Annotated in this window: 59 protein-coding genes and 3 tRNA genes (1 of these 62 running past the window's edge); 8 read left to right on the forward strand and 54 right to left on the reverse strand. The window is 29.4% G+C overall.

What is annotated here, in order from left to right; translation table 11 throughout:
• The 5 genes from ACI389_RS06965 to ACI389_RS06985 all read right to left on the reverse strand — a co-directional run.
• Nucleotides 1-4,920 (reverse strand): DUF4011 domain-containing protein (locus tag ACI389_RS06965; RefSeq protein ID WP_439780816.1); only part of this gene is annotated, 4,920 nt, incomplete at its 3' end.
• A 170-nt stretch (nucleotides 4,921-5,090) separates the two neighbouring features.
• On the reverse strand, nucleotides 5,091-5,675 hold the full coding sequence (gene pdxT, locus ACI389_RS06970) for a pyridoxal 5'-phosphate synthase glutaminase subunit PdxT (protein ID WP_439780817.1): 585 nt from the start codon (nucleotides 5,673-5,675) through the stop codon (nucleotides 5,091-5,093).
• Nucleotides 5,676-5,689: 14 nt separating this feature from the next.
• On the reverse strand, nucleotides 5,690-6,502 hold the full coding sequence (locus tag ACI389_RS06975) for a PfkB family carbohydrate kinase (RefSeq protein WP_439780818.1): 813 nt from the start codon (nucleotides 6,500-6,502) through the stop codon (nucleotides 5,690-5,692).
• A 20-nt stretch (nucleotides 6,503-6,522) separates the two neighbouring features.
• Complete coding sequence (pdxS, locus tag ACI389_RS06980; RefSeq protein ID WP_439780819.1) at nucleotides 6,523-7,407, reverse strand: pyridoxal 5'-phosphate synthase lyase subunit PdxS; 885 nt, start codon at nucleotides 7,405-7,407, stop codon at nucleotides 6,523-6,525.
• Nucleotides 7,408-7,590: 183 nt separating this feature from the next.
• Nucleotides 7,591-8,439 (reverse strand): cation diffusion facilitator family transporter, encoded by an 849-nt coding sequence (locus ACI389_RS06985; protein WP_439780820.1) that lies wholly within the window; start codon nucleotides 8,437-8,439, stop codon nucleotides 7,591-7,593.
• A gap of 108 nt (nucleotides 8,440-8,547) precedes the next feature.
• Between ACI389_RS06985 and ACI389_RS06990 the strand changes: the two genes are divergently transcribed.
• Nucleotides 8,548-8,727, forward strand: coding sequence for a hypothetical protein (locus tag ACI389_RS06990; RefSeq protein WP_439780821.1), 180 nt, complete (start codon nucleotides 8,548-8,550; stop codon nucleotides 8,725-8,727).
• On the opposite strand, the gene ACI389_RS06995 is transcribed toward ACI389_RS06990, so the two are convergent.
• From ACI389_RS06995 to ACI389_RS07080, 18 genes are all read right to left on the reverse strand, one after another.
• Nucleotides 8,719-9,408, reverse strand: a complete 690-nt coding sequence (locus ACI389_RS06995) for a HisA/HisF family protein (protein ID WP_439780822.1) — start codon at nucleotides 9,406-9,408, stop codon at nucleotides 8,719-8,721. The genes ACI389_RS06990 and ACI389_RS06995 overlap by 9 nt on opposite strands.
• Before the next feature lie 555 nt (nucleotides 9,409-9,963).
• On the reverse strand, nucleotides 9,964-10,257 hold the full coding sequence (locus ACI389_RS07000) for a DUF3194 domain-containing protein (protein WP_439780823.1): 294 nt from the start codon (nucleotides 10,255-10,257) through the stop codon (nucleotides 9,964-9,966).
• A 22-nt stretch (nucleotides 10,258-10,279) separates the two neighbouring features.
• On the reverse strand, nucleotides 10,280-10,627 hold the full coding sequence (locus ACI389_RS07005; protein WP_439780824.1) for a prefoldin subunit beta: 348 nt from the start codon (nucleotides 10,625-10,627) through the stop codon (nucleotides 10,280-10,282).
• Between the two features lie 27 nt (nucleotides 10,628-10,654).
• Nucleotides 10,655-10,921 carry a KEOPS complex subunit Pcc1 gene (locus tag ACI389_RS07010; protein WP_439780825.1) on the reverse strand — a complete coding sequence of 89 codons (267 nt, stop codon included), beginning with the start codon at nucleotides 10,919-10,921 and terminating at the stop codon, nucleotides 10,655-10,657.
• Nucleotides 10,914-11,399 carry a ribonucleotide-diphosphate reductase subunit beta gene (locus tag ACI389_RS07015; protein WP_439780826.1) on the reverse strand — a complete coding sequence of 162 codons (486 nt, stop codon included), beginning with the start codon at nucleotides 11,397-11,399 and terminating at the stop codon, nucleotides 10,914-10,916. Before ACI389_RS07015 ends, ACI389_RS07010 begins: the two co-directional genes overlap by 8 nt.
• Nucleotides 11,400-11,441: 42 nt before the next feature.
• Nucleotides 11,442-11,573: a DNA-directed RNA polymerase subunit P gene (locus ACI389_RS07020; protein WP_069575157.1), complete on the reverse strand. Its 132-nt coding sequence runs from the start codon at nucleotides 11,571-11,573 to the stop codon at nucleotides 11,442-11,444.
• Nucleotides 11,574-11,576: 3 nt separating this feature from the next.
• On the reverse strand, nucleotides 11,577-11,846 hold the full coding sequence (gene rpl37A, locus ACI389_RS07025; RefSeq protein ID WP_067041681.1) for a 50S ribosomal protein L37Ae: 270 nt from the start codon (nucleotides 11,844-11,846) through the stop codon (nucleotides 11,577-11,579).
• A 261-nt stretch (nucleotides 11,847-12,107) separates the two neighbouring features.
• Nucleotides 12,108-13,592, reverse strand: a complete 1,485-nt coding sequence (gene guaB, locus ACI389_RS07030; RefSeq protein WP_439780827.1) for an IMP dehydrogenase — start codon at nucleotides 13,590-13,592, stop codon at nucleotides 12,108-12,110.
• Between the two features lie 13 nt (nucleotides 13,593-13,605).
• Nucleotides 13,606-14,319, reverse strand: a complete 714-nt coding sequence (locus ACI389_RS07035; protein ID WP_439780828.1) for a (5-formylfuran-3-yl)methyl phosphate synthase — start codon at nucleotides 14,317-14,319, stop codon at nucleotides 13,606-13,608.
• A gap of 104 nt (nucleotides 14,320-14,423) precedes the next feature.
• Nucleotides 14,424-15,626, reverse strand: a complete 1,203-nt coding sequence (locus tag ACI389_RS07040) for an LUD domain-containing protein (RefSeq protein ID WP_439780829.1) — start codon at nucleotides 15,624-15,626, stop codon at nucleotides 14,424-14,426.
• On the reverse strand, nucleotides 15,616-16,284 hold the full coding sequence (locus ACI389_RS07045; RefSeq protein WP_439780830.1) for a (Fe-S)-binding protein: 669 nt from the start codon (nucleotides 16,282-16,284) through the stop codon (nucleotides 15,616-15,618). The genes ACI389_RS07040 and ACI389_RS07045 overlap by 11 nt, the downstream gene beginning before the upstream one ends.
• 3 nt (nucleotides 16,285-16,287) lie before the next feature.
• Nucleotides 16,288-16,635: a DUF2304 domain-containing protein gene (locus ACI389_RS07050; RefSeq protein ID WP_439780831.1), complete on the reverse strand. Its 348-nt coding sequence runs from the start codon at nucleotides 16,633-16,635 to the stop codon at nucleotides 16,288-16,290.
• A gap of 4 nt (nucleotides 16,636-16,639) precedes the next feature.
• Nucleotides 16,640-17,362 carry a glycosyltransferase family 2 protein gene (locus ACI389_RS07055; RefSeq protein ID WP_439780832.1) on the reverse strand — a complete coding sequence of 241 codons (723 nt, stop codon included), beginning with the start codon at nucleotides 17,360-17,362 and terminating at the stop codon, nucleotides 16,640-16,642.
• Nucleotides 17,359-17,817, reverse strand: a complete 459-nt coding sequence (gene ribC / locus ACI389_RS07060) for a riboflavin synthase (RefSeq protein WP_439780833.1) — start codon at nucleotides 17,815-17,817, stop codon at nucleotides 17,359-17,361. Before ribC ends, ACI389_RS07055 begins: the two co-directional genes overlap by 4 nt.
• Nucleotides 17,818-17,913: 96 nt before the next feature.
• Nucleotides 17,914-18,747, reverse strand: a complete 834-nt coding sequence (locus ACI389_RS07065) for an ATP-binding cassette domain-containing protein (RefSeq protein WP_439780834.1) — start codon at nucleotides 18,745-18,747, stop codon at nucleotides 17,914-17,916.
• Nucleotides 18,748-19,443, reverse strand: coding sequence for a cobalt ECF transporter T component CbiQ (gene cbiQ / locus ACI389_RS07070; protein ID WP_439780835.1), 696 nt, complete (start codon nucleotides 19,441-19,443; stop codon nucleotides 18,748-18,750).
• A 44-nt stretch (nucleotides 19,444-19,487) separates the two neighbouring features.
• Nucleotides 19,488-19,775: an energy-coupling factor ABC transporter substrate-binding protein gene (locus tag ACI389_RS07075; protein WP_439780836.1), complete on the reverse strand. Its 288-nt coding sequence runs from the start codon at nucleotides 19,773-19,775 to the stop codon at nucleotides 19,488-19,490.
• Between the two features lie 10 nt (nucleotides 19,776-19,785).
• Entirely contained in the window at nucleotides 19,786-20,451 is a 666-nt protein-coding gene (locus tag ACI389_RS07080; protein WP_439780837.1) for an energy-coupling factor ABC transporter permease, read from the reverse strand.
• 173 nt (nucleotides 20,452-20,624) lie between these two features.
• On the opposite strand from ACI389_RS07080, the gene pyrF reads away from it, so the two are divergent.
• The gene (gene pyrF, locus ACI389_RS07085) at nucleotides 20,625-21,272 is read left to right on the forward strand and encodes an orotidine-5'-phosphate decarboxylase (protein ID WP_439780838.1); all 648 of its coding nucleotides are present in this window, start codon (nucleotides 20,625-20,627) and stop codon (nucleotides 21,270-21,272) included.
• Nucleotides 21,273-21,305: 33 nt separating this feature from the next.
• Here the strand turns inward: pyrF and ACI389_RS07090 are convergent, their stop codons facing one another.
• From ACI389_RS07090 to ACI389_RS07130, 9 genes are all read right to left on the reverse strand, one after another.
• A complete protein-coding gene (locus ACI389_RS07090) occupies nucleotides 21,306-21,833 on the reverse strand; it encodes a hypothetical protein (protein WP_439780839.1) in 528 nt (175 codons plus the stop codon).
• Nucleotides 21,834-22,757: a deoxyhypusine synthase gene (locus tag ACI389_RS07095; RefSeq protein ID WP_439780840.1), complete on the reverse strand. Its 924-nt coding sequence runs from the start codon at nucleotides 22,755-22,757 to the stop codon at nucleotides 21,834-21,836.
• 17 nt (nucleotides 22,758-22,774) lie between these two features.
• Nucleotides 22,775-23,677 (reverse strand): CBS domain-containing protein, encoded by a 903-nt coding sequence (locus ACI389_RS07100; protein WP_439780841.1) that lies wholly within the window; start codon nucleotides 23,675-23,677, stop codon nucleotides 22,775-22,777.
• 213 nt (nucleotides 23,678-23,890) lie between these two features.
• Complete coding sequence (locus tag ACI389_RS07105; protein ID WP_439780842.1) at nucleotides 23,891-25,018, reverse strand: TIGR04083 family peptide-modifying radical SAM enzyme; 1,128 nt, start codon at nucleotides 25,016-25,018, stop codon at nucleotides 23,891-23,893.
• Between the two features lies 1 nt (nucleotide 25,019).
• The gene (locus tag ACI389_RS07110; RefSeq protein ID WP_439780843.1) at nucleotides 25,020-25,229 is read right to left on the reverse strand and encodes a TIGR04165 family Cys-rich peptide; all 210 of its coding nucleotides are present in this window, start codon (nucleotides 25,227-25,229) and stop codon (nucleotides 25,020-25,022) included.
• Nucleotides 25,230-25,273: 44 nt separating this feature from the next.
• Nucleotides 25,274-26,497 carry an aldo/keto reductase gene (locus ACI389_RS07115; RefSeq protein WP_439780844.1) on the reverse strand — a complete coding sequence of 408 codons (1,224 nt, stop codon included), beginning with the start codon at nucleotides 26,495-26,497 and terminating at the stop codon, nucleotides 25,274-25,276.
• Nucleotides 26,498-26,527: 30 nt separating this feature from the next.
• Nucleotides 26,528-27,379 (reverse strand): UTP--glucose-1-phosphate uridylyltransferase GalU, encoded by an 852-nt coding sequence (gene galU, locus ACI389_RS07120; protein WP_439780845.1) that lies wholly within the window; start codon nucleotides 27,377-27,379, stop codon nucleotides 26,528-26,530.
• A gap of 116 nt (nucleotides 27,380-27,495) precedes the next feature.
• A tRNA-Leu gene (locus tag ACI389_RS07125) sits at nucleotides 27,496-27,579 on the reverse strand.
• A 59-nt stretch (nucleotides 27,580-27,638) separates the two neighbouring features.
• Nucleotides 27,639-28,052 carry a DUF371 domain-containing protein gene (locus ACI389_RS07130; protein ID WP_439780846.1) on the reverse strand — a complete coding sequence of 138 codons (414 nt, stop codon included), beginning with the start codon at nucleotides 28,050-28,052 and terminating at the stop codon, nucleotides 27,639-27,641.
• A 175-nt stretch (nucleotides 28,053-28,227) separates the two neighbouring features.
• Between ACI389_RS07130 and ACI389_RS07135 the strand changes: the two genes are divergently transcribed.
• Entirely contained in the window at nucleotides 28,228-28,650 is a 423-nt protein-coding gene (locus tag ACI389_RS07135) for a GIY-YIG nuclease family protein (protein ID WP_439780847.1), read from the forward strand.
• Nucleotides 28,651-28,687: 37 nt separating this feature from the next.
• On the opposite strand, the gene ACI389_RS07140 is transcribed toward ACI389_RS07135, so the two are convergent.
• The 8 genes from ACI389_RS07140 to ACI389_RS07175 form a co-directional block, all read right to left on the reverse strand.
• Nucleotides 28,688-31,279, reverse strand: coding sequence for a DUF5814 domain-containing protein (locus ACI389_RS07140; RefSeq protein ID WP_439780848.1), 2,592 nt, complete (start codon nucleotides 31,277-31,279; stop codon nucleotides 28,688-28,690).
• Between the two features lie 57 nt (nucleotides 31,280-31,336).
• Complete coding sequence (locus tag ACI389_RS07145) at nucleotides 31,337-32,155, reverse strand: DUF368 domain-containing protein (protein WP_439780920.1); 819 nt, start codon at nucleotides 32,153-32,155, stop codon at nucleotides 31,337-31,339.
• A gap of 163 nt (nucleotides 32,156-32,318) precedes the next feature.
• Nucleotides 32,319-32,657 carry a P-II family nitrogen regulator gene (locus ACI389_RS07150; RefSeq protein WP_439780849.1) on the reverse strand — a complete coding sequence of 113 codons (339 nt, stop codon included), beginning with the start codon at nucleotides 32,655-32,657 and terminating at the stop codon, nucleotides 32,319-32,321.
• A 12-nt stretch (nucleotides 32,658-32,669) separates the two neighbouring features.
• Nucleotides 32,670-33,878 carry an ammonium transporter gene (locus tag ACI389_RS07155; protein WP_439780850.1) on the reverse strand — a complete coding sequence of 403 codons (1,209 nt, stop codon included), beginning with the start codon at nucleotides 33,876-33,878 and terminating at the stop codon, nucleotides 32,670-32,672.
• A 133-nt stretch (nucleotides 33,879-34,011) separates the two neighbouring features.
• Nucleotides 34,012-36,900 (reverse strand): excinuclease ABC subunit UvrA, encoded by a 2,889-nt coding sequence (uvrA, locus tag ACI389_RS07160; protein WP_439780851.1) that lies wholly within the window; start codon nucleotides 36,898-36,900, stop codon nucleotides 34,012-34,014.
• A gap of 197 nt (nucleotides 36,901-37,097) precedes the next feature.
• Nucleotides 37,098-39,059, reverse strand: coding sequence for an excinuclease ABC subunit UvrB (gene uvrB / locus ACI389_RS07165; RefSeq protein WP_439780852.1), 1,962 nt, complete (start codon nucleotides 39,057-39,059; stop codon nucleotides 37,098-37,100).
• A gap of 5 nt (nucleotides 39,060-39,064) precedes the next feature.
• Entirely contained in the window at nucleotides 39,065-39,355 is a 291-nt protein-coding gene (locus ACI389_RS07170) for a hypothetical protein (RefSeq protein ID WP_439780853.1), read from the reverse strand.
• A 4-nt stretch (nucleotides 39,356-39,359) separates the two neighbouring features.
• The gene (locus tag ACI389_RS07175) at nucleotides 39,360-40,277 is read right to left on the reverse strand and encodes a ribose-phosphate diphosphokinase (RefSeq protein ID WP_439780854.1); all 918 of its coding nucleotides are present in this window, start codon (nucleotides 40,275-40,277) and stop codon (nucleotides 39,360-39,362) included.
• A 92-nt stretch (nucleotides 40,278-40,369) separates the two neighbouring features.
• Here ACI389_RS07175 and ACI389_RS07180 point away from each other — a divergent pair, with 92 nt between their 5' ends.
• On the forward strand, nucleotides 40,370-40,882 hold the full coding sequence (locus tag ACI389_RS07180) for a hypothetical protein (protein ID WP_439780855.1): 513 nt from the start codon (nucleotides 40,370-40,372) through the stop codon (nucleotides 40,880-40,882).
• Between the two features lie 19 nt (nucleotides 40,883-40,901).
• On the opposite strand, the gene ACI389_RS07185 is transcribed toward ACI389_RS07180, so the two are convergent.
• Nucleotides 40,902-41,270 (reverse strand): zinc ribbon domain-containing protein, encoded by a 369-nt coding sequence (locus ACI389_RS07185; RefSeq protein WP_439780856.1) that lies wholly within the window; start codon nucleotides 41,268-41,270, stop codon nucleotides 40,902-40,904.
• A gap of 30 nt (nucleotides 41,271-41,300) precedes the next feature.
• Nucleotides 41,301-41,810 (reverse strand): GNAT family N-acetyltransferase, encoded by a 510-nt coding sequence (locus ACI389_RS07190; RefSeq protein WP_439780857.1) that lies wholly within the window; start codon nucleotides 41,808-41,810, stop codon nucleotides 41,301-41,303.
• Between the two features lie 63 nt (nucleotides 41,811-41,873).
• Here ACI389_RS07190 and ACI389_RS07195 point away from each other — a divergent pair, with 63 nt between their 5' ends.
• Nucleotides 41,874-42,779 (forward strand): ADP-ribosylglycohydrolase family protein, encoded by a 906-nt coding sequence (locus ACI389_RS07195; RefSeq protein WP_439780858.1) that lies wholly within the window; start codon nucleotides 41,874-41,876, stop codon nucleotides 42,777-42,779.
• Nucleotides 42,766-43,248, forward strand: coding sequence for a hypothetical protein (locus tag ACI389_RS07200; protein ID WP_439780859.1), 483 nt, complete (start codon nucleotides 42,766-42,768; stop codon nucleotides 43,246-43,248). Before ACI389_RS07195 ends, ACI389_RS07200 begins: the two co-directional genes overlap by 14 nt.
• On the opposite strand, the gene ACI389_RS07205 is transcribed toward ACI389_RS07200, so the two are convergent.
• From ACI389_RS07205 to ACI389_RS07225, 5 genes are all read right to left on the reverse strand, one after another.
• Nucleotides 43,238-44,665 carry a Mur ligase family protein gene (locus ACI389_RS07205; RefSeq protein ID WP_439780860.1) on the reverse strand — a complete coding sequence of 476 codons (1,428 nt, stop codon included), beginning with the start codon at nucleotides 44,663-44,665 and terminating at the stop codon, nucleotides 43,238-43,240. The two genes, ACI389_RS07200 and ACI389_RS07205, sit on opposite strands and share 11 nt — an antisense overlap.
• Before the next feature lie 100 nt (nucleotides 44,666-44,765).
• Nucleotides 44,766-46,706 (reverse strand): ATP-dependent protease LonB, encoded by a 1,941-nt coding sequence (gene lonB / locus ACI389_RS07210; protein WP_439780921.1) that lies wholly within the window; start codon nucleotides 46,704-46,706, stop codon nucleotides 44,766-44,768.
• Nucleotides 46,707-47,131: 425 nt separating this feature from the next.
• Nucleotides 47,132-47,266, reverse strand: a complete 135-nt coding sequence (locus tag ACI389_RS07215; protein ID WP_439780861.1) for a hypothetical protein — start codon at nucleotides 47,264-47,266, stop codon at nucleotides 47,132-47,134.
• A complete protein-coding gene (locus tag ACI389_RS07220) occupies nucleotides 47,229-47,621 on the reverse strand; it encodes a hypothetical protein (protein WP_439780862.1) in 393 nt (130 codons plus the stop codon). The genes ACI389_RS07215 and ACI389_RS07220 overlap by 38 nt, the downstream gene beginning before the upstream one ends.
• Complete coding sequence (locus tag ACI389_RS07225) at nucleotides 47,561-47,782, reverse strand: hypothetical protein (RefSeq protein ID WP_439780863.1); 222 nt, start codon at nucleotides 47,780-47,782, stop codon at nucleotides 47,561-47,563. Before ACI389_RS07225 ends, ACI389_RS07220 begins: the two co-directional genes overlap by 61 nt.
• A 426-nt stretch (nucleotides 47,783-48,208) precedes the next feature.
• On the opposite strand from ACI389_RS07225, the gene cobQ reads away from it, so the two are divergent.
• Both cobQ and ACI389_RS07235 read left to right on the forward strand, forming a co-directional pair.
• The gene (cobQ, locus tag ACI389_RS07230; protein WP_439780864.1) at nucleotides 48,209-49,738 is read left to right on the forward strand and encodes a cobyric acid synthase CobQ; all 1,530 of its coding nucleotides are present in this window, start codon (nucleotides 48,209-48,211) and stop codon (nucleotides 49,736-49,738) included.
• Between the two features lie 288 nt (nucleotides 49,739-50,026).
• Nucleotides 50,027-50,872 (forward strand): linear amide C-N hydrolase, encoded by an 846-nt coding sequence (locus tag ACI389_RS07235; protein ID WP_439780865.1) that lies wholly within the window; start codon nucleotides 50,027-50,029, stop codon nucleotides 50,870-50,872.
• A gap of 551 nt (nucleotides 50,873-51,423) precedes the next feature.
• Here the strand turns inward: ACI389_RS07235 and ACI389_RS07240 are convergent.
• The 7 genes from ACI389_RS07240 to tgtA form a co-directional block, all read right to left on the reverse strand.
• Entirely contained in the window at nucleotides 51,424-52,581 is a 1,158-nt protein-coding gene (locus ACI389_RS07240) for a thiolase domain-containing protein (RefSeq protein WP_439780866.1), read from the reverse strand.
• A gap of 12 nt (nucleotides 52,582-52,593) precedes the next feature.
• Nucleotides 52,594-53,631, reverse strand: coding sequence for a hydroxymethylglutaryl-CoA synthase (locus ACI389_RS07245; RefSeq protein ID WP_439780867.1), 1,038 nt, complete (start codon nucleotides 53,629-53,631; stop codon nucleotides 52,594-52,596).
• Nucleotides 53,632-53,767: 136 nt separating this feature from the next.
• Nucleotides 53,768-53,841, reverse strand: a tRNA-Gly gene (locus ACI389_RS07250).
• A gap of 9 nt (nucleotides 53,842-53,850) precedes the next feature.
• A tRNA-Gly gene (locus ACI389_RS07255) sits at nucleotides 53,851-53,924 on the reverse strand.
• Between the two features lie 52 nt (nucleotides 53,925-53,976).
• Nucleotides 53,977-55,404, reverse strand: a complete 1,428-nt coding sequence (locus tag ACI389_RS07260; protein WP_439780868.1) for a flippase — start codon at nucleotides 55,402-55,404, stop codon at nucleotides 53,977-53,979.
• Between the two features lie 9 nt (nucleotides 55,405-55,413).
• Entirely contained in the window at nucleotides 55,414-56,082 is a 669-nt protein-coding gene (locus ACI389_RS07265; RefSeq protein ID WP_439780869.1) for a class I SAM-dependent methyltransferase, read from the reverse strand.
• A gap of 4 nt (nucleotides 56,083-56,086) precedes the next feature.
• On the reverse strand, nucleotides 56,087-57,671 hold the 3' portion of the coding sequence (gene tgtA / locus ACI389_RS07270) for a tRNA guanosine(15) transglycosylase TgtA (RefSeq protein ID WP_439780870.1). It continues 392 nt past the right edge of the window; 1,585 of the gene's 1,977 nt are visible here — the last part of the coding sequence; the start codon falls outside the window, past its right edge; it ends in the stop codon at nucleotides 56,087-56,089.

Below are 57,671 nucleotides of genomic sequence, written 5' to 3' on the forward strand. Positions count from 1 at the left end.
ATCAGATACTTCTTTAGACTCCTTATCATTACTATGATCAACAACAATAAAATCAACAGATTCTAAATCAACTTTATTGCTAAATTTTGGTTTTTTAAAATTTGAAGCAGGACTTTTTTTTGAATTTAAATCCTTAGAATGTTTTTCAACAATTTCATCATCAGTAGTTTCATTAACTTTTGAATCAAAATTATCATTTATTTCAGAAGATGTTTCATCTGAATTTTTACTCAACTCTTTTTTAGATTTAAAAGCTGAGACGGAAGAATGACTATTTTCTCCAGATTTTTCATCAAAATTTAAAAATGATTTGAATTTATCAGAAAGTTTTTTAGAAATATTATTTGATTCATCAGAATATTCATAGTCTTCTTCAATTTCAACATTGTTTTCTTGAGAAATTTCATCATCATTATTATCCAGTTCATTGATATTTAATCCAACTTTAGAATCTCCTTTGACTTCATCACCAAATTCATTTGATTCATATTGTGTTTCAAAATCAATACCCTGAGAATCTTCATCATAAAATTTAACATTAACAAATTCAGAAGTAGTTTCATTTATTGTATTATTCTCGTTTAAGGTATTTTGTAATGATTCATCTTCAAAGAACTCAGAAGGATCAATTGAACCTACATCAATTGGTTTTTCCAATACATCCCCATCATCAACTTTTTCGACTTCAACAAAATCTACTGGACCAATATCTTCAATATTTATTTCATTATTGTTTTCTTGTTCTTCTTTAGCCTTCCTCTCAGCTTCTTCTTTTTCACGTGCGATACGTAACCCTTCAGCTTTCTTTTCTGCTTCCAATCTTCTTTTTTCAGCTAATTTTTTTTCCTCTTCAGATTTACGTTTTTCTTCTTCGCGAGTTTGACTAATTGATTTTTGAACAAAATCCAATAGTTTTTTACGTCCTAAATCTCTATTCCTATACCAATCAGTTGACCATAAATGATAAAGTTTCCATCCAAGACCATTTAATACTTGTTCACGTAATCTATCCCTATCACGTGCTACTTTACTTGATGAATACATTTTACCATCAGTTGTAATTCCTAGTATATATTTTCCAGGATTCTCATCATCAACAATAGCAAGATCTACTCTAAATCCTGCACAGCCAATTTGCCTATCAACTGAATAACCATTTTCTTCTAAAAAACTAGCTATTGCATCTTCAAATGGTTCTTTTAAGTAAGAATCTTGATTAACAGTTCCCAATGTCAAGTTTTCAGCATATTCCAAAAATTCTTTAAGAGATTTCACACCATATGGTGGATTTGCTGTTAAATTCATATCATAAGCTTTAAAGTTTGAGAAAACAACACATTTTTCTCTTGCCCTTGTAATTAAAACATTAAGTCTTCTTTCACCACCATTTTGATTTAAAGGACCGAAGTTAAGAGACATTTTTCTATCTTGATCATACCCATAACCTACACTGATTAATATGACATCCCTTTCATCACCTTGTATTGTCTCAAGGTTTTTAACAAAAAATCTTTCATCTTTATTGTCTGAGAATAACGGTTCAAATTCAGGTCTTTCTTTACGTTTTACTTCCAAAGCCTCTAAAATTGCATTTTTTTGAGCAACAGAAAATGTTCCAACACCTAAACTTTTTGTATCACCATATTTTTCAAAATGATTAAATATCTCTTCCACAACATCTTGAGCTTCCAAAGGATTAGCAGAGGATGAACCCCTATGATATACAGTATTTGGATTATAGTGAAACTTCAAACCAAGTTCTGGATCATTATGTGAAGGTGAAGGGTAAACTAATAAATCATTGTCATAAAACTCACTATTTGAAACTGTAATTAATGATTCATGGCGACTACGATAATGCCATTTAAGCATTTTAACCGGGAATGATAATTTACATAGATGTAAAATACTTTCCATATCTAATGAAGTTGCCTCTTCTTCATCACTTTCTGTATCAGACATTTGGTCAAAAAAGGAAGTTGGAGGTAATTGTTGAGTATCTCCCATAACAACAGCGGTTTTTCCTCTCATAAATGCACCTAATGCATCTTCAGGTTTTACTTGACTTGCTTCATCAAAAATAACAACATCAAACTGTAGTTCTTCATTTGTTGGGTCTAAATATTGTGCAATTGATAAAGGAGACATCATAAAACAAGGTTTAATCTGTTTTATCATTCCACCAGTTTTTTCTAAGAGTTTTCTAACTGGCATATGCCCACTTTTTCTTGTAAATTCACCAGCTAATATTTTAGCTTGAGGATTCTCAGTTCCACCAAAGATTTTTGGAATATTGCTGTTTAATTTTTGATAAATCCTTTTACGATTCAATACTAAAATTTGCTTATCTAAATCTTTAAATTCACGAATCCTATTTTCATGAAGTTCCCCAACAAATGTTGCAAGTTCCTGATTTTCAACAAATAATATATTTAAAAGTGAATCTGCAAAATTTCCATCAACTAATGCTCCAACATCTTCCTTTTTAATGTTTCTTTTCTCAATTGAATCTACAAACATTTTAGCATTGGATGATTTAAGTGAGTTTTTAGTATTTAAATATTGAGACCATAAATGAAGACTAGATAACTGCCCTCTCCAATTATATAATTGCTCTTTCCATGCTTCAAATGGAACATCACCTGTTTCTCTTTTAAAGATTAATTTGCTTCTTGGATTTAATTTATCTTTAAGCTTTGACAATACACGAACAAATTCTTCACCAGCATCAATATAATCTGCAAGATCTCGTTCAGGTTTAATATCAAATAAATCTTTACTCATTAGTTCAATAGTGTTATCAGAAAATGTTCCTTCATGTACAAGTGCGGTAAATTCATGCATCCATTTTGCAATAGCTTTTAAATCCTTGATGTTTGCATTTAAATGCCAATATCCACCAAAGTATTTTTGACCTAATGTATTATTAGATTCAAGAACTTTCCTCATATTAATTATCGCTTTTACTTCTTGTAACTCTCTTATAATATCATCAGCACTTCCAGAAACAGGTACTGAATAAAATCTTTCAACAAGCTCAATATGCTGCTTATTATTAAAAAATCTGAATTTTTTATTAGAAATGTTTCTTAACTCATAGATTAATCTATCAATATCTGCTTGGAAAATACTTTGATTAAATTTATTTAAAGCCCCAGCATATTTTTGATATCTTTCTAGCTCTTGAATTAATTTAAATGCATCATCATTATTATTATCCCATACACCTGACTTCAATATACTTCCATCTATCAATTCTGCATTTTGAGATTTAATCATTTCAAAAGCTGAAAGAGAATTCTGGAATTCATTTAAGGTATCTGGCTTTTTAATTCCATAAATATCATAAACTCTTCCACGTTCAACTAAGAAATTATCAAGAGAAAACAATGAATCCCCAATTAACATTTCAATTTCTCTTAAATCTGCAGGAAGCAAGCTTTTAGGAGAACATTTACTCCAAGGATTTTCCTTAGAAATTGTTTGATATAACTCAGCTAAATTTTCCAAAGCTATTTTCATATCATCCAAATCTTTTAAAGTAATAGATTCTGGATTATCAAACCTAACTAAAGGCATTAACATATTTTTAGTCGCAAAATGATCATCTGCAGATTCTTTCATACCATATAACTGAAATGCAGATAAATTAACATCAAATACAGGCTTGTGAATAATTTGAGAATAATCATCAAGCTGTCTGCGTAAATTTTCCAATTTACGAGTAGTTTGATCAATGTTCAATGGTTCTTGAGACCTTACATTAGTAGCTTTTTGTAAATCTTTAAGAAATTTTTTTCTTCTTGTTTTATGTGAATGCAATTCAAGGACAAATTTACCAAGACCAACTGCAGTTAATCTATCTTTTACAACATCAAGTGCAGCCATTTTTTCTGATACAAATAAAACTGATTTACCTTCAGCAAGCAATTCAGCAATTAGATTTACAATAGTTTGTGACTTACCAGTTCCTGGAGGTCCTTCCACAACAAGGTTACGTCCAGCTTTAACATCTTGAATAGCTGCAATTTGAGATGAATCAGCATCTAAAACCTGATACATATTTTGATATTCTAACCTTGAATCAATCTCTTCTTCCCTAAAAGCATCATGATCATTTTTAGCAGGATTAAAAATAGATTGAATTAATTCATTTTTAGTTAAATCTACATTATCCTCCCAAGCTTCTGGATTTAAATCATTATACATTACAAATTTTGTAAAACTAAAAAAACCTAAAGCTACATTATCATTAACTATCCATCCATCCATTCCACTAATAGAACGACGAACACTAGCGATATAATGATCAATTACTTCACCATATCTTTTAAATTCAAAATCAGGAAAATCAATACCTGCTTCTAATAATTTAGCTTTAAGTGAAATATTAGTTTGAATATCTTCTCCAGTCCATTCAAGATTAAATGATTCACCAACTTTTTTCCTTTCCATTGCAACTGGAATTAACACTAAAGGAGCACTATTTCTTTGTTTTGGTTTTGACTTATCCACCCATTCAAGAAAACCAATAGCTAAATACAAGATATTATAACCTTGTTCTTGAAGCATTGTTTTTGCTTGATTATTTATATAATATAATCTTTTTTGAAGTTCTTTTGGAGTTAAATCAGTAGCTAATTTCTTATCTCCTTCTGAAAACTTTGAAAAATCAAATGGAATATGATCCCATACAGATGACTTCTCCTCCTTTTTATCCTTTTTATTAGCTACAAAATACATTTTATTATCTTGAAGAACTAATGTTTGAAAAAGATTTGAAGGAGTCTGATTTACTATAGTAATGGTTTTTGCCCTTGATTTAAAGTTAAGAAGAGGATTTCTTAAAGTTAAATCTAATAATTCCTTACGTAAGTTTTTAAATTCCTTTTCGATTATATTAGATGATTTGTTTAACATAATGACCCTGGGTAGTGTTTAAAAAATTGAAAAATACATTATATAAATATAATAATATTAATTAATAAAAGTTTCTAAACAATGATTTTTAAGAAAAAAAATAAATTTAATTAATGAATTTTTGACTAGAATAAAATAATAATTTAAAAAAAATAAAAAATATAAACTATTCAAACTCTTCTCATTACTTCACCAATAAAATATTCATGAATTAGAGTGTCACCAGTAAGTTCTGGGTGAAATGAAATAGCTATATGTGGTCCTTGTTGAATAGCTATAATTTCATTATCTAAAACAGATAAAACTTTAATATCTTCTTTTGAATGATTATAACTATCAAGTGCCGGAGCTCTAATGAATACTCCTAAATATTCTTTACCAAAAATAGATATTGGACTTTCAAAAGAATCTTTTTGTCTACCATATATATTTCTTTTAACTGTAATATCCATTAATCCTATTAATGGTTGATCAAAATCTGTTTTTTTACTAAGCAACACCATCCCAGCACAAGTTCCGAAAACTGCAATATTATTATCTTTAATAACTTTGTCAATTCCTCTTTGTTTTATTAATTTACCAATAACAGTGCTTTCTCCTCCAGAAATAATCAAACCATCACATGTTTCAACATCCTCTGCATAGCGTACAGATTCAACTTCAACATCAACTCCCATGTTCTCTACTGCACTACGTGTCATATTATAATGGTCACTTACAGCACCTTGTAAATTCAATATTCCTATTTTTACCATGATAACACCTAAAATTAATAATGCCCAAATCTAGTTAATTTTTCACTAGCAATTTGAGAGGCAAATTCACCAGAACGTTTGATAGAATAATCATTTAATCTCCTAGAAATATATGCTGCCATATAAGTATCTCCACAGCCTGTTGCATCTGTAATGTTTTCACATTTGACTGCATTAATTTTAGTTTCATGATTATTCGAAATTATTCTAGATCCCCTACTTCCATCAGTTATAATAATCTCATCTACATCAAAGTCAATTCCAATTATGCTTGCTTCGTATTCATCTAAAAATATTGAAGAAACCCCCTCTAAAATAGTACTCAAATTATCAAAAGTATCTAATTTGATAGCGTAATTTTCATTTACTTCAACATCACGAATTCGTAAAAATCCCTGAACTGATAAGAAAATAGGAACATTAAAACTTTTTAAATAATCAATTGTTTCAGTTGGAAAATCATACCTGTTAAGAGGATTGATAACAAATCCATCAATATTTTCAGGTAAAATTTCCTCTAAATCACTTTTAAGTATGGGTATTTGAGCAAAATTACTTAATTGATCCCTACAATCCATATTATATGCATTTGAATAGTTATTTATGAAAAAATGAGTATCATCTTTTAAAATTACCTTAACTTTATCTTTTGAAGGAAACTCTTCAATTATACTTTCATCAGAACAGTTTACAATAGTTAGATAATCATTATAAAATTTTTCAAAAACAAAAGATTGAAAATAAGTAGCTCCACCAACTTTATATTTTCTTTTATCACCTATAACAACCAAATCATGTGTTACCGGACCAATAATAATTAAAGTCATGTTAAAAAAATAGAAGGAATTTAAATTCCCCTATCCTGCATTCTGTCAGATTCATTTAAAGTTGACATTTCAATACCTTTCATAGCTTGGCCTAATCCTTTGGATACTTCAGCCAATACTTCAGGATTATCATAGTTTGCAGTTGCTTCTACAATAGCCTTTGCAAACGCTTCTGGATTATTTGATTTGAATATTCCAGAACCAACAAAAATACCATCTGAACCTAATTGCATCATTAAGGATGCGTCTGCAGGAGTTGCAATACCACCAGCTGCAAAGTTTACAACAGGTAATTTTCCAAGCTCTGCTGTTTTTTTAACAAGTTCAATTGGTGCTTCAATTTTTCTTGCATACTTCCAGATTTCTTCCTCTTCCATTCCTTGAACAGTTCTAATTTCACCCATAACCATTCTCATGTGACGTACAGCTTCCACAATATTTCCAGTACCTGGTTCACCTTTAGTACGAATCATAGCTGCACCTTCATCAATTCTTCTTAATGCTTCACCTAAGTTACGTGCACCACATACAAAAGGAATGGTAAATTCTTTTTTGTTAATATGATATTCTTCATCAGCAGGAGTGAGTACTTCACTTTCATCAATCATATCCACACCAAGAGTCTCTAAAATTTGTGCTTCTGCAATGTGACCAATTCTAGCTTTTGCCATGACAGGAATAGATACTGCATCAACAACCTCTTCTACAATTGTTGGATCTGCCATTCTAGCTACTCCTCCAGCAGCACGAATATCTGCAGGTACTTTTTCAAGAGCCATTACTGCTACAGCACCTGCATCTTCTGCAATTGCTGCTTGTTCAGCATTTACTACATCCATAATAACTCCACCTTTTGTCATTTTAGCAAAACCTTCTTTCAATACATCAGTTCCTTTTTCTACCATGTAATTTTCTCCATTATCTAATATTATAACAAGTATTAATATAAAATTCCTACATTAATAAATTTTACTCCTAAACCACCTATAAAATAAATAATTCCATTAAAACTATATAATATTATCCTAATATAGATTTAAACATAGTACAAAAGTGTACTATGAGATTAATGAATAAATATTAAGCAATTAATCAAATTCAATAGTAATATCCACAATATGATATTCAGATGCAATACTGTAAATATCCTCTTTAATTTTTTCTTGGTTGTTCCAATCATCGATAGAAACTTTTAATGTCAACACTGAATCAATTCCATCAAGTGACCAAACATGAAAATCATCGAATGATTTGATACCTTTGATACTTAGAACATTTTCCTTAAATTCTTTAACATCAAAATGATTCGGAGTCTTTTGAAGCAATACTTCAAAAGATTTATATAAATTCCTTCCAAGATTAAATAATAACCATAAAGCAATACCAATTGATATAAAAGGATCTAAATAAGAAGCACCATTCCAAAACATTAAAATCAAACTTAATATTAAAACAGCAACCCACTCAAATACATCACCTAATTGATGCAATAAAATTGCTTTTTCATTGAATGTCTCACCATCATGCAAACGATAAACTGAAATTGATTTAAATACCAATCCAACAATAGCTATTAAAAGCATTCCACCAGCATCAACAATTTCTGGAACAAATAATCTAGGAATAGCTTCTTTAAGAATCAATAATGCCATAAAAATAACAAAAACAGATATTATCACTGCACCAAGAATTGAAAATCTTTGGTAACCATAAGAATATTTATCGCTTGAGTCTTTTTGAGCAACATGCTCTAAAAACCATGCAAAAGCAATAGAAATCGTATCTGACATATCATGAATACAATCAGCAAGAATCGCCATACTATTTGTTGCAAGGCCTCCTACAATAACAATTATATTAAAAGTTAAATTCATAAAAAAAACAAATGCTAAATTTTCACCTGCTTTCTTGTGGTGATGATGCGTATCAATTCTCATAAATATATTATATAAAATTACAATAATAAAAAACTTATTAAAAAACGCACTATTAATTAAGTTATATTTATATAATTTGAAAAATGTAAATTATAATAGTGATTTAAAATGGCGATGATTGGAACAACAATATTTTCTCATATTCTTCCAGTAATCTGTGGATTTTTTGGAATAGTAATGATTATTTCTGGATCTTTAGAAAACAGCAATAGTAAATTAGCTTTAGGTATTATTTTATTTATTATAGCTTGTGTTTTCCCTTATGTAGTTTTAAGTGTACTAATCTAAAAGTTTAACCTCACCAGAGTGTAAACTAGTTCCTATTAACACTTTTTTTATACCTAATGACTCTAATTCAACCAAAGAGTCTTTATTTAACCCACCAGCAATAATCAATTTTTCTTTTAAATCCCCAAATTCTTCAAGTAATTTTTCATTATATCCCTTTTCAGTGCCAACACCAGATATATCTAAAAGAATAATTTCATTAGGATCAAGTTCTTTTAAAATTTCTTTAAATTCAGACAAGTTTAAATCCAAATGTTTTGCAAACAATTCATCATTTTTAACATCAACACTAATTACAATCCTTTCTTTAGGATACTTATCAAAGATTTTTCTCATCTCATCAATGCTTTCAATTGTTTCAGTTGGAATAATAATTTTGTAGGCATAATCAAGGAAAAATTCAAAACTTTCACAATTTTTAACTCCCCCATCAAATATTACTGGTAAAATTGTATTAATCATTTTAATATCATTAATATTATGGCCTAATGACTCAATTAAATCCAAATCAGCAATATACATTTCATCTGCACCATTTAACTTTAATCCTTGGGCAATTTCAACTGGATTAGCTGAATTTGCAAAAATTGTTCTTAATGGTTGGTAAGTATCTCTATTTCCAGACTTACCACTTACTGCTTGATGCTGTTTTAAATCTATAACTGGAATTTTTTTAATCATGATAATAATTATATAAAACTAGTATTAAAATATGGGGGAGGATGAGTAAAACATTTTTTAACCTCATCCAAAGTACTAAAAATAATGACCAATTAGAGATAATTTTAATATAAATCTCTATTAATAGATTAATTCACATACTATATAAATATTACTATAATTTAGAAAAATTAAAGTAGACTTGAATAAATAATTTTTAATAAAAAAAGAAAAAATTAACTACACATCTATAAAACTTAGAATAAAATTAACAATAATCAATAAAAATATGAAACAAATAAAACAACAAATTTTAGATATCTAAAAACAATAAAAAAATTTTAAAATAAAGTTGACAAATCCCATTTAAAAAAAAAAACAAAGTTTGAAGCATTAAGAGGGAAATAGAAAGATAGAAATTATATTTATTTATTCAATTTATATGACAATAAAACTTACTCCAAACTCTACATAATAGTTGACCTTAATCATATAAATACTTTTTTATAAATAAGTATTACTTATTATAATAAAAAATACAGTAAAAGTAATACATAAAAATTTAAAAAAAAATAATTATACTCTAAAATTATCATCAATATATGAATCAAACTTTAAATAAGCCTCATCAATAGCTTGCATGACTTGATCTTGAGTGATTTCAGAAAGCTCATCAAATAAAACCCCAACATCAACATTAACATCTAATTGCTCATTTTCATAGTTGAGAATAATATCTAAATCTAAATCTTCCAATTCTTTCATGGAAATTGATTTTGAAATTTCCTTTTCAAGGATTTCTCCAAAGTTATCAGAAATAGTGGATAAATCATCCTGTGATAATATTTTTAATTTTGACATAAAAATCATAAAAAAAGAAAAAGTATTAAGCCTATTGGCTCATACCTTGCATAACTGATTGAATAGAAGTTTGCATTTCTTCAAGTTTTTTCATAACTCTTTCTTCTTGACGGGACATGGTTTGTTTTCTTAAACCTAAAGTTTCTAATTTATCTTCCATGTCAGCTAATGCATCTGCATATTCAACTTTAATGAGTAAAGTACCAGCTTGTTTGAATACTTCAGCAGATTCATCAGTTTTTTTGAGTTCTTCTAAAGCTTTTTCAGTTTCTTGAATTTGAATTTCAACATTTTGAACTTGCATGCTTATAGCTTGAGCTTGTTGTTGTAATTGTTGAAATTGATTTAATTGTTCTTGAATGTTTTCAGGAATCTCCATATTATCACCTTAATTATTGAATAAGAATTAACTTGTTAAATTATTTATTTCTAAAGCTAATTTAATCCACTTGATAGCTGAATTAATAGAAGCTCTAAACGATGTGGAATCTTCAGCATCTATGTTAATTATAATATTAGACCCATCTAAATCAATAGTCATAGATGATCTAAAATCAGGAGCTGTACTAAATTCTAAAATAATAGAATCATAAATAATTTTAGCTTGAGTATTATCTTCAAGTTCAATAACTATATTACTTCTAACCCTCTCAAGAGGACTTTCATCAATCATTTGAAACCTCTAAAATCTTTTTAACAATAATTTTAAAGTTATTCATATCACCAAATTTATTGACGAAGTTAATATTAGCTAATGAATTCTCACTTTCAGAAATTAGCACATAATTACTTTCAGCATTATCTACTAACTCCATATCTAAGATTTCACTTAAAATATTCAGTTCTTTTACTTTAGAAACTATTTTCAATTGAGAAGGAGCAATATTCATTTTTTCATTTTCTTCAGATGCCCCAATAATTAGTGTTAATAATAACTCACCTTTATTAGAGTAAAATGAAATTCTACTTGGATTTCCTTTAATTTCATTTACAATGGCTAAATTATATTCTTCAACTTCTAATGCCTTAATTAATAACTCACGCATATTCATTTTACCTCTGTTAACAGAAGTTGAACCAGTAGCATGAGCTAAGTTCTTACAAAACTTTCTAGTTTTTTGAGAAGGTTTTCTAGAAGTTGAAATTAACATTTTAAATCAAAAATAGTAAGAAATTTAGTGAAAGCAGATGAATTATCTTGCTTTAATTATTCTAGTAGTCTCAGGCACATTTTTAAATAAAATCCTATATCTACATTTAGGACATTTATTTTCCATGTAACTTTTATGATCTACTTCTGCTCCACAACTTGGACACCTATACAAGGCCTATTCCTCCACTTTAATATCCCTAATACTACGTGCTGCAGATTTTGCCATAGGAGTCTGTGGAATGTAAGCTCCTCCAGTGAATACTGCACCACATTTTCTGCATTTCCAAATTCCAGCAGCTTGTCTTTTAACATAAGGTCTAGCACATTTAGGGCAAACATGATCTTTTTTCATGTTTTCTTCAATAATCTTTACAGATCTTTTAGCTTTTCTTCCGTATCTTGCACCGAACCTTCCTGTAATACCAACTTTTTTAGTTCTTGCCATTTATATTCTCTCCGTTAATAATAAAATTTAATAAAATATGTAAATTTATTTAATTTACACTAATTATGTCAAATAAACATAAAATTATCTAATATGGTAATATTATACTTACTAATATTTAAAGGTTTTCTTAAAAGAGGTGATTTTAAGAAAAAAACACGTTTTCACATGAAAAATATGAAAATTCTGATGAGAAAAAACTATTTCCTATAAATCTTTTATATTATATGCTTGTCTCATCAAAAAATAAATAATATCAAACTAGTCAAGAGTTGGATAATTAGGACTCTCATTAGTAATTAACAAATCATGAGGGTGAGATTCTTTAATACCACTACTAGTAATTCTAACAAAGTTAGCTTTTTCTTGCATAGCTGCAATATCCTTAGCACCACAGTACCCCATGGATGATTTTAATCCACCAATTAATTGGAATAAAATTTCTGCAACAGTTCCTTTGTAAGGTACAGCACCTTCAATCCCCTCAGGAACATATTTAGTATGGTTCATTTTACTTTTTTGACCTTGGAAGTATCTATCTGCTCCACCATCAAATTCACTAGTCATTGCACCCATTGATCCCATACCACGGTATTTTTTATATTGTTTTCCATTCATAACAACAATCTCACCTGGAGCTTCAAGAGAAGCTGCAAGTAAATTACCGAGCATTACTGCATCTGCACCAGCACCAATAGCCTTAGCAACATCACCAGAATATCTAATACCACCATCTGCAATAACAGGAACACCACTACCTTCTGCTGCATCAGCAACATCAGAAATAGCAGTTAATTGAGGTACACCAACACCAGCTACAATACGAGTAGTACACATTGAACCAGGACCAATACCAACTTTAAGTGCATCTACACCCATAGATATTAAGTCTTCTGCTGCTTCAGCAGTTGCAATATTACCAACACATAATTCTGCATCAATATTATCTTTAATAGTTTCAGTGAATTTAACAACATTCATATTATGAGCATGAGCACAATCAATAGAAATAATATCAGCACCTGCTTGGTCAAGTGCCATTGCCCTATCTAAATCAAATGGTCCACAAGCTGCAGCAACTAAAAAGTTACCCTCCTTATCACGAGCAGCATTTGGATATTGTGCTTGATTTAAAATATCTTTAATAGTAAGAATTCCAACTAATTTATCATCACGAACAACAGGGAGTCTTTCTATTTTATTTTCATAAGCAACATTTAATGCTTCCTCAGCTGTAACTCCTTCTTCAACAGTTACAACATCAGAAGTCATAATATCTTTTACAGTTTTATTAGGATCTGATTTTAAAACTGGTCTAATATCTCTTTTAGAGATAATGCCAATAATTTTATCACCATCAACAACTGGAAGACCACTGATTAATTCATCTTGCATTTTAGCTTGAACATTTGCAATAGTGGAATTAGGATTTATGGTAATAACATCACGAATTGTTAAATCTTCAGCGTTTTTAACTTTTTTAACTTCTTCAATCTGTCTTTCTTGTGTGATATTCCTATGAATCACACCTACTCCACCTTCTTGTGCCATAGCAATTGCAAGATCTGCTTCAGTTACAGTATCCATAGCTGCACTTAAAACTGGAATATTTAATTTAATTCCTTTTCCTAATGTAATTCTAGTATCAATGTCTTTTGGTTCAACATAACTTGCATTAGGAGTTAAAAGAAAATCATCAAAAGTATAAGACATTCTTGCTTCTTGAACTTTTTTAGAAAATGACATTAATAACACCTACTTAAAATGAGTCACATAATTTTTTAAGCTCAGCAACCGCAATATGATGTATTTTACCAGTGTTTCTATCACCACCCACACAAGCAGCTCCCCTAATACCAACAACATCACAACCAATGTCGTTTAATTGTTTTAATTGATCTTTTTTAACAGAACCTGCAAGTGCAGTTAATAAACCATACCCATGAGCTTCATCAACAAATTCTTTTAATTGATCTAAATCTAAATAATCAAATAAAGTATGACCATCTTTAACAGCAGTATCTAACATTGCAAGGTCACAACCAGCATCTTTTGCGACTTTTGGAATTTCCATAGGACCAACTGCACCCACACGGTGAGCATCTGCATATCCTGCTGCTACAATAATAGTTTCTTCACTTATTTCTTTTACAGTTTTAACAACATTTTCCATGACTTCAACAGCTTCATCATGATTTTTTGTTCCATATAATCCTACTTTAATATAATCTGCTCCAGAAACATGAGCACCCATTGCTGCAAGAGAAACTGTACCTGGTTTATAAGGTACATCACCCAAAGTAGCACTTACAAGCTTATCTTCAGGAGTTAATTCTCTAATTTCCTTAATTACCCAAGGAAAATTAGCACCTAAAGAACCTTCTTTAGGATTTTTTACATCAACAATATCTGCTCCACCTTTAATAGATTCAAGAGCTTCTTCACGATTTATAGGACTTATTAATAGAAGCATAAATACCCTCCAATATTATATTATAATATATTAATATTACTATTTTATTACATATAATATTATTGTTTTTTAAAAAAATATAATAAAAAAAGATGTTTTAAAAATTAGTATGGAGAGTCTTTATGAGAAACATTATATTTAATAGTTCCATGGGCTTTTGGATAAAAACCAACATCAGTTGATAATTTTCTCATATTTTCAATGATTTCATTAGTTGGAATGCTAACTGGACAGTTTAAAGTACATAATCCGCATAATGTGCACATATATAATCCTGAATCATAACATGTCTCATCATCTTCAATGAATTTTGACATTGCAACACCACGACCACCTAAATAATTATTAAATCCAAATTCATTTCCAACTGCATTATATACTGGACAATGAACAACACAATTTCCACATCCAATACAATAAAGACATTCAGGTACTGCATCACTTCTTCCATTATCAAGTAAGATGACAACGACTTTTTCAGCACCATACATTTTTTTTAAGAGTTTTTTCTCAATGTCAGCTGTTTTTGATGGTCCAGAAATTACATTCATATATGAAGTTACATAATTTCCAGTAGCGAAGATTGTTTCAAGTTTTACAATTGAAATTGCATCTTCTAATGTAGGTACAATTTTATCAATTCCAGCTACAATTATATGCAAATCTTTTAGGGAAACTATTGAAATATTACCCTCATTATGCACCATTACAAGTGAACCCTCTTCTGATGCTATTGCATTAGCTCCACTTATACCTACATTTGCATTTTCTAAACGTTTTAGAACATCATGTCTTACAGTTTCCATAATTTCTTTTGGAACAGGATTAAGACTAACATTTAAAGACTCATTTACAATTTCAGTAATATTATTCACATTTAAATGTGAAGCAGGACCTGTTGGATGAACAGGTTTATTATCAGTTTTTTTAAGTTGTAAAATTCTATCTCCAAGATCTGTTTCAACAACATCAATATTTTTATTAGACAAATGGTCTTTAAGATTAATTTCACCTAATGTATTAGATTTACTTTTTGCAATTGTATTACACTCATATTCCACAAGCAAATCATCAATTATTTTTAAAGCATCATCTGCAGTTTCAACAATCTTAAAATCAATACCATTACGTTTAAATGATTCGAAAACCTGATTAAGTAATTCTTCATTATTTTCAATTGAATATTTTTTGATTTCATAAACTCTTGATATTAATCTTTTGGTAGATGGTGAATCCTTAAGAGTGTTTGATCTATTTTTAACAGTGTTAAATGATTTTCTCATTGTTTCAAGTTCACTATTCTTCATTTAAACCACCATATGATACTAAAAACTCAGTTAAATCCAATACTTCTATATCATCATTTTTTAAATTAAGTTTACAAAAAGGACATGAAGTAACTAATGTTTTACAACCAGTTTCCACTGCTTGTGCAATTCTTAATTTTGAAATTTGGTTTGCAATTTCTGGATAAGCTGATTTTACACCACCACCAGCACCACAACACAAACTATTTTCACGAATATTTTTCATCTCAACAAGATTAGCAACAGATTTAATCACACTTCTAGGCTCATCAAAAACATCACAGTGACGTCCTAAATGACAAGGATCATGATAAGTAACATCAAATTCTATTTTTGATAAATCTAATTTACCTTCTTTAATTAGTTTATCCAGTAATTGAGAAATATGAATTACATTTAAACCATCATAATCCTCTGTTAATGTTTTATAACACCCTGCACATGAAGTAATGATAGTTTCTCCTTTAAGAATTTCAGTGTTCTTTTTAATTTGTTCTTTAGCCTCTTTTAGAAAACCTGTTCTAATTAATACTGACCCACAACACTTTTCATCATCTAAAATATGGTAATCAACACCTGCTAATCTTAATAATTTTTCAGTTGCAGATTGAATATTTGTTAATTTCTCTCTTGCAGTACATCCTCTAAAATATAGCATGTTTCATTCCTCTTCATCTATAAGAGATATTTCATTGTTTAAAGCTACTTCTTTAACTATTTTATTCATGTTATCTTCTAATTTATCGATTTTAGAATATAATTTAAAAATTGTGTATACTAAAACTGCAAATACGATTATAATTATAAAATCTAATCCACGAGTTATACCGAACAATTTAGCAAATGTCGTACTAGCATTAGGGAAAACTGAAAATATACTAACAATAATTAGAAATACAGACCATAAAATAACTGAGATTAAAGAATCATTTCCTTTTAAATACCTAAGTAAAAGCCAAATAATAACAATTAAAGATATTATTGGAAATACAATTGAATAAAATAACATTTAATCACCTAAACTGATGTTTAATCATTTGAAATAAAATTTTAAGTGCAGCACTGGTATTAGTTCCTTTAGCTTGAGTTTCAGGAGTATATATTGTTTTTATCTCAACTTCCTCAAATGGAATTTTATTATCATTAACTTCACGTATGAATTCAGAAGAGATAAGATATCCTCTAGAATTAATTTCTATTTTCCTTAAAGCATCAATTGTTATAGCTCTAAATCCAGTTTGAGAATCACTTACATTAACTCTATAAAATATTCTTGTAAGAAGATTCATTATTGCATTAGCTATATTTCTAGTCAAAGGCATATCTTTTAAAGGTCTAACTCCTATTACTGCTTGAGCCCTACCCTCTATTAATGGTTCCAACACATTTTCCAAATCATCAACATCATGTTGACCATCAGAATCCATATTAACAATATATTTTGGATTGTATTTTAAAACAGCCTCGAAACCTGTTTGCATAGCTACTCCAACACCACGATTAATCATATGAGAATAAATAAAAATCTGGTTAGGATATTTTCTTTGAGAGTCTTTGATGACCTTTAGAGTATTATCTGAAGAACCATCATTAACAATGACCATATTATATCCTTTTTCTGCAATCTTTTCAATTACAGGTTGGATTCTTGTAGATTCATTATATGCTGGAAGAATAACATAAGTATTTTTCTTATCTTCTTCACTAACTCCAAATCCCATTTTACACCATCTCATAATGGTCCAGCATCTTCTTTTCCTTCACGCATTCCCATTCCAGCTTCTTTTCTCATTGCTTTTCTATGATACATCATTTTAATTAAATTTTGCGCATGTTCACGTGCTCTATTCTCTGCAAGTTTAGCTAGTTCAACAGAATCTTCCTCTTCATCTTCATGTACAAATACCTCTAAAATATGTTTATTTGTCATGAGTTGTGCATTAATAAGACCAGTTGATGCTTCATGAGCACACATTTTATCTTTTTGCATTGGACCCGGCATACCAAGTGCCATTACAATATCACAGTTTTCTTCCTCAATGAGAATTTTAGCAGTAACTGGTAAGTCTTTTACCCCAGGAACTGTTTGACGAATTATTTTTAAATCATAAGCATTCTTTTTAAGCTCATCAATAGCTGCTCCAGCCATATCAAAACGAGCAAAAGTTGTATCACAAATTCCAATTCTCATGTAAATTCACCTTAAAAAAAATTATGTTTTTATTAATATAAATGTTTTAAGTAATTTTAAATATTAAAATTATAAAAAATTAGAATTCAAAAAAAATTAGTTTTTAGATAATAATTCCAAAAACTTATCCTTAGCTTCATCAACTGTTAGTGGATAATCCCCTTCCATGTCAAAACCTTCATTTTCAAGTTTTTGGAATATTTCAGTAACAATTGGAACCTTTAAATTTGCCTGTTCTAAAATTCCTGGCTTTGCAAAAATCTCTTTAGGAGTACCTTCAGCAATCAATAAACCATCAACTAAAACAAACAATCGTTGAGCATAATTTGGAACTAAATCAACATCATGTGTGGAAATTATGATTGTAATTCCTTCATCATTGAGTTCTTTTAATAATTTAGATAAACTAACAACTCCTTGAGGATCAAGACCTGCGGTAGGCTCATCTAAAACCATTATTTCAGGTTTCATTGCAAGAATACCTGCAATAGCTACTCTTTTCTTTTGTCCACCACTTAAATGATGAGGAGCAGTTTTTTCATATCCTGACATTCCAACACGAACTAATGCCTCTTCGACTCTATCTTGAACCTCCTCCATAGGCAATCCTAGATTAAGAGGTCCAAATGCAACATCTTCCTCAACTGTCGGAGCAAATATTTGGTCATCAGGATTTTGAAATACAATACCAACTTTCTGTCTAACTTTAAGTAAAGATTTCTTATCATATTTTAATTCTTCACCATCAATCATAACTTGTCCTTCATCTGGTTTGTAGATTCCATTTAAATGAAGAAATAAAGTAGATTTACCTGCACCATTTTTACCTAAAAGAGCTACAATTTCTCCTTTTTTAATTTTTAAACTTACTCCTTTAAGTGCTTGGTAATTTGTATTATAAGAATATTTAATATTTTTTATTTCTAACATTTAATCATCTCTTTTTCTTGGTTTGTAAACTGGAAGTTCACCATAATAACCCCTTGAATCTAAAGAATGTTGTAGAGTTTCACTTTTATCAAGAGATCTTAAAAATATTGTACTTACAAGGGCACCTAAAGACTTAATTGAAGAAAAATAAGAATGATATCCAAGTCTAGTCTCTTGTGCTTTTTGCATTGTATCAATTTCATTTAAAAATATGAAAATTGTATTATACATTAAAAGTGCTATTTCTATTAAAATTTTAGGAACTTTCAAAGTCCTTAAACAATTTAGAATATTTGCAATTGGTGTTGTGAGAGCTAAAAATCCTAAACAAGGAAGGCATCCTAATACCCTCATAAAGGTATAAACACCATAATGTAAAGAATCAGTAGTAACTACAATACCAAATACACCTGTTTCATATATAACATCTCCTTTTCCAAAGAAGAATATTAAAAATATACAAGTTATAATAAGAAAAGCCATTGGAATTGATAAAAATTTCAAATAAGATTTATAATCAATTTTAGCAATGGTTAATATGACAATAGATAATATAATAAAAATTATTACATCAAAATATAAATTATCCAATGCTAATGTAGTAATTAAAAGTATTATTGTTAAAAATAACTTAAAATAAGGATTTACTTCTGTTAAAGCATTATTATGTGCAATATAATCCATGTCAAATTTCATAAAATCACTAAATATTTAAAAAAAAGAAAAATAATAAAGAAGAGTTATTCTTCTTTACCTTTTCCTCTCCAATAACCAAATGCATATCCAATAATAATTGCACCTATAGCTGCTTGAAGAGCAAATAATAAACTTTCTATTTCACCACTAGGTGGTTCCCAAATTGATGAAAACCAAGGTTCAAAACCAGATTCTTCAATAGTTTCACCTGCAGCATCATCAGCACCGCCGAAATATCCTTCATTTTCACCAAGACCACTATACATTACTAATGGTGCTATAAATAATACAATACAAATTACTCCTAAAATAATTAATGTAGATGTTTTCATAATTAATCACCTATGCCTCATTAGGGTTTAAAGCACCAAGTTTAGTTAATAATTTTGGTTTGTAAGCTTTTAATCTATCCCAAATAATTACAGTCAATATAGCTTCACCAATAGCTAATGGTATTTGAGTTACTGCGAAAATAACTAAAAATTTTCCTAATGCTGCACTAAAAGTAGGTGCTGGGAAAGCAATTGCTAATTGGAATGAAGTAGCTACATAAGTTAATAAATCTCCTAAAAATGCTGCAAAGAAAATTGCAATAGTTGAAGATACATTAGCTTTAGTTAAACCTTTATATGCAATCCATGCAACGAATGGTCCAAAAATACCCATTGAAAATATATTTGCTCCTAAAGTAGTTAAACCACCATGAGCAAGTAAAATTGCTTGGAATAAAAGAACGATTGTTGCTAATACTGCAGTTACTGCAGGACCAAATACTACTGCACCAAATCCATTACCACAAGGGTGAGAACAACTTCCAGTAACAGAAGGTAATTTCAATGATGATAAAATAAACATAAATGCACCACTTACAGCAAGTAATGCCTTAGATTCAGGGTTTTCATCAACAATTTTTTTAATTTGATAAATACCAAACGCAACGACGATGAATGATATGACAAACCATACAATACACCAGTTCAACGGTAAATATCCTTCCATAATATGCATAAATTTTCCTCCATAATATACATCAATATAAATTGATAAAATAATCAATAAAAACTTAATTATAATTAAAATAAACTAAAGTATTATTGACAATATAATATATGAATTACTATTATATAAATATTATTAAAAAGATTTATTCTAATTAAACAACAAAAAAGGAAACTGATAATATGAATATTAAAAATAACTTAATTCTAGCACTTGATGTAATGAATGAAAGCGAAGCTATTGAAATTTGTGATTCAATTAAAGAATATATTGATACCATAAAAATTGGTTATCCATTAGCATTAGCTGAAGGCCTTGAAATCATCAATAAATTAAAAAATAGATTCCAATTCAAAGTAATCTGCGATTTTAAAGTAGCAGATATCGATGCAACAAACTCCAAAATATGTGATGAAACTTTCAAAGCAGGTGCAGATGCAATAATCTGCCATGGATTTGTCGGAAAAGATAGTGTTCAAGCATGCCTCGATATGGCAAATAAACATGAAAAAGAGTTATTTTTACTTACTGAAATGTCTCATCCTGGTGCTAAAATGTTTTTACAAAAAAATGCTGATGCAATAGCTCAAATGGGAGTAGATATGGGAATTAAGAACTATGTTGCACCAGCAACAAGACTAAATCGTTTATCCGATATTAGAAATATTGTTGGGAATGACTCATACATTATTTCACCAGGTGTTGGAAAACAAGGTGGAGATGGTAAAAAAACACTTGAATATTCTGATGCAATTATTGTCGGAAGAAGTATTTATGAAGCAGAAAATCCAAAAAATGCTTGCAAAAATTTAATTGAATCTTTAAAATAATATTAAACTATTTTAAAGAATCAGTATTCTTTTTTAATTTAATTTTTCAAAAATGATTCCTGCAATTTCATAAGCTATTTCAAAGGATAAAAAGCATAAGAATATCCAAATACTAAATACACCACAAATAGCTAAAAGTAAAATTACAACTTTCATTAAAAACCTATATTCAAAAAATAGATTTAAAAACTTGTTATCTGTAACTTTTAAGATTAATTCATGCCCAACTTCATCTTCAAAGGCTGCTAAGATACAGATTAATAAGATAACATAACTTAATTCAGGAATTCCACCTATCAAACATATTAAAACAAATAATACTAATGTTATAATATGATGGATTCCATCTACTTTTAGTGCTATTAAATTACCTAACAAAATAGCAATGAAAATATAAGCTGCTTCAGTACTATAAATTGTAGCACAAGCTGATACAATAGCACATAAAACACCAAAAATACCTGCAAATTTTAAATCATGTTTACTATCAAATAAATCATCTGAATATTTCATGAAAAATCCAGATAATAAAAATAAAATTGCTAAAACAATGTATTCCATCTAATCACTATTGATTTTGTCTAATGCTGACGCATAAATTAAAGGAAGAATAACTGTAACATCCCCAACTACACTAGCTAAATTAGATCCACATTTTGCTTTTGCCCATGATTTTGCTTCTTCTAATGGAGCACCACCTAAACTACCTGCTTCAGGTCTATCCATTGTAATTTGAATAGCTGAATCTAATCCACCCGTAATTACATTAGATGCTAATGTATAATGTTTAGTAAGACCTCCTCCTAAAAGAATTGCACCAACTTTTTTTGAATTAAATACAATATCAGATAAATAAGGCATATCTCCTGCAGCACTAATTGTAAAGTCGTGATCTTGAGAAAAAATCCAAAGTTGCAGTCCAATCATTGAATCAATTAATCCAGGCGCAAATATTGGGACATTATTTTTTGCAGCGCTTGAAATAAAGGAATCTTCATCTTCAACTAAAAGACCAATTTCATATAATAACTCTTGAATTGAAATAACATTCTTTTTAGAAGCTATTTTTTCAAATATTTTTGTTATTTCAGTTTCAAAAATAGTGAAATCATCTGAACCAACATTAATATCAGCAATACGCCCTATTCCTTCTTCATTTAACTCTTCATCATCTTTTCCTTCGTGACGATAATGAGAACCACCAAAAGCCTCTACAAGATCATGTGTTAAATTAGCACCACTTGAAACTATTAAATTAACATGTCCTTCATTAATCATTTTAGATACAACTTTCCTCATACCCCCAGGTATTAAAGGACCTCCAAGGCTCATGAATACATTCATGTCTTCATCTTGTATCATATCCACTAAAATATTACGTGCACGAGCTACTCTACCAGCACCTAAAACTCCAGATTCATCAAAAGCATCTATCAAATCAGATACTGCCATATTACTTTCTACATTAATTTGGTTAACTTTCATTAAAAATCACTTAAAAATTAATTTGTAATTATTGGAAATTGTTCTAAATTTGCAATTATGTTTATTATATCTGTTCTTGTAACTATACCGAGTAAATCCTGATTATTATCTGCAACAATTAACCTAGAAATTGATCTTTTAATCATTACTTCAATCGCATTAGCTATTTTTAAATCTTCATTAACTATAACAAGACTTGATGACATTAATTCACCAACAGTACAATCATCCTTATCATTAGCAATTGCATTAACAATATCTGAAACAGTAAATACGCCAACTACTTTTCCATCTTTCATTACAGGAGCACCATCAATTCCATTTTTAGCTAGTTTTTTAGCAGCTTCTTTTATAGTACAATCCACTTTGAAAGATATTACATCACGACTTGCAATTTCACCAACAGTCTGCTTAGGAATACTTCTAATACTATTTGTACCAAGTAAAAGAATATTATCCATATCATCACGACCAACAATTGTTCCAATAATTCCTAAATTATTTACTGGAGTTGGCCCTATACTCACCATATCCCCTAGATTCAAATCTTTAATACTTCCCAAAACTTTAATGGCTGCTTCACATTCACTAGGTTGTGGAACACTAGTAAATTCTATTTTTGCAACAGAAATATCCTCAAGTCTAGTACCATTCTTAAAAATAGGTACTTTAAAATCTTTATCTGAAACAGTAATATTTAAAGAGTGGTAAGCTTCAATAGTAGGTTTATATCCTCCCCTAGGACCAGGTACACCTTTAACTAAACCTAAACTTCTTAATGATTGCATTTGATTACGAATTGTTCCTGGATTCCTTCCCATAACCTCAGCAATATCTTCCCCTTTAATAGATTTACCATTAGATGACTGGTATAAATTTATTAAAGTTTGTAAAATTCCTTTTTGAACAGATGTTAACATGTTAATCCTCATCAAAATATTATTAATATTTTAATTTATGTTACTATACTTTATAAATATTAATGATTTATCATGATGATTAAATAAATCCATGATGATAAATTTCACAAACTCTTAACAAATGCATATTGTGAGTATGCATATGTTAATTTTATTAAGTATATTAAACCTTCTCAGAAAATATGTACTCATATAAAAAAAAATAAAAAAAGATTAGCGTTTCATAGCTAAATCAATTATACTAAATGATTCACCTTCCGCTCTAACTGTAGAACCACCTAAACCAAAAGCAGAACGAGCGAATTCTTTGTTCATTCTTTTTGAAACTTCATCAAATATCATTTTATATGCTGTACACTGCGGATCAACTGCTTTAGGTGTTTGATATGCAACAATAGCATTATAAGGACATCCTCCTTCACAATATTTAACATGTTTGCACTTTTTACAGTTTTCATCAACATACTCTCTGAATTCTTGAAGTTTTACCCATGCATTAGATGCTTTTAAATCATCAAAACTTGGATTATCTTTAACATTACCTAAAACATAATCTGACATTCCAACAAATCTATAACATGGATAAATTGAACCATCAAAACCCACAGCAAGTGTAGTTCCAATACAATCCGCAAAAGTACATAGAGTCCCTCTTCTTCTAAATGAACTTCTACAAATATGATCCAAGTCCATAATAGAAAATTTATCTAAATCATAAAGATATTTATCTAACCATTCAACTAAAAGTTTTCCATGCTCTTCTTGTTCAAGTGCCCATGGATCTGCATTATCTCCACGCAATGATGGAAGAGCTGCATGAATTTTGAGATTCATTTTTTCATTTTTAAAGAAATCATATAATTCATCTGAAAAATTCTTTGAATAATCTGTTACAGTTAAAACAAAGTTAATTAACAATCCTTTACTCTTAGCTACTTCATATTTACTCATTGTTTTATCAAAATAGCCTTCTCCTCTTTGATAATCATTAATTTCTTTTGGTCCATCAATACTTGTACTTACAACAACATTATACTTGATAAATAAGTCTATAAGCTCATCAGTTAATAGCCAGATATTACTTTGGAGTGAAAATCCCTCTAAATTAGGTAATGCAGATAATTTTTCTAAAGCTTCCTTATAAAAATCATATCCTGCAAGAAGCGGTTCACCACCATGGAAAGTAAAATGAACTTTATCATCCCTAAAATCACTTAGCCAAGCTATAATCTGGTCAATAATTTCAATATCCATCATTTCTTTTTTATTTTCAGAACCCCAACAATATTTGCAGTTAGATGGACAATTCAAAGTAGGGATAATCATAATATGAAATGTCATTTTAACCATATATTTTGTTTAACTCATTTAATAATTGTTTTTTCTCATCTTCTTCCATATTTTCATTTACGAAGAAAATATAACCACATTCCTCACATTTTACTGTTTCCATTTCTGCGTGAGCTCTATGATTATCTAACATTTTTCTATGAGCTATTTTATCTTTTGAACCACATTTTGGACATGGTGCTAATAATTCTTCAAGTTTCATTTTTTCACCTTATAGTTAATTTATTTTAGAAATATATAATAATATTAGTTTAATAGTTTAATTATAAATTTATAAAGTGGGAATCCTATATGCCTAATAAATGACAATATATACTTGACACATGGAAATTCAAATTCTCTTTTAACTTTATCTAATTCTGCAATAATATCTAACTTTTGTGGACATTTTCTTAAACATTTACCACAACCATTGCATTTACCTGCATTACCAGAATTTCCCATAACTCCCCCTACATATTGATAGTAATCAATAAAAGACTGATTAATAATTCCTTTATGATTAAATAAATATTTTTCATTATAAATTTTCATACATTCAGGAATATTCACTCCTTGAGGACAAGGCATACAATAACCACAAGTAGAGCAATTAATCTTTAAGGAATTTCTCATTACTCTTTTAACAAGTTCAACTGTTTCTAAGTCCTCAAAAGACATTGACATTGGAGTAATCTTATCTGCAACAGCTATGTTTTCATTAAGTTGATCAAAACTATTCATCCCAGATAATACACAAGTAACATTTCGATTATTTAAAACCCATTCAAGAGCCCATTCTGCATTAGTTTTATTGGAATTAGCTTTTCTAAAAACTTCTTCTGCTTCTTTTGGCATATTACCCGCAAGAATTCCACCTTTTAATGGTTCCATAACAAGAATGCCCATGCCTTTTGAAGCCACATATTCAATTCCTTCCACACTAGCTTGAACATTTTCATCAAAGTAATTAAACTGAACCATTACAACATCCCAATCACAACAATCCACTACCTCTTGAAATTCTTCTTTAGGACCATGATATGAAAATCCAATATGTCTTATTTTACCATCAGATTTTGCTTTTTCAATGAATTTAATTAAATCACGTTTTAATAAACGATTCATATTTTTTAAATCCACTGCATGGATTAGATAATAATCAATGCAATCAATATTAAGTCTTTTTAATTGCTCATCTAAAAGAGGTTCCATATCCTCATACTTTCTAACATTTATCGAAGGTAATTTAGTACATATCTTAACTTTAGATCGTATCATATCATCAGTTAAAATCTCACCTATAAATGTTTCACTATCACCATATAAATAAGCAGTATCAATAAAATTAATCCCATTATCTATTGCATGGAAAATAAGTTTACTGGCTTTGATTCTATCAATTTTACCATTTTTAACTGGTAAACGCATAGCTCCAAGACCAATCGAAGAAATCATATCTCCTGTTTTTTTAATTAACCTATACTGCATAAAAATCTTTAAAAATAATAATTGAAGTAATCATACTCCATTAATCATTTCTTTCATATAATCAATTAAAATATCTTTTGATTCCGGGTCATCTAAAGCAAATTCAATTGATGTCTTTAACCATTCTAAACGATTACCAATATCATAAGTTTTTCCTTCAAAAAGAACACCATAAATAGAATCTAACTTTTGAAGTGCATCTGTTAACTGGATTTCACCACCAACACCAGGTTCAGTTTCATCGATTTTATCAAAAATATCTGGTGTTAATACATAACGACCCATAATAGCTAAATTAGATGGTGCTTGATGAACTAATGGCTTTTCGACCAGTTTAGTGATATTATAGATATCTTTTTCAACTTCATCTCCTTTAATAATACCATATCTTTCTACTTTTTCTTTCGGAACCTCTTCAAGAGAAATTGCAGATGCACCATACTTTTCATAAACATCGATTAATTGTTTTGTACATGGAACTGGTCCTTTTGTAATAGAGTCCCCAAGCATTACAACAAATGGTTCATTGCCAACATGCTTTTTAGCACAATAGATTGCATCACCTAAACCTTTTTGCTCTTTTTGTCTTATATAACAAATATCAGCTAAATCAGTAATATCACGAACTTGCTTTAAACGATCATCCTTACCAGCACTTTGTAAAGTTTGCTCAAGTTCAAATGATTTATCAAAATGATCTTCTATGGATCTTTTATTTCTACCAGTAACAATTAATATATCATCAATACCAGAAGCTACTGCTTCTTCGATAACATATTGAATAGTCGGTTTATCAAAAACAGGCAACATTTCTTTAGGTTGTGCTTTAGTAGCAGGTAAAAATCTAGTTCCAAAACCTGCTGCAGGAATTACAGCTTTCATAATTTATCACCAAAATAATTTTTAATTATTTATATTTTAATTTAATTATTATAAATATATTAGGAAAAAATAACCTTAAAAAGAAAATATCGAAAAAAATAATTGAAAGTAAATAGTGCGGGAGACGGGACTTGAACCCGCGAAGGGACTGACCCACTAGGCCCTCAACCTAGCGCCTTTGACCGCTCGACCACCCCCGCATATAACAAAAGTAGTTATTATTAATTATATTTATTAATGTATATATAGTTAACTATTTTTACTCTAATTTAATGATAACATCCATCATTTTTTCATTTTTTAAATCTTCAATCAAATCTAAATCCAAATCCCTTGCAGCTTTATTTGCCCTGATCATCAAAGTACGAGAGCAAGTATAATCACTAGTCCTTGAAACAATGTCCGTTGGATGACTTAAAGTTAAATCTTCATGACCAAAACCTACTATTTCATCATGCCCATTCTCAGTATCTAAAATAACAGTTATCATTGTATTTGAATTAGCTATCTTATCTTTAAATTCTTGTGGAAAATCAAACATAGATTTGTCCATACTTGTTCCAATAATACAATCAGCAGTTGGACCAATTTCAACATCTTTAGTTACTTCAAAAGTAGATTTATGAAGTGAAGTGACATTTTTATGTCCCTTAGTTTGAAGTTTAAAAATCATAATTAATAATCAGTTAAAAAAAATAATTAAAGTTTTCCAACAAAATAACTATAATTTTAATTACCTAATCACTACATTAAAAAATATCAATCATTATTTTAATTTAAAGATACTGAAAAATCAAACTAATCTTTTAGTCTACATAAATATATAAGTTAATTGAAAATAATAAATTATGAAAGGTTGTTACTGCTTAATAATTAACATCAATTCTCCAAAAACAATTAAAATTGGTAAAAAATTAGGAAAAATCCACTTTGATGAAGGACATTATATTTATGTAGGATCTGCCATGAATTCATTAATGGCAAGAATCAAAAGACATTTAAGCAACGAAAAAAAGCTTCATTGGCATATTGATTACTTATTAGAAAATGCTGAAATTACTGATGTAATATACAATGAATCAACAAGAAAAGTGGAATGTGAACTATCCGAGTTTATTGCAAGTAAAACTAATGGAATTGCAGGATTTGGATGCTCTGATTGTACATGTAAAAGTCATTTATATTACTTTAAAAATAGAAATGAAGCTATTGAATGTGTTTTAAATGCTTATGATTCAATAGCTATGCCTTGTACATTTTTTAAAAAATAAATCCCTTATTTTTTTTAAAATATTATTAGAATACATTTCATCCATTTTCAATTTTTTTAATTAGATAATTAGTCTTTTTAACAATATTATTCCTATTAAATGACTTAGCAATTCTTTTAATTGCATCTAAATTCTTAACAAAATTATCTAACCATGAAAAAATATCTCCAGGATATACCTGAATTTGATATTTTCCAAATAACCTATTTGAGATATCTTGAGGATCTTTTCCCCTAATTCTTTCATGAATAATTACTTCAGATATACCTCTCTGCATACATGTGCAAAATGGCCTATCTTGGCATTTACATTGCATGAAATCACTTTGAAGAGCAATTAATGCATCTTGGAACTTTTTATCTACTTTTTCAATTGCTTCACCACTAGATATAATATCTAGAGTTGACTCTGCAAATAATCGTGTGGAAAATTTAATTTTAAGTGCATTAGCAATTTGATTGTGAATAACACTTGATAAATACGCATTTTCAAACATTTCCAAATCCAATGCCATAGCTAAAATTAAAACTTTTAGCTTATCATACTTTTCTTTTTTCTTATACATTGGAGAATGTCCTACATATCTTTTTAAATACTCATTATTATTTAATGTATTTTTAATAAATTCTGCTTCATAAATTGATAAAAATGACACTGAAGTTGCTCTTCCATATTTTGTAATTTCCAATTTATCGCTTGAAGCATAATTAATCAATCTTAAATCTTCCATTTCATCAATAGCAGTTTTAAGTGAAATCGGAACATCAATATTTTCATAGAAATCTCTTAATTCTTTTCTAGTCTTAATTGAATTAGATGAAATATCTGCAAGAATTTGTTCATAAGATGAATCTTCATCATATTCAATATATACATCTTCATTATTGCTTTCTAAAAGGTCCAATGCTTTTGCCTCTTCTGATTCACCCGCAAAATCATTACCTACTTCAGGTATTAAATAAACAATACCCCTATCATGATAAGATGGTCTTCCTGCACGACCTAACATCTGTGAAAACTCATTTGGATTAATCCATTTATTTCCCATTACAAGTGAATCAAATATTACTTGAGAAGCTGGAAAATCAACACCTGCTGCAAGAGCTGCTGTTGTTACAACACAAGAAATTTTACCCTTATCAAAATCCTTTTCAATTTTCTCTTTTTTATAATAAGATAATCCTGCATGATATGCCTGAGCATTAACCCTTTTATTATTTAAATAATTAGCTATTTGATGAGTTTTACGCCTTGAATTTGTAAATATTATAGTTTGTCCTCTATAACCTTTCTTAGATTTCGTATTATACTCCCTTTGAACAAGCATTCTCATCAAATGCCTTTTTTGAGATTCATTTCTTATATAAACTAAATGTTTTTCTAGTGGAACTGGTCTTTGTGAGTATTGGACTAGTTTCATATTGAATTCAGATGCTAAAAAATCTGGATTTTTAACTGTGGCAGACAAACCAATAATTTGAGTTTTAGGATATAAATTTTTTAAACGTTTAATTAAACCATTTAAACGAGTTCCCCTATCCTCATCATCAATCATATGAATTTCATCAATTAAAACAACACCTAAATTAGATAATGCCTGAGAATTACCACTTCTAAGCAGATAATCAATTCCTTCATATGTCGCAACAACAATATCCGAAGACGATACATCTGAATCTGGAAGATTAAGCTCTCCTTTTGCCTTAACCCTATTTCTTCCAACTTTAATAGCTACCTTAAGACCTAATTTAGAATATTTCTTTTTAAAATCCCTATACTTTTGATTTGCAAGAGCAACCAATGGAGTAAGAAATATAAATTTTTTACCTTTAAGAGCCTTGGTAATACCTGCAAGTTCTCCCACTAATGTTTTACCAGAACCTGTTGCACTTACAACAAGTAAATCCTCACCTTTAAGAAGACCTTCCTTAATAGCTAAATATTGAACAGGCAATAATTTAGTATTTCCAGAGTCTAAAAGAACTTTTTTGAAGTTTTTAGGAATTTTAAGCCTTTTCATATCTACAGGAGGTATGATGTGCTTTGATTTTTTGGTTTTATCAAATAATGTTAATTTTCTATTCTTTAAAGGATCAAAATGAGGGTCAAGAATTGACAATGTTTTTTCTAAGCTTCCAGTTTTATTCAGAATAGATTTTAAATTTCTAAAAATCTTTTTATCAAAACCTTGGAGTTTAAGCTCCTGTTTTATCGTATCAAAAGCACATTTTCTGCAAATCAATTGATTGTGATACTTATAAGAATAAGAAGAATTGACAATTGTAATATATCCATCATAAGCACAGAAATCACAAACTTGAGTTTTCCTAACTTTAATATTAAGGGAAAGTAAAAACTTCTCAATATCCCCATCTGGAGTTGCAAGAAAAACAGCTTGAGAGCGTAAAAGCCTAATTACTTCACTGGGAGACATTAATTTTTCGTTTAATGTGGAATTTTCGTTGAAATTATAATCTGCGACAAATCTTGAAATCGATAGAGAATCACCATTTCTTGAGAATTTTATATTTCCAACAAATTCAGGTCTTCTTTTATGATTTAAAGCACCTTTTGGTGAACCAATAGGGTATAATCTCCACTGTTTTTTAATCTTTTTTAAAACTAGCATTACTATTAATTATATTTTTAATTGTTAATAAATTTTAAAAAAAAGAGTTAAATTTGATTAATCAATATAATCAAATCTTGATTCTAAAATAATGATTAATGCAAAACCAATTAATGCAATAATCAAACATTGTAATAATCCAGCAAAGTTTAAACCAATTGAATTTGCAATTTCTACACCGGGAACTCTTAGAGATCCAATCATTACTCCAATAAGAGAAGCCATTGTTATTTCTTTATAGTTTTTAAGTAAATAATTTAAGATTTTTGAAAATCCAAGAATACCTATTAAAGCACCAACTACAAAAACAATAATATCAACTATATTAAAATTATGAAGTGTATTTAACATGTATTCATATTGTCCAAGAAGCAATAATAAGAATGAACCTGAAATACCAGGTAAAATCATTGCACAAATAGCTATCATCCCAGATATAAACAATACAAACAATGAATGATTAGCAGCTATTGGGTTTAAACTTACAAATATAAAAGTTAGAATACCTCCAATTAAAGCAAATAATATATGTTTAAAGTTAATATTATCTAGTTTTTTAAATAAAATTACTGCAGAAGCTATAATTAATCCTAAAAAGAATGAATAAGTACTTGCAGTATAATAATCCATACAATAAGTAACTAAATTTGCAAAAGTTAAAAATGCTACACCTATACCCAAAATTAATGGAATAAAGAATTTAAAATCAATCTCTTGCGAAATACCCTTTATAAATCCATCAATATTTCCTTTAAACAATGGTTTTAAAAAAGCAAATTTAATATTACTAATTGCTTCTACTAAATAATCATAAATTCCAGTGATTAATGCAATAGTCCCTCCAGAGATTCCTGGAACAATATCTGCCGAACCCATTAATATTCCACGAATAAATATTAAAAATGTTTCTTTTAAATTAAAATTCAAACTATCACCTAAAAAGTTAATTATTATAATATTGATTAAGTTAATTTAAATAAGTTATTGAAAAAAAGAAATAATAAATAAAATAAAAAAAAGGAGAATGAAATTGAATTAACTAAACAGCATCAGAACCCCGCTCACCAGTCCTAATTCTGATTACTTCTTCAACATCAGAAACAAATATTTTTCCATCTCCAACATCACCAGTTCTAGCACTTTCAAGAATAATATCAATAATCTTATCTAGATCTTCTTCATTAACAATTAACTCAATTCTTGTTTTCGGAATTAAATCAATACAATAACTTGAACCCCTATAAGATTCTTTAATACCCACTTGCCTGCCTCTTCCTTTTACAGTAGAAACATTCATTCCTTCACAACCAGCAGTTAAAAGTGCCACTTTAACATTTTCAAACATTTCTTCACGTATTACTGCAATAATTCTTTTCATAATATCCCACAATTAAATTCTATATCCTGATTCTTCATGCAATGCAGAATCAAGACCTCTTATTTCATCTTTATCTTCTACTCTTAATCCCATTACAATATCTAATACTTTTCCTATAATATAACTTACGGTAAATGAATATACTATAGTTGCGACAACTGCAACTAACTGGATAAATAGCTGTTCAGGATTTCCATAAAACAAACCAGCAACTCCATTTATTGCAGGTGATGCAAATAAACCAGTTGCAATTAGTCCCCAGACACCAGAAAGACCATGAACACCGAATACATCTAATGCATCATCATAACCAAATCTATTTTTAATATTATAAACAGCAAAATATGAAATCAAAGCTGCTCCTGCACCAATAATCATTGATCCTGCAAATGAAACATAACCTGCTGCTGGAGTAATTGCAACAAGTCCTGCAACTGCACCAGTGATTGCACCTAAAACTGTTGGTTTTCCATCGTTGAATACATCTAAAATCAACCATACAATCATTGCAACAGCTGCAGCAGTATTTGAAACAAGAATTGCTGAACCTGCTAGTCCATTAGCTGCAAAAGCAGATCCTCCGTTGAATCCCATCCATCCAAACCATAAGAATCCAGCACCTAAAACTGAATATCCTAAATTATGTGGAAGCAATGATGTGTCTTTCCTTTTTCCAAGTATTAAAGCAAGAGCAAGAGCTGAAAAACCAGAATTAACTTCTACTGCGACTCCTCCTGCAAAATCAATTGCTCCCATATTCATCAACCATCCACCACCCCAAATCCAGTGGCAAATTGGAATATAGACAAAAGTTGCCCATAATATAATAAATATAACCCATGCTTTTGTTTTCATTCTTCCAACAATTGCTCCTGAAACAACTGCTGCTGTTAATCCTGCAAATGTTAATTGAAATCCAGCATATACTAATGTTGGAATATCTCCTGTTAGGGCATCTACACCAATTCCTTCCATAAATAAAGTTTTTGGAATTCCAATTAAACCATTGAGACTTAAATCAGCAAATGCAAATTGATAACCATACATTATCCAAAGAACACTAACAATAGCAAATGCTATTAAAGATAAGAACATAGAGTTTAATACGTTCTTTCTTTTTGATAAACCTCCATAAAAAAATGCAATACCTGGAACACTCATTAATAATACCATAATTGTTGCAATGAGCATCCATGATGTATTTCCTGTACTTAAAACCATAATAATCACTAAATAAATAAACTAAATATATTGTCGGAAATATATTGTCGGAATATATCTTCCATATGAATATTTTATAAAAAAAAGTATATAAATGTTTAGTAAATTCAAAAAATAAAAAAAGAAGAATTAGTTATTTACCAATATCTTCAACTAATTCTTTTGCATAGGGAGTAATGTTTTCATCAAGCATTTTTTCTAAAAACTCACCAGTGTAAGTTCCAGATTTAGCAATTTCTTCAGGTGTTCCAGTGGCAATTACTTGACCTCCACCATCACCACCTTCCGGACCTAAATCAATAATATAATCTGCAGTCTTAATAACATCCAAATTATGTTCAATAACAACGACTGAATTACCAGCATCAGTTAACCTTGCTAAAACTTCTAATAATCTCTTAATATCTGCAAAATGAAGACCAGTAGTAGGTTCATCCAAAATATATAAAGTTTTACCAGTACTAGTTCTGGATAACTCCTTAGCTAATTTAATCCTTTGAGCTTCACCACCAGACAATGTTGTTGCAGGTTGACCAATCTTCATATAACCTAATCCAACATCATATAAAGTCTGGAGTTTCTTAGTGATTTTAGGAATATTTTCAAAGAACTCTAATGCCTCTTCAACAGTCATTTCTAAGACTTCATAAATATTCTTACCTTTGTATCTAATATCTAAAGTCTCTTCATTGTATCTTTTACCACCACATACTTCACATGGCACATATACATCTGCTAAAAAGTGCATTTCAATTTGAACAATACCATCACCAGAACATGCTTCACATCTTCCACCTTTAACATTAAATGAAAATCTTCCAGGTTTATAACCTCTAGCTTTAGACTCTGAAGTATTTGCAAACAAATCACGAATATCAGTGAACACTCCAGTATAAGTAGCAGGGTTTGAACGTGGAGTTCTTCCAATAGGCTTTTGATCAATAGCAATGACTTTATCAATGTTTTCCAATCCTTCAATTGTCTTGTGAGTACCTGCAAAAGTGAATTTTTTAGTTAGTTTACCTTGAGCTCCTTTGTATAATATTTCATTAATTAAACTACTTTTACCAGATCCACTAACACCAGTTACACAAGTAAATTTACCTAATGGAATTTCTACATCAATATCCTTAAGGTTATTTTGAGTAGCACCAATTATTTTTATGAATTTACCATTTCCAGGCCTTCTCTTTTTAGGAATATCTATTTTTTTAGCTCGAGACATATATTGACCAGTTATGGAATTTGAATTATTCATAATTTCTAATGGAGTTCCCTGAGCAACAACCTTTCCACCATGCTCACCAGCACCAGGACCAATATCCACAACATAATCTGCTGATAAAATAGTTTCTTCATCGTGTTCTACTACAACAAGAGTATTTCCTAAATTTTTAAGCCTTTTAAGAGCTTCAATAAGTTTTACATTATCTCTTTGATGAAGACCAATACTTGGTTCATCCAAAATATATAATACACCTACAAGACCAGAACCAATTTGAGTAGCTAATCTAATCCTTTGAGCTTCCCCACCAGATAAAGTACCTGAAGACCTTGACATTGATAAATAATCAAGCCCAACTTCAACTAAAAAGCTTAAACGTTCTTTGATTTCTTTTAAAACTTCTTTTGCAATAAAATTTTCCCTATCAGTTAATTCTAAATGCTGGAAGAATTGATAAGAATCTTTTATTGACATATCACAAACATCAATAATTGATTTTCCACCAACAGTAACAGCTAAAACTTCTGGTCTAAGTCTTTTACCACCACAAACATGACATTTTCTATCAGACATGAATTTTGAAAGGTATTTTCTTGAATAGTTAGATTTAGTCTCTACATATAACCTTTCCATTCTTGGAATAACACCTTCAAATTTACGATTAACCATATAAGACTTATTTCTTCTTTTAAAATTAAATGGAATTTTATCATTACAACCATAAAGAATATTATTTTGATATTCTTCATCTAATTCATTAAATGGAACATCCATACTAAAATTAAAATAATTAGAAACAGCTTCAAGCATTTGATAATAATAATTTTCTTTTGTTGAAGATTTTGACCAAGGTGCAATAGCTCCTTCATTTAAGGTTAATGTCTTATCTGGAACAATTAAGTCAGGATCAATTTCCATTTTAGAACCAATCCCATTACATTCAGGACAAGCACCTTGAGGTGCATTAAATGAAAACATCCTTGGAGTTAACTCTTCGAAATTTATTCCACAATCAACACAAGCAAAATGCTCTGAATATTTCTTTTCATAATCTTCATCTTCACCAGAGAATAATACAGTAATTAAACCTTCAGAGAATTCAGATGCTGTTTCAAGAGAATCAACTAATCTTCTTTTAAAGTCAACATCTTTTCTTGTTTTAAGTCTATCTACAACAACATCAATACTATGTCTGTATGTTTTTGCAAGATCAATATTTTCTTCTAATTCTCTTATTTCACCATCAACACGGACTCTTACAAAACCTTTATTTCTTAAATCCTCAAAAACATCTTTGTGTTGGCCTTTTTTATCCCTTACAATAGGAGCTAATATTTGGATTTTGAGTCCTTCCCCTTCTTCAATAACTGCATCACCAATTTGTCCAAGTGTTTGTTGTGAGATTTCTTTTCCACAATTAGGACAATGAGGAATTCCAACTCTCGCAAATAATAATCTTAAATAATCATAAATTTCAGTAATAGTACCTACAGTTGATCTTGGATTTTCCCTTGTAGTCTTTTGATCAATTGAAATAGCTGGAGACAATCCTTCAATTGACTCCATTTCAGGTTTTTTCATTTGACCTAAAAATTGCCTTGCATAAGCAGATAAAGATTCAACATATCTACGCTGCCCTTCAGCATAGATTGTGTCAAATGCCAATGAAGACTTACCAGACCCACTTAAACCTGTAATTACAATGAATTCATCACGAGGGATACAAATATCAATATCTTGTAAATTATGTTCACGTGCACCCCTTATGACAATTTGTTTTTTAGAATCATCAGTCATAATAAACCTCTTTTATATTACTTTATTCAAAACTCTTTTAAAAAAATATTGCAAGAGCAAATGAAATCTAATAATCATTCGTACAATATAAAACAAATATTTGATTTTAAAAATATATAAATCTTTTTCCAATATATAAAAATAATATACTAAAATATGAATAAATAGCTATATAAATCATGATAATTTATACAACATTATTTATCCATATCCTTTAAAGCATAAAGCTTATTTCTTAAATCAGCAGCTCTTTCAAAGTCAAGTCTTGCCGCTGCATCTTTCATATCTTTTTCTATATCTTTAATAAGTAGACGAAGCTCATCTTTAGGCATTTTTTCAATTTTGGTTCCAACACTATATTTTTCATCTTCCTCAGCTAATTTTTCTTTTAATGTTCTTTGGGTTGATGTTGGAGTAATTCCATGAACTTCATTGAATTTCATTTGTAATTTACGTCTTTTGAGTGTTGTATCATATGCATTTTTAACAGAATCAGTCATTTCATCAGCATACATTAAAACACGACCATTAACATTTCTTGCAGCCCGACCAATAGTCTGAATCAATGAAGTTTCATTTCTTAAAAATCCTTCTTTATCTGCATCTAAAATAGCTACAAGAGATACTTCAGGCAAGTCTAAACCTTCACGTAATAGATTTACACCAACTAAAACATCAAATTTACCACGTCTTAAATCATCTACAATTTCAATTCGCTCTAATGTATCGATTTCAGAATGCATATATCTTACTTTAACACCAATACGAGCATAATAATCAGTTAAATCTTCTGCCATTCGTTTAGTTAAAGTTGTAACTAACACCCTTTCATCCTTCTTAGCAGTTTCCCTAACTTCTTTAAGCAAATCTTCAACTTGACCTGAAACAGGTCTGATTATGACTTCCGGGTCAACAAGCCCTGTTGGTCGTATAATTTGCTCAACAACATTCCTTGATTTTGCAAGTTCATATGCAGACGGTGTTGCAGATACATAAATTACTTGATTAACAGATGATTCAAATTCATCAAATCTTAAAGGGCGATTTTCTTTAGCAGATGGTAATCTAAAACCATAATCAACTAAAGTTTCTTTACGTGCACGGTCTCCATTATACATTCCTCTAATTTGAGGTACAGTAACATGGGACTCATCAATGATTGTTAAAAAATCATCTGGGAAATATTTTAAAAGAGAATAGGGTTTATCTCCCCAATTACGTCCAGATAAATGCATAGAATAATTTTCAATTCCTGCACAATATCCCATTTCTTTTAGCATTTCTATATCAAAACGAGTCCTTTGCTCTAATCTTTGAGCTTCTAGCAGTTTACCAACTGCATTTAATTCAGATAATCTTTCATCAAGTTCATTTGAGATTCTTGAAAGTGCATCCTCCATTTTATCTTGGCCAACTACAAAGTGCTTTGCTGGAAAAATCATGTATCTTTTAAGTGATTCCTGTTTTTTACCTGTAACTCTATCAATGATACTGATTGCATCTATTTCATCACCAAATAATTCTATTCTTATTGGAGGTGTTCCATGAACTGGATTAATTTCAATGACATCACCTCTAACTCTAAATTGACCACGAGCAAATTCAATGTCATTACGTTCATATTGCATAAAAACTAAACGGGCTAAAATTTCTGATCTATCATAAATGTCCCCTACAGATATTCCAAAAGCAAATTCACCATAATCTTCAGGTGAACCAATACCATAAATACAACTTACACTACTAACTACGATAACATCATCTCTTGATAATAATGATTGAGTTGCAGAATGCCTCATTATATCAATATCTTCATTAATAGATGCTTCTTTATCAATAAATGTATCTGTTCTAGGTACATATGCTTCAGGTTGATAATAATCATAATAACTAACAAAATATTCAACTGCATTATCAGGGAAAAATTCCTTAAATTCTTCATATAATTGTGCAGCTAAAGTTTTGTTATGAGAAATAACAAGAGTAGGTTTTTGGACCTTTTCAATTACATTTGCCATTGTAAAGGTCTTACCTGAACCAGTTACACCTAAAAGTGTTTGATTCTTTACTCCATTCTTAATACCCTCAGCTAAAGAGTTAATGGCTTTTGGTTGATCACCTAATGGTTTATAAGGTGAATTTAATTTGAATTCTTTCATAATACCTACTTATTGATGGATACATTGAAACTGACATGCATATAACTTGGAGCACAACAAGGAACTACTTTTTCATCCCTTATTGTAACTTTCCCATAACTTTTAATCTCTTTTTCTAAATCCTTTTTGATTTTTCCCACATTATCAAAATTATAAACTCTAAGAGATCCTAAAAATACAGTTTTAGCAGCCATATTCATTACTGAAATAGCATCTACCATTTCTTGTTCATCATATTTAGCTAAAATTTCATTAGATTTATCGACTAATTCCTTTTTTATTGCTTCTTTATCCATTTTATTACTCTCTCAATGCATTAGCTATACTTCTAGCTACAGATACACGGGAAGTATCAGAAGATAATGAATTAGTTCCAATAATTTTACCTGCTCCTGCAGCATATATTCTAGTTGCACCATTATTGGTTAAAATTGGGTGAACACAACATACATCAACAGAGGACGCACCATATTGTTTTAAAATATTAATTGCATTAACAATAGTTCCTCCAGTAGCAATAATATCATCAACAATGATTGCATGCATGCCTTTTACAGAGTCAATATTAACAGTATTCTCACTTTCACTATCACATCTTACATCCACAATTTTAGTTTCAACTTTATCCGGACCTAAACGTACTTTTGTTAAGTAAGTGCAATCACATCCAATAATTTCAGAAATTTCTTGTGCAAATCCATATGCACCTTTATCAGGAGCAATAATTAATGGTTTGAGATCTTCTTTTTTAAAGAATTTTTTATCTAAGTATTCTGCAATATCTGACATTGCAGAAATATTTCTTGCAGGAATATCAAAAAAGTCTAATACACATGCTTCATGAATATTGAATGTTATAAATTCATCAGCACCTGCTGTTTGAATTAACTCACAAACAATTTTAGCAGAAATTGTTTCTCCAGGATTAAAACGTTTTTCTTGTCTTGCATATCCCATATATGGAACTACAACTCTTACTTTTTTAGCACCTAAATCTTTAAGATTAGATATAATAAATAATAATTCCATTAAATTTTCATCTTGAGGATATCCAGTAGACTGAATAACAGTTACTATCTCATCTTTAACTTGAGCATTAATTCTTAAATACCTTTCTCCATCTGGAAACTTCTTAGTTTCAACATAACATAATTCTTCTCCAAGTTCATGTGCTACACTAGCAGCTAAATCTTGTGAAGATGAACCACCTATAATCATAATATCACCAAAATTTTATATAAATATAATTTATGTTCTTTGTAATTAAAAAGGTTAATTATTAATATTTAAAAATATCATAAAAGTTAATCATGAGAAAATTAAATGTTGCTCTTATAGCATTGGTATTAATAGTTGTTATATTTTTAGCATCAACTATTGTAAGCCCAGTTCTAATAGTTGCTGAAGATGCATCTGAAGATAATGGTATTGATATGGCTGCTACCTTTAGTTTATCTGGTTTTGAGTGGATTTATCCGGGTAATTCCGTTAATGCACAAGGTCAAACATTACATAATGTTTATGCAGATTATCCTAATGATCCATACGGTGCTGCCCGTGACATAATGAGCTATACTTATCATTTTACCCCACATATCATAGTTAGTATAAATAATGATGCTGCTACCGCTATTTTTGGAGAAGACATCATTGATAATATTCGTGTAAATGATGGATATAATGGATATGCAAGTAATGATCAAGTTTCAGGAAGTATGAGCAGAGGCAATGCTGTTGGAACTGCAATGGCTCAAAATGGAATGAACATATTTGAAATTCCTATACAATTTTTAAGTGGGAATATTGGTGTCCACTTTGTCTAATTTCCCCTTTTTTCTTTTTTTAATGCATCATTATATAAAATGAAAGTGCAACACCTAAAAGTGAAATAATCATCATGACTAAACCATGTTTTCTAAGTGTAGGGTGTCTTGATTGCACTAAGAAAAATGGCATAAAAAATCCAAAAAAGGTAAATGTTGCAAATACTGTATTTTTTGAAATCAAACCAATGAAAACACCACTCCATGATAAAAATATAGTGGCAATATAAGCTGCAATCAATGCTTTTTTATTAACTTTAAGATCTTGTGCTCTATAAACATTAAATTGAGTAGGTTTTAAACCTTCAACTAACGGAGTACCGCATTTAGCACAGAAATCATAATCATCTTGGTTTTCGAAATTGCAATTTTTACATAATCTTGTCATCAATTAAGATTAATACTTCATTATATATAATTATTTTTTAAGTATCATAACTATTTCACTAAATTCGATTCCTAAATAATCAACATTTGTTAAATTATCAAAATATTTAAAATTTAACTTTTCTAAAACTCTCTTTGATTGTGTATTTTCACATCTATAAGTTGCATAAATTTGATTTACATTTAAATCATCAAATGCTCTTTTAATTAAAACTTTAGATGCTTCAACAACATACTCTCTTCCCCAGTACTCTTCACCAATCCAATATCCAAGTTCTGCAGAGTTATCCCCCCAATAATGATTACAGTCAGGATGAAACAATAATCCAACACAACCAATTGGAATATCATCTAAAACAATAGCATAAGTTTCTTTTTTCGAAAATACAGTTTTAATAATATTTAAACTATCTTCAACACTTTCATGTGGTGGCCAGCCAGCAATTGGACCAATATTTGGATTTTTAGCAAGATTATATAAATATTCTGCATCTTCAACCTTCCACGGTCTTAAAATAAGATTTGTAGTTTTGAAAATCATTAATTGGATTATGTTTTCAATAATATAAAAATTTTAAATACAAACACAAGTTAATACATAACTATGAAAGTCAAAGACGGAATTATTGGTTTAGTAGTAGGTGATGCATTAGGAGTCCCTGTTGAATTTTACAGCCGTGAAAACCTCAAAAATCACCCTGTAACTGGAATGAGAAGTTATGGAACATACAATAAACCAGCAGGAACTTGGTCTGATGATACTTCATTAACAATAGCTACAATGGCAAGTATTATAAACAAAAAATGTATTGATTATACCGATATCATTGAAGAGTTTATTGAATGGCAAAAAAATAATAAATATTGTCAAGAAGAAACATTTGATATAGGTACTACAACCTATGAGGCATTAACTAGCTATACACCTGGATCAACTCCATTTTGTGGAAGGACAGATTATAGAAACAATGGAAATGGTTCCTTAATGAGAATATTACCTTTGGCTTTTATCAACAACATTGATTACAAAACTATTGAAAAAGTTTCATCTTTGACCCATGGACACAAAATATCAAGAATCGCTTGTGTATTATATATTGAAATAGCTAAATCAATGATTAATAACTCCAATTTAAGCATTAAAGAACATGTTAAAACTGCTAGTGCTAAAATTATGGAATATTATAAAAATTCAGAAGAACTTATTCATTTTAAAAGAATCTTTGATGATGATTATTCAAAAGGCATTTCTAGCACAGGTTTTGTTATTTATACATTTGAAGCTGTTATTTATTGTCTTGAAAATACCGATAATTATAAAGATGCAGTATTAAAAGCAATCAATCTAGGTGAAGATACTGATACTGTAGCTGCTATTTGTGGTGGACTTGCTGGTATTTATTATGGTTTTGATGAAATCCCTATAGATTGGATTAATCAAATTCGCCAAATTGAAACCATATTTGATTTATGTGAAAAATACGAGGTAGTATGTGATGAATATTTATGAAACTATTAAAAATATTAGAGCAACTTGTGATAATTATATAGACCCAGACTTATTATCATTCATAATTGATGATGATAACTATATGGGAGCAAATAATATCCTTGAAATTAATGGATATAATATAAAAGATAATGATACTTATGAAGAAAGACTTATAAAAATTCATAAAAGTGAAAATATATTCTTACCATGTGGAATGATTACTTTCATACCAATTTTAAATGAATGCGATATTTTCTCTACAACAGACTATAACTTAAAGCTCACACAAGAAGAATTCGATGAATATAGTGAAAATGAAGAGAAATTATTCGGAATTTTAATAAAAAAAGATTCAACCGATTATAAAATTGGAAAAACTGATGTGTGCAATTGCAGTGTTAGTGCATCATTTAATGAATTTAAAAAAATAGATGGGAAATTTTATAAAAAGATTGAGGAAATAATAAATAATAAAATTATCTATTAACAAAATTAATTTTAATCATTTCCCACATATTTTGTTCTTCACCGCACCCAGACATCATGACATTTTTATAATTAGAATTCATAGCCAATTCAGATAACTTATCAATTCTTTTATCCAATTCATCATAACCTATTGGATAAAAATCCACTGATTCAAATTCTTCTTTGATTATATCATAATATTCTTTAGCTTTTTCAATTGAATGCCTTCCAGGAAGAACAATAATATGTTCAGGATTCATATTTTTAATGACCTTAAAATGGTCTTTAAATATTTCCTCTTCACCAACATCAGGAGTTGTATAAATAAACTCTAGTGGACCATCCAAATAACTTTTCATGAATAATGCATTAATTTTAAGAGCATCACCATTATCTCCTTGACCTAACCCAATATTTTTATCTCCAAATTTTACAACTTCAAATCTTCCAGGCGGAATAAAAGACATATCTAAGTTATCAAAGACCTCATGAATTGTTTTTTCGATGTTTTCAATTTTAGGAGTATATGATGCATAAGCTGTAATTGAAGCTAATGTATTGTAAATATTATGAAAACCAAATACAGGAACATTTAATTCTAAATTTAATCCAACATTTTTTGATACTGAATAATTGTATACTTCCCCTTCAATGACCAATTTCCAAAATTCACTATCAAATTTAGCATCAACAAGCTTAACATTAGGTTCTGGACGTTTAAAACCACATTTACAGGTATAAATTCCCCTATGATTCAAAAAATACTGTGAATAATCTAATATTTCACCACAATAAGGACAAGTAGCAGGATTTTCATCAAAGTCTTTAATGTCTGCAATATTAATTCCATAAAAATTAACAGGAATTTCTTTTTGTTTTTCACAACCTATCCATGCAGTTCTTGGATCATCAGAGTTTGAAACTAAAACACCATCTTTCATATCTTGAGATAATAATTTTTTAGCATTTAAATAATCAGGAAATGGATTTTTGACACCAGCTACTTGAGCATGTTCTTGAGAAATTGTTGTATAAACAACACCAATTGGATTTAATAATTTTTGAACAGTTGCTGGAATCCCAAATTTAATATTGCGAATACCATATTCAAAAATACCTAAATCTCCATCATCTTTTAATAAAGAAGTTACAATTGAATTTAAAGTATTATTTTCATAACAGTATCTAATTGGAAAAATATCCTTAAGCATTAATTTAATTAAAAGAGTAGTTGTAGTAGTTTTTCCATTTGTACCAGTAACTAAAATACTACCTATCCCTAAATCATTAGTTAAATTAACTATAGAATCTTGTCCAGCAATACTGGAGAATATATAACCGGGATAACTCATTCCTCCAGTAGGACCTTTATCAAGTAAAATGCATAATGTTTTTCCAATACACTTTGCAAAATTAAATTTGAAATTTTTAAACATATATTATAATGTATATTACATCTATATAATACTATGTAATCCACATAATTAATATGGTTTAATAACAAGTAAAAAAAAAAGAGAAAAAAATAAATCCAACTTAATTTGTAGTTGGATTATTTAAAGTTGTTTGTGGTACTTTATCTGCTACTTTTGAACCTAAATCTTTCATTTTTGCAATTAATTTATCTTTTGAAGATCCATTAATTAAAATATTTTCTAAAACATCACTTAAAGTTTCAGTTGGGATGATTTCAATCATATCCTCATATTTTTTCTCAATCATAACATCATTTAAGTTAGATTTAGGAATTAAAACTTTTTTCATTCCAGCTTCTGCAGCTGCTTCAATTTTAGCAGTTGCTCCACCAATAGGCATTACATCACCACGTACATTAAGAGAACCAGTTAAAGCAACAGTTTGATCAATTGGAATCTCCTCAATAGCAGAAATAACAGCTGTTGCAATACTTACACTAGCAGAATCTCCTTCAACACCATCATAAGTTTGGATAAATTGAACGTGAATATCATAATCTGAAATGTCTTTGTTCGTGTATTTTTTAATTAATGCACTCACATTTTGAACAGATTCACTAGCAATTTCTCCTAATTTACCAGTAGCAATGATTTGACCACCAGTTTTAGATTGAGTTGGAGCTGCTTCTGCTGCAATTGGTGATACAATTCCACTTCTATCTCCAATTACTGCAAGACCATTAATAAGACCAACTCTTCCACCTTTAGCAGAAACCATACTGTAATCTTTTCTTTGTAAAATAGATCTATCAGCTATTTGTTGTTCTAATGTTCTTGCATATTTTTTAGCTTCAAATACATGTTCAGCAGTTACAAGATCTGCTCCTTTTTCAATAGCTACATCACCTGCAGATCTTACAAGTCCTCCAAGGTCTCTTAATTTTAAAGTTAATGCATTTTGTTTTCCAGATCTTCTTTTTGCTTCCATGATTATTTCATCTAATGCATCAGTTGAAAAGTGAGGAATTCTTCCATCATTTTTAACTTCTTGAGCTACGAATTGGACTAATTTTTCCCTATTTTCAGTAGTATCATCCATATAATCTTTCATGAATACTTCATAACCATATCCTCTGATTCTAGATCTCATTGCAATGTGCATTCCTTCTAAAACTTGGAGGTTACCAGATGCTACAAGTACAAAATCACATGGTACTGCTTGTGATCTTACCATTGCACCACTTGAATTTTCACTTTGACCTGTAATTGAATATTGTTTTTCTTGCATTGCAGATAATAACTCTTGTTGAGTTTTCATAGACATTGTACCAATTTCATCAATGTATAAAACTCCACGATTAGCTTTGTGAATCATACCTGCTTCTACACGTTCGTGTGCAGGAGTTCCTAATCCTCCAGATTGATATGGGTCATGACGTACATCTCCTAAAAGAGCACCTGCATGAGCACCAGTTGCATCCATAAATGGTGCAAATCTTGAATCTTCATTGTTAACCAATAATTTTGGAGACATAGTATTATTTTTTGGTTTAATTTGAATTGAAATTAATAAAATTAAAGCAGCTGCAATAATAGATTCAAGTAATCTTCCATACATAAATCCGATTACTAAAATACCTCCGATTGCAAACATTGTAATTATTGTTTTCTTTTCTTCGTGATTTTTAGCAGAACCTTTAGTGGCTTTTACAATTTTTTTACCCTCACCTGCTGGTACTGCCCTTATTAATGGATGATTATTATCTTCCATATTAGGATATACAAGAATATCTTTTAGAGTTTCATGAGGTAATATTTGAGCCATCCCTTTAGCAAGCATAGATTTACCTACACCAGGATCTCCAATAAGTAAAACATTCCTCCTTTGTTTTGCTGCTTTTTTAATTGTCTCAATAGACTCTTCATGTCCTATAACTTGATCAATTAATAAAGGTGGAACTTCAATATCTTTTGAACTTTTAATATTATCATAATTTAGCATGGGTTTAGTTTCATTATCATCTGACTCTTCAATTACTATTTCTTTTGAAGTATCATCAATTATTTCTTGTTCTTCAAATTTCATAACATAAACCTCCTTTATTTATCTTTTATCATTAAAAAGTTAAGTTGAATATAGTACTTAAATATTATTTAAATTAACAATATATAAAAAGATTTCTATTTTAGTAAATAAAAGTTATTTTAATCATTGAGTTTAGTAATTTCTAATTTTTATAATATATGATGGCAAAAATTCCTGATTAATTTTTTCATTTCGTGATTTTTATTGATGATAATATCATATTAAAAAAAAGTGGAAGAACATTAAAAAAATATACTCCTCTTAATAACTGACTTTTAAAATTATAGACGCCAATATTAACTCATCAAAAGTTTTCATTCAAATTCAAAAACAATAGGTAAATGATCACTTAAAGTAATCCATGCTCCTTTGTCTAAAATTTCAAATTTATTTGGTAAATTCTAATTAGATTTTCTCCAGAAATCCATTAATTCTGTTTTATTAATCATTTCTTCATTTGCATAGAAATAATCCATATAATACGGTACATTTAAATGTTTAGCTTGGAAAAAAAGTAAATTTACTTTCTTTTTCATTTTCTTCACTTGATAATTTATGATATAAACTGTATAATCCTTTACTGTTTAATTTAACATCAAGATTATTATGATCTTTAGCATTACCTTTTTTATCTTTGGCTCTGTGTTTATGGTTGAATACTGCGTTACTGTTGAAGTCTCCACACATTATGAGATTTTCATTAACTAATTTTTCATGATTTTCATCAAAATAATCATGAATCATCTCCACATATCTTGGCATTGCCCAAATACTTAACAGATTAAATGAATCATTAACTCTCAGAGGAATGAAATGTTTAAAATTTTCATTCAACCCTTCAATTTTTTTAATTTTACATTTTCCTTTGCAAATACTCCTAATCCTTTCCAATGATTATCTCCAATCCAAAAATAGTTGTCTCCTACCAAATCTTCTACTGTTTTTTTGTAATTCTTATATTTTGGATTAAAATCTCTTGGATTTTCACATTCACAAATTACATAAATATCAGCATCCAAATAATATTCAGAATCCTCATCAGTAATTGTCATTATTTTTTTCTCTAAAATTCATATTACAGTTCCAGCTGACTATTTTCATATTTCTCACTTATATAAAATTTCTTTTAGTTTCTATGTTAATAAAACTGCTTTTTTAAGATAAAACTTTAAATTCAAAGATTTTTCTCAATCATCTATTCACCAATATGTTTAATGAATCAAAAAAGTATAATGAGACTTGCAGTCCCATAATTGTTTTTAATTTATGTTTATAATGGTAATCATAAATCCTTTTTGGTAGCTGTCATGCATTATTTTCAAGGAATTGGAAATGAGAATATAGTTTAAATCTAAAAGAACTATTTTAATTCTCAAGTTTATAAGTTATATTTTAAATGATAAAATCCATACCTCAAATATGATTAAATAAAACTCATTTTAAAATTATTTATAACATTAACTAAATATATTATAGACATGACAAATTGTATCATGGTTCAGGGAACCTCTTCAAATGCCGGAAAAAGTATGCTTGTAGCTGCTTTATGTAGAATATATAAAAATAGAGGATACAAAGTAGCTCCTTTTAAATCTCAAAACATGTCTTTAAACTCATATACTACAAAAGAAAATGGTGAGATTGGAATAGCTCAAATGTTACAAGCAGAAGCAGCAATGATTGAACCAAGTATTCATATGAATCCAATTTTACTCAAACCAAAAGGAGAATTCACATCCAATGTAATTATCCAAGGAAAATCAATTGGAGATATGGATTTCTATGATTACCAACACAAATACCATGATAAAGCACTGGCAGCTATAAAAGAGAGTTTCAATATTTTAAAAGAAGAATATGATATTATTATTATTGAAGGAGCAGGATCTCCTGCTGAAATCAATATGCGTAAAGAAGATATTGCAAATATGGAAATTGCACATCTTGCAGATGCAAATGTCATTTTAATTGCAGATATTGAAATGGGCGGTGTTTTTGCAGCAATAGCTGGAACTTATGTTTTACTTGATGATTATGATAGATCAAGATTAAAAGCAACTGTCATTAATAAATTTAGAGGTAATTTAAATATTTTAAAACCTGGCCTTGATAGAATTGAAGAAATTACTGGTGAACCTGTTTTAGGTGTTCTTCCATATGATGAAACCTTAAAATTACCCGAAGAAGATTCAGCATCCTTAACTACACACGAATTTGCAGAAGATAAAGACATTACAATTGGAGTTATAAGACTTCCAAAAATAGCTAATTTTACAGATATTGATCCATTCGAATATGAAGATGATGTTTCAATTAAAATGATTGGTATTAACGATGAGATTGGAGATGTTGATGCTATTTTGATTCCAGGAACTCGTAATTCCACAGAAGATATGTTTGCTCTCAAGCAAAGTGGACTTGCAGATCAAATAATTGAAAAATCAAAAGACATACCAATTGTTGGAATCTGTGGAGGGCTACAAATTCTTGGAAACATAATCTATGATGAAAACAAACAAGAATCAAAACATGGGACCATAAAAGGTCTTGGGCTCTTAAATATTGAATCCCAGTTTTCAAGATCTGATAAAATCGTAACTCAATCTAGTGCAATGATACCCGATAATCTTGATGGTATTGCTGGAGAAATCTTTAAAAACATCACTGGAGAATATATTACTGGTTATGAAATTCATGAAGGAACTACCACTCTATTAAACTCTAAAGCATTATTAAATATTAAAAAAGGACAAGGAAATAATGATGATGGAATGTTTGATGGTGCATGTAATGATAATGTATTTGCAACATACTTCCATGGAATATTTCATAATTATAATTTTAGAAGAGAATTTTTAAACTATATCAGAACAAAAAAAGGTCTTAAAGCTAAATATGGTGAAGATCCATATGAAACTCAAAAAGATTATTCTCTAAATAAATTAGCTGAAATTGTTGAAGAAAATTTAGATATGAGCATTATCGATGAATTATTATTTTCTAACTAAAATAACCTAGTTTATCTTTTTAACATTTACCCAAGAACAAATTTAATGATTTAATAAAAGATTTTAGACAATAAAAATCATGTTTATTGAAGTTATTTGAATACTGAGGATAACTACAACATTTTTCATAAATGAATTAATGATATGAAAAAAGATATAAAGAAGAAAAATAAATATGTTAAATAATTAAAAGAAAAAGAGATAATCAATGTTAAGCGAATGTTACCTCATATAACATTCAATTTGAAAAAGAATAATGAATATTATAAAAAATTGGAGGCAAATATAATGTGTAGCATTTTTAAATATAATTCAATTGTGGGGAGAAACTTTGATTATGAAATTTCATATGATGAGGAATTGAAAATTATCTCAACAATGGAGTATGGTAATAGATTTAAGATAATTGGCATATGTGCCGGGATTATTAAGGATTATCCTCTTCTTTATGATGGAATGAATGAATATGGATTGGTTTGTGGAGGATTAGCATTTACAGACAATGCAGTATACAATGATGAAATGGAAAATAAAATTAATATTCCTTCATTTGATTTTGTCTTTCAAATTTTATCTTCTTTTAAATCTGTTAAAGAAGTTTGTAAGTTCTTAAAATCCGTGAATATTACAAATAAAGCATATTCAAAAGAATTACCCCCAGCAGATTTACATTGGTTCATTGCTGACGAAGAAGAATCTATCATAGTAGAACAGACAAAAGATGGTCTGAAAATGTATAATGGTGATGTTATGACAAATAACCCCATCTACCCTACACAATTAAAATTATCTCAAGATGAATTAACTAATGTAGGTGTAAATGATAGATATTCAATTGACTATAATTCAAGAGGTATGGAAACTATTAATCTGAAAGGTGATTATACATCCATGGGTAGATTCCAAAGATTATCCTATTTAAAAAAACAAATAGAATTATCTAATAATTCATTTAAAGAAATAAATGAAGCATTTCATCTTTTATCAAGTGTTGAACAAATATATGGTGTAACACCAGTAAATAACAAATATGAGTACACTATTTATAGTGTGGTTTATGATATGAATAATAAAACAGTACATCTAAAAAATTATGATAACCTTGATTCAGAATTTGCATCAATATCTTTATAGATAACTATTCTTTTTTAAAATAGAATAAATCACATCTAAAATAATCTCAATAAAAAAAATCAAAGAGTTAGAAAGCAAATTCTTATGATGGTTAGTGAGAATATATGAATTTGGAGATTGAAACTTTTATAGAAGAACATCTCCAATATAATTCCATATTTATACATATTGTTTTTATTATTTTTTTGTTTTTCTGGGTATATACTCTCTATTTTTTGAATATTTCTTAATTAGAGACTAATAATTGATAACTCAACTTAGTTATGTGCTTGCTTTTTCTATTATTCCAATACTATTATTTAATGACATTCTAAAAAAAGGCAGTATAAATGTAAAATGTATTATATTTCATATTATTGAGATAATAGGAGAATAATATAATTTAAGATAATAATGAATAATAGTTTAATATTTCTTGTAATATACTTATTATATTGATTTTAGTGCAAATTGAACCTCGTCAATCCTATCTAAAAGCCATTCACTAAAAAAAAAATAAGAAGATAAATTTTAGCGCCAATTTATTAACCATAAAAAAAGAAATAAGAGATTTATAAATCTCTTCCAAAAATGTGTACTGCTGCAGTACCACCAGTACCTCCAATGTTGTGAGTCATACCAATTTCTGCACCATCCACTTGACGTGCACCAGCTTCTCCTCTAAGTTGCCATACTACTTCAGCAGCTTGAGCAATACCAGTTGCCCCTAATGGGTGTCCACGTGCTTTAAGACCACCAGAAGTATTGATAGGGAAATCACCACCAATTTCAGTTTGACCTTCTTCAATAGCTATTCCACCTTTACCTTTTTCAGCAAATCCCAAATCTTCTACAGCTAAAAGTCCATTGATTGAGAAACAATCATGAACTTCAGTTAAATCAATGTCTTTTTGAGTAACTCCTGCCATATCATAAGCTTTTCTGGATGCGACTTTTGTAGATTCAATGGTAGTTAAATCTTTTCTGTCGTGTAAAGTTAAAGTTCCAGAAGCCTGTGCGGAAGCTTTTACATAAATTGGAGTATCAGTGTATTTTTTAGCATCTTCAGCAGGAACCATTATAACTGCTGCTGCTCCATCAGATACAGGAGAACAGTCAAGTAAAGTTAATGGATCAGCTACTTTAGTAGAATTTATAACTTTATCTACACTAATTTCAAATGGGTATTGTGCATTCGGGTTTTTAGATGCATTTTTATGATTTACTACAGAAAATTGTGCTAATTGTTCACGAGTAGTACCATATTCATACATATGTCTTTTAGCAATCATTGCATATAATGATGGGAAAGTAGCCCCTTGTTGTGCTTCCCATTCTTGATCAGATGCAGTAGCAATAGCTGGAGTAGCATCAACTACATCAGTCATTTTTTCTACACCTGCAGAAATTACTACATCATGAAATCCTGAAGCAACAGCCATAATACCTTGTCTTAAAGCTAAACCACCAGATGCACAAGCAGCTTCGACTCTTGTAGTTGGAATAGGATTAAGACCAACATGGTCAGAAATAAGAGCCGCAATGTGTTCTTGTTGTACAAAAAGTCCAGAAGACATATTTCCAACAAACATTGCTTCAATATCTGAACCATCAATTTCAGCATCAACTAAAGCTTTTACACCCGCTTCAGCAATTAAATCTCTAAATGATGAATCCCATAATTCACCGAATTTTGTTTGTGAAACTCCTACAATAGCAACATCTCTCATATCCAAGCCCCCTTACATTTTAATTTTACCTTTGAATTTAGCATATACAGCATAATCAACATAGGTTTTTTTACTGATGATATTCTCTGTTTTTGGAGCTAATTCTCTTCTTTCTTTAATTTCATCTTTAACAGTTATACTGAAACCATCACTTCCAGCACCAGATCCATAAGATATAACAAATATTTTATCTCCAGGATTAGCAACATCTAAAATATTAGATAAAGCTAATGGTACAGCACCAGAGTAAGTGTTTCCAATATTAGGAGTTAATAATCCTCTTTCAATTTGTTCTGGAGCAAATCCTAACTTTTTACCTGCTCTTAAATAAAATTTACCATTAGGTTGGTGGAAACAAGCATAATCATAATCTTCAGGAGTAGTGTTAGTTTCATCTAATAACATCCTTGCAGCACTTAAAACATGTTTAAAGTAAGCTGGTTCTCCTGTGAAACGTCCACCGTGAGATGGGTAAGGTTCGCCTTCCCTTCTGTAAAAATCAGGAGTATCTGTTGTGTAACTACAAGTGTGTTCAATATCAGCAATAGTGTTATCATTACCAATAATATAAGCTGCACCACCAGCAGATGCAGTATACTCTAAAGCATCACCAGGAGCACCCTGAGATGTATCAGCACCAATAGCTAAAGCATAATCAACCATACCAGATTCAACAAGCCCCATAGACATTTGAATACCAGCAGTTCCTGCTTTACAAGCAAATTCTAAATCAGCAGCAGTTAATTTTGGAGTTGCACAAACTGCTTCAGCAACAATAGAAGCAGTTGGTTTTACTGCATAGGGATGTGATTCAGAACCAACATAAACAGCACCAATATCTTTTGGATCAATTTGAGCTCTTGCTAGAGCATATCTAGCAGCAGTAACTGCAATTGTTGCAGTATCTTCATCAGGAGAAGGAACGGATTTTTCATTGACTACTAATCCTCTTGATAAAGCTACAGGGTCATCCCCCCAAACTTTAGCAATTTCTTCTACTTTAATTCTATATGAGGGAACATGCGCCCCATATCCTACTATTCCGACCATTAAATCACCTTAAATTAATATATAAGAAATTTATAATTTAATTATATGTATTATAATATTATTATATAAAATTAACTAAAAATTAAGAAATATTTTAACAAAACAATAAATTTAAAAAAAGAACATTATATAAAGGTGCAGTTGCCGGGATTCGAACCCGGGTTGTAGGCTTGGAAGGCCCAAGTAATAACCAGACTATACCACAACTGCCATAAAAAATGCGGCGTCCGGGATTTGAACCCGGGTCTCTAACGTGGCAGGCTAGAGTCTTAACCAGGCTGGACTAACACCGCATGTAACTAACAACATACTTAGTTATGTTTTAATCATATATAAATGTTTCTATTATCGATTAATAATTTGCTTAATAATCATTTTATCTTCATTATCAATAGTTTTAATTAATATAATAACTGCAAAATAAACTAATACTGATACAACCATAGCAACCCACAAATTAAGATTAAATACATATAAAACAACACCAAGAACTGCAGATGCGAAAATAATCCTTAAAATATCATAAATTAAATTTCTATCAGGCAATTGATTAATTTTCCTAAGCATATACAACTCTAAAATCAATATTAAAATTTCACTTAAAACAGTTGCAACTGATGCACCATAAACTGAATACCTTGGAATTAAAACTAAATTCAATACAACATTAAAAATCGCAGCAATTGTATAAATTTTTGTAACTGAATATTCTTGATGTGATGCATTCAATACTAATGAACATGCTCCATTAATAAATAAGAAACAGACTGTCCATATTAATATCTGCAAAACACCACCAGCTTCAATATATTCTGCCCCATAAATTCCAATAATTTGATATGAATAAAATGAAGTGAATACTGCAATTGGAATAGTTACTAACATTAAATATTTAATTGATTTTACAAAACTAAAACTAAGTAAATATTTCTCATCAGTGAATAGCTTACTCATTACTGGGAATATAACTGAAGAATAAATTGTATAAAACAATGTTAAAACAGATATCAATTTATATGCTGAATTATAAAGACCTGTTGCATAAGTAGATGCAAATTGAGTAAGCATAACAAGATCAATTGAATAGTAAATAGTATAGAAAAGACTAGTTAAAGCAAAAGGAAAACCTGCAACTAACAATGCTTTATAAACACTAAAATCAAAAGATAATTTAGGTTTAATAATATGTTTTCTAAGCGCATATATCTCATAAACTAATGCAATGAAATTTCCAACAATATAAGCCATTAAAATTCCCATTAACTCATAATCTGTATAAGTTATTAAAAGAATGAATAATAATGTGCCAACATTAAGAACAGTATTGGTAATTGCTTGATACTTCATTTTTTCATGTGCTTGGAATGAAGTGAATAAAATAGCATGATAAGATTTTATAATATTCTCAAATGCTAATAATACACAAGCAATAACAAGCTTAGAATGCCAACCCATAACTAAAACTGAAACATAAACTACAATAACATAAAATATTGATAAAAATATTTTAAGAGATATTGAATTATCTAAAAATTTATGTTCATTAGCAAAATCCGTAGATATTGCTCTAACGACATAAGTAGGAAGACCGAAATCAAGGATAATACCAAAAAGTGCAGCAAATGATACTGCTGCACCAAATATACCATAATCAGAAGGTCCTAAATACCATGCAGTAACAATTGTCCAAACAAAAGCACAAACACTAGCAATAATCTGTGAAATTAGCATGAAACTCATATTTGCAAATACTGTTCTCACTTTATTAGCCATTATATTACCTTAAATTTTTCTTGCAGTTACACAAATCCAATCGTATTCATCATTTAAATAAGCTTTAAAATCTTTAAAACCAGTTTTTTCTAATGATTCTTTCAATACATCTTCGGAATAGATTTTCATATCCAAAAGTTCAACTAAATCATCGTATTTTTCCATTTCACCTTCCCTATAAACTGCTTCGTTACAGAAAAATATTAAACCATCTTTTTTAAGAACTCTATTAACTTCTTTTAAATCATTTATAAAATCTGGCCAAAAATAAATTGTTTCAAAACCAGTAACAATATCAAAAGTCTCATCATCAAATGGCATATCAGAAACAGATGCTTGTAAAACATCCACGATTTTTTGATCTATGAATTCTTGGTTTAATTTAGATGATTTTTCAACACTTACATCAGAATAATCAATACCAACTACTTTTCCCTCTTCAGATATTTGTTTAGCAAATCTTTCAATATTTTTTCCACCACCACATCCAATATCCAATATTTTACTATCATTTTGGATTTCAAAATGGCTTACACCCCATTGTGCCATAGATTCATGGGATTTATTCATCCTATCTAATATTTGATGACCTAATTCGCCAACAGGTTTTCTTGCATTTATAATAAGTTCTTTATCTTCAATATTGTGACCAGTGTTTACTTTATCGTTATCTACCATAATATCACTTTTTCATACCTTTACGTGTTTTAATAGCTTGTCCTGTTTTTAATTCTTTTATTTCACAAGCTCCAAGTAACGCTTTACCATAAGCAAGTAATTTATCATCTTCATTTACAATCAAAACTTCATCATTAGAACGTATATTATCATCACAATCAACAACAAATTTACAGAATACACTTTTACCATCAAGTGCAAATGGTTCAGAATCTTTATTTACAACAACCCTATTACATGGAGATGGCATTGCAGCATGAAGTCTTCTTGCACCTTCTTTTGATAAAACTAAAAATGAATCAGAAGCTCTCATATTAACAAGTAATGTTTTACCATCATAAATATGTCTTATTTTACCTGTTTTTTTACTTTTCTCAATATTAATATTACCAGCAAATAATGCTTCACCAGCACCTACACCAAATTGATAATCAGCAATAGCTTTTATTTTTTTAACATCATCTTTAACATACTTAATTTCCACATCAACAAGATTATCTTCCTCTTCAATTTCTAAATCTTTAAGAACTCTTGAATGGATTAGAACTTGCTCATAATATCCGGAGAATTCATCAACAAAATCTTGTAAAAACTCAATTGCATCTACATCACGTATTTTTGGAGTTGCACTTTGACTTAATGGATAAATTTCATCAATTTCAAGAGGAATTAAACCAAATGGAACATCTACAACCATAAAATCAGCATTATCCAAATCAATTTCATGTTCTTCACCATATCTATAGAAATCACCAAGTTTTCCTGAAATAAATTTAGAATATGGTTTTCTTGATGGAGGAAGTAAAATTAAATCTCTTTTTTTAGGCATTGCCATTAACTTTTGAATGTGTCTTAATACTTCAGGTCTTCCTAATGATTCAGGACCAGTATAGAAGAATGCAGATTTTTTACTTCTTGGATCATATTTTTCTAAATCATTAGCATACATTCCAAGTTGTCTTACAGCATCTAAAAGTGCAGGATGAGCACGACAACGTTCTTCTACAAGTTCCATTAAACTACCTTCATAAATAGCTTGCCTAATACGTCTTAATTCTGCAAATGAAACATGTAAATTATGTTGAGCAATTAAATCTCTTCTTTGTTTTTTAGGCATTGCCCTTAAATCATCAGGAGTGTATTTAGTACAAACTTCACAAGAACAGGGCATTTCATGTAAGTTTTCAAGTTTGTAAGTTCCTCTTGTTGTTAAGAATCTGTCATCTTCTGCATACAATATATAAGCTGCTGAATCAAATAAATCACAACCCATTGCTACACATAATGCAAAAATCATAGGATGTCCCGCACCCATTAAGTGGCGAGGAACACTATCAGATAATTCTTTCATAGAATTCATTACAACATCCACTAATTCTTTGTAATGGTAAGATTCCATTAAAGGAACAACTGCACCTATTGGATATAAATCAGCATCAAGTTTAGAAAGTTCACGAGCACATTCTTGTCTTAAATCAAGAAAAGTAGATCCTTGAACAACTGAATTTAATAACATCTCAATATTATTTTCTTTTTTAAATTCCACTGCTTCTTTTGCACGTTCTAAAGTAATCTTTAAATCTTCTTCT

Source organism: Methanobrevibacter sp. (assembly GCF_051877095.1).
In the GTDB taxonomy this organism is placed as follows: Archaea; Methanobacteriota; Methanobacteria; order Methanobacteriales; family Methanobacteriaceae; genus Methanocatella.

Excerpts from the sequence above, each read along its gene's own strand:
- ACI389_RS07260 (WP_439780868.1), bottom strand. The coding sequence starts at position 55,404 with ATGGCTAATAAAGTGAGAACAGTATTTGCAAATATGAGTTTCATGCTA.
- ACI389_RS07105 (WP_439780842.1), bottom strand. The coding sequence starts at position 25,018 with ATGACATTTCATATTATGATTATCCCTACTTTGAATTGTCCATCTAAC.
- ACI389_RS07265 (WP_439780869.1), bottom strand. The coding sequence starts at position 56,082 with ATGGTAGATAACGATAAAGTAAACACTGGTCACAATATTGAAGATAAA.
- ACI389_RS07185 (WP_439780856.1), bottom strand. The coding sequence starts at position 41,270 with ATGACAAGATTATGTAAAAATTGCAATTTCGAAAACCAAGATGATTAT.
- pdxS (WP_439780819.1), bottom strand. The coding sequence starts at position 7,407 with ATGGTAGAAAAAGGAACTGATGTATTGAAAGAAGGTTTTGCTAAAATG.
- rpl37A (WP_067041681.1), bottom strand. The coding sequence starts at position 11,846 with ATGGCAAGAACTAAAAAAGTTGGTATTACAGGAAGGTTCGGTGCAAGA.
- ACI389_RS07035 (WP_439780828.1), bottom strand. The coding sequence starts at position 14,319 with ATGCTTCTATTAATAAGTCCTATAAATCGTGAAGAAGCTCTTGAATCT.
- ACI389_RS07225 (WP_439780863.1), bottom strand. The coding sequence starts at position 47,782 with ATGACAATTACTGATGAGGATTCTGAATATTATTTGGATGCTGATATT.
- galU (WP_439780845.1), bottom strand. The coding sequence starts at position 27,379 with ATGAAAGCTGTAATTCCTGCAGCAGGTTTTGGAACTAGATTTTTACCT.
- ACI389_RS07140 (WP_439780848.1), bottom strand. The coding sequence starts at position 31,279 with ATGCTAGTTTTAAAAAAGATTAAAAAACAGTGGAGATTATACCCTATT.
- ACI389_RS07180 (WP_439780855.1), top strand. The coding sequence starts at position 40,370 with ATGAGAAAATTAAATGTTGCTCTTATAGCATTGGTATTAATAGTTGTT.
- pyrF (WP_439780838.1), top strand. The coding sequence starts at position 20,625 with ATGAATATTAAAAATAACTTAATTCTAGCACTTGATGTAATGAATGAA.
- ACI389_RS07000 (WP_439780823.1), bottom strand. The coding sequence starts at position 10,257 with ATGATTTTTATGTCAAAATTAAAAATATTATCACAGGATGATTTATCC.
- ACI389_RS07135 (WP_439780847.1), top strand. The coding sequence starts at position 28,228 with ATGAAAGGTTGTTACTGCTTAATAATTAACATCAATTCTCCAAAAACA.
- ACI389_RS07240 (WP_439780866.1), bottom strand. The coding sequence starts at position 52,581 with ATGAGAGATGTTGCTATTGTAGGAGTTTCACAAACAAAATTCGGTGAA.
- ACI389_RS07095 (WP_439780840.1), bottom strand. The coding sequence starts at position 22,757 with ATGAAAGTTAACCAAATTAATGTAGAAAGTAATATGGCAGTATCTGAT.
- ACI389_RS07055 (WP_439780832.1), bottom strand. The coding sequence starts at position 17,362 with ATGAGATGGTGTAAAATGGGATTTGGAGTTAGTGAAGAAGATAAGAAA.
- ribC (WP_439780833.1), bottom strand. The coding sequence starts at position 17,817 with ATGAGAATTGGAATTTGTGATACAACTTTTGCTCGTTTTGATATGGCT.
- ACI389_RS07050 (WP_439780831.1), bottom strand. The coding sequence starts at position 16,635 with ATGTTATTTTATTCAATTGTATTTCCAATAATATCTTTAATTGTTATT.
- ACI389_RS07100 (WP_439780841.1), bottom strand. The coding sequence starts at position 23,677 with ATGTTAACATCTGTTCAAAAAGGAATTTTACAAACTTTAATAAATTTA.
- ACI389_RS07205 (WP_439780860.1), bottom strand. The coding sequence starts at position 44,665 with ATGTTTAAAAATTTCAAATTTAATTTTGCAAAGTGTATTGGAAAAACA.
- uvrA (WP_439780851.1), bottom strand. The coding sequence starts at position 36,900 with ATGACTGATGATTCTAAAAAACAAATTGTCATAAGGGGTGCACGTGAA.
- pdxT (WP_439780817.1), bottom strand. The coding sequence starts at position 5,675 with ATGGTAAAAATAGGAATATTGAATTTACAAGGTGCTGTAAGTGACCAT.
- ACI389_RS07130 (WP_439780846.1), bottom strand. The coding sequence starts at position 28,052 with ATGATTTTTAAACTTCAAACTAAGGGACATAAAAATGTCACTTCACTT.
- ACI389_RS07175 (WP_439780854.1), bottom strand. The coding sequence starts at position 40,277 with ATGATTATAGGTGGTTCATCTTCACAAGATTTAGCTGCTAGTGTAGCA.
- ACI389_RS07040 (WP_439780829.1), bottom strand. The coding sequence starts at position 15,626 with ATGAAGAATAGTGAACTTGAAACAATGAGAAAATCATTTAACACTGTT.
- ACI389_RS07005 (WP_439780824.1), bottom strand. The coding sequence starts at position 10,627 with ATGGAGATTCCTGAAAACATTCAAGAACAATTAAATCAATTTCAACAA.
- uvrB (WP_439780852.1), bottom strand. The coding sequence starts at position 39,059 with ATGAAAGAATTCAAATTAAATTCACCTTATAAACCATTAGGTGATCAA.
- cobQ (WP_439780864.1), top strand. The coding sequence starts at position 48,209 with ATGACAAATTGTATCATGGTTCAGGGAACCTCTTCAAATGCCGGAAAA.
- ACI389_RS07015 (WP_439780826.1), bottom strand. The coding sequence starts at position 11,399 with ATGTTAATTTCAACTTCTAGAAAACCTTCTCAAAAAACTAGAAAGTTT.
- ACI389_RS06990 (WP_439780821.1), top strand. The coding sequence starts at position 8,548 with ATGGCGATGATTGGAACAACAATATTTTCTCATATTCTTCCAGTAATC.
- ACI389_RS07215 (WP_439780861.1), bottom strand. The coding sequence starts at position 47,266 with ATGAAAAAGAAAGTAAATTTACTTTTTTTCCAAGCTAAACATTTAAAT.
- ACI389_RS06975 (WP_439780818.1), bottom strand. The coding sequence starts at position 6,502 with ATGACTTTAATTATTATTGGTCCGGTAACACATGATTTGGTTGTTATA.
- ACI389_RS07145 (WP_439780920.1), bottom strand. The coding sequence starts at position 32,155 with ATGGGTTCGGCAGATATTGTTCCAGGAATCTCTGGAGGGACTATTGCA.
- ACI389_RS07110 (WP_439780843.1), bottom strand. The coding sequence starts at position 25,229 with ATGAAACTTGAAGAATTATTAGCACCATGTCCAAAATGTGGTTCAAAA.
- ACI389_RS07200 (WP_439780859.1), top strand. The coding sequence starts at position 42,766 with ATGAATATTTATGAAACTATTAAAAATATTAGAGCAACTTGTGATAAT.
- ACI389_RS07190 (WP_439780857.1), bottom strand. The coding sequence starts at position 41,810 with ATGATTTTCAAAACTACAAATCTTATTTTAAGACCGTGGAAGGTTGAA.
- ACI389_RS07155 (WP_439780850.1), bottom strand. The coding sequence starts at position 33,878 with ATGGTTTTAAGTACAGGAAATACATCATGGATGCTCATTGCAACAATT.
- ACI389_RS07045 (WP_439780830.1), bottom strand. The coding sequence starts at position 16,284 with ATGCTATATTTTAGAGGATGTACTGCAAGAGAGAAATTAACAAATATT.
- ACI389_RS07075 (WP_439780836.1), bottom strand. The coding sequence starts at position 19,775 with ATGAAAACATCTACATTAATTATTTTAGGAGTAATTTGTATTGTATTA.
- ACI389_RS07245 (WP_439780867.1), bottom strand. The coding sequence starts at position 53,631 with ATGGTCGGAATAGTAGGATATGGGGCGCATGTTCCCTCATATAGAATT.
- ACI389_RS07115 (WP_439780844.1), bottom strand. The coding sequence starts at position 26,497 with ATGCAGTATAGGTTAATTAAAAAAACAGGAGATATGATTTCTTCGATT.
- ACI389_RS06985 (WP_439780820.1), bottom strand. The coding sequence starts at position 8,439 with ATGAGAATTGATACGCATCATCACCACAAGAAAGCAGGTGAAAATTTA.
- ACI389_RS07080 (WP_439780837.1), bottom strand. The coding sequence starts at position 20,451 with ATGCATATTATGGAAGGATATTTACCGTTGAACTGGTGTATTGTATGG.
- ACI389_RS07195 (WP_439780858.1), top strand. The coding sequence starts at position 41,874 with ATGAAAGTCAAAGACGGAATTATTGGTTTAGTAGTAGGTGATGCATTA.
- ACI389_RS07010 (WP_439780825.1), bottom strand. The coding sequence starts at position 10,921 with ATGATTGATGAAAGTCCTCTTGAGAGGGTTAGAAGTAATATAGTTATT.
- ACI389_RS07235 (WP_439780865.1), top strand. The coding sequence starts at position 50,027 with ATGTGTAGCATTTTTAAATATAATTCAATTGTGGGGAGAAACTTTGAT.
- ACI389_RS07150 (WP_439780849.1), bottom strand. The coding sequence starts at position 32,657 with ATGAAAAGAATTATTGCAGTAATACGTGAAGAAATGTTTGAAAATGTT.
- ACI389_RS07065 (WP_439780834.1), bottom strand. The coding sequence starts at position 18,747 with ATGTTAGAAATAAAAAATATTAAATATTCTTATAATACAAATTACCAA.
- guaB (WP_439780827.1), bottom strand. The coding sequence starts at position 13,592 with ATGTCATTTTCTAAAAAAGTTCAAGAAGCAAGAATGTCTTATACTTTT.
- ACI389_RS07170 (WP_439780853.1), bottom strand. The coding sequence starts at position 39,355 with ATGGATAAAGAAGCAATAAAAAAGGAATTAGTCGATAAATCTAATGAA.
- cbiQ (WP_439780835.1), bottom strand. The coding sequence starts at position 19,443 with ATGAAATTTGACATGGATTATATTGCACATAATAATGCTTTAACAGAA.
- ACI389_RS07090 (WP_439780839.1), bottom strand. The coding sequence starts at position 21,833 with ATGGAATACATTGTTTTAGCAATTTTATTTTTATTATCTGGATTTTTC.
- ACI389_RS06995 (WP_439780822.1), bottom strand. The coding sequence starts at position 9,408 with ATGATTAAAAAAATTCCAGTTATAGATTTAAAACAGCATCAAGCAGTA.